54 protein-coding genes and 1 pseudogene (1 of these 55 only partly in view) are annotated in these 56,127 nt (G+C 67.0%); 32 read left to right on the forward strand and 23 right to left on the reverse strand.

Annotation, left to right across the window (positions count from 1 at the left end):
- On the reverse strand, positions 1-204 hold a 204-nt coding region (locus tag AB0F17_RS47595; protein ID WP_358037989.1), incomplete at its 3' end, for a transposase family protein.
- Positions 205-933: 729 nt separating this feature from the next.
- On the opposite strand from AB0F17_RS47595, the pseudogene AB0F17_RS47600 reads away from it, so the two are divergent.
- Positions 934-1,044 (forward strand): annotated as a pseudogene (locus AB0F17_RS47600) (DUF664 domain-containing protein); the annotation flags it as partial.
- A gap of 323 nt (positions 1,045-1,367) precedes the next feature.
- On the opposite strand, the gene AB0F17_RS47605 reads toward AB0F17_RS47600, so the two are convergent.
- Positions 1,368-2,963, reverse strand: coding sequence for a restriction endonuclease (locus tag AB0F17_RS47605; protein WP_358037577.1), 1,596 nt, complete (start codon positions 2,961-2,963; stop codon positions 1,368-1,370).
- A gap of 327 nt (positions 2,964-3,290) precedes the next feature.
- Between AB0F17_RS47605 and AB0F17_RS47610 the strand changes: the two genes are divergently transcribed.
- Both AB0F17_RS47610 and AB0F17_RS47615 read left to right on the forward strand, forming a co-directional pair.
- Positions 3,291-4,241: a YDG/SRA domain-containing protein gene (locus AB0F17_RS47610; protein ID WP_358037580.1), complete on the forward strand. Its 951-nt coding sequence runs from the start codon at positions 3,291-3,293 to the stop codon at positions 4,239-4,241.
- A gap of 121 nt (positions 4,242-4,362) precedes the next feature.
- Complete coding sequence (locus AB0F17_RS47615; protein WP_358037583.1) at positions 4,363-7,428, forward strand: DUF3427 domain-containing protein; 3,066 nt, start codon at positions 4,363-4,365, stop codon at positions 7,426-7,428.
- Between the two features lie 125 nt (positions 7,429-7,553).
- On the opposite strand, the gene AB0F17_RS47620 is transcribed toward AB0F17_RS47615, so the two are convergent.
- A complete protein-coding gene (locus tag AB0F17_RS47620) occupies positions 7,554-8,558 on the reverse strand; it encodes a hypothetical protein (protein WP_358037586.1) in 1,005 nt (334 codons plus the stop codon).
- A 348-nt stretch (positions 8,559-8,906) separates the two neighbouring features.
- On the opposite strand from AB0F17_RS47620, the gene AB0F17_RS47625 reads away from it, so the two are divergent.
- The 3 genes from AB0F17_RS47625 to AB0F17_RS47635 are packed head-to-tail and all read left to right on the forward strand — an operon-like array spanning position 8,907 to position 11,769.
- Complete coding sequence (locus tag AB0F17_RS47625; RefSeq protein ID WP_358037589.1) at positions 8,907-9,188, forward strand: hypothetical protein; 282 nt, start codon at positions 8,907-8,909, stop codon at positions 9,186-9,188.
- A 38-nt stretch (positions 9,189-9,226) separates the two neighbouring features.
- Complete coding sequence (locus AB0F17_RS47630) at positions 9,227-11,224, forward strand: hypothetical protein (RefSeq protein ID WP_358037592.1); 1,998 nt, start codon at positions 9,227-9,229, stop codon at positions 11,222-11,224.
- Positions 11,221-11,769 carry a hypothetical protein gene (locus AB0F17_RS47635; RefSeq protein ID WP_358037595.1) on the forward strand — a complete coding sequence of 183 codons (549 nt, stop codon included), beginning with the start codon at positions 11,221-11,223 and terminating at the stop codon, positions 11,767-11,769. The genes AB0F17_RS47630 and AB0F17_RS47635 overlap by 4 nt, the downstream gene beginning before the upstream one ends.
- A gap of 73 nt (positions 11,770-11,842) precedes the next feature.
- Here AB0F17_RS47635 and AB0F17_RS47640 read toward each other — a convergent pair whose 3' ends face one another.
- Positions 11,843-12,607 carry a helix-turn-helix domain-containing protein gene (locus AB0F17_RS47640; protein ID WP_358037598.1) on the reverse strand — a complete coding sequence of 255 codons (765 nt, stop codon included), beginning with the start codon at positions 12,605-12,607 and terminating at the stop codon, positions 11,843-11,845.
- Positions 12,608-13,413: 806 nt separating this feature from the next.
- Between AB0F17_RS47640 and AB0F17_RS47645 the strand changes: the two genes are divergently transcribed.
- Complete coding sequence (locus AB0F17_RS47645) at positions 13,414-13,647, forward strand: hypothetical protein (RefSeq protein WP_358037601.1); 234 nt, start codon at positions 13,414-13,416, stop codon at positions 13,645-13,647.
- Positions 13,648-13,790: 143 nt separating this feature from the next.
- Here AB0F17_RS47645 and AB0F17_RS47650 read toward each other — a convergent pair whose 3' ends face one another.
- Positions 13,791-14,036 carry a winged helix-turn-helix domain-containing protein gene (locus AB0F17_RS47650; RefSeq protein ID WP_358037604.1) on the reverse strand — a complete coding sequence of 82 codons (246 nt, stop codon included), beginning with the start codon at positions 14,034-14,036 and terminating at the stop codon, positions 13,791-13,793.
- A gap of 176 nt (positions 14,037-14,212) precedes the next feature.
- Here AB0F17_RS47650 and AB0F17_RS47655 point away from each other — a divergent pair, with 176 nt between their 5' ends.
- Positions 14,213-14,395: a hypothetical protein gene (locus tag AB0F17_RS47655; protein ID WP_219527887.1), complete on the forward strand. Its 183-nt coding sequence runs from the start codon at positions 14,213-14,215 to the stop codon at positions 14,393-14,395.
- 535 nt (positions 14,396-14,930) lie between these two features.
- Positions 14,931-15,197 carry a hypothetical protein gene (locus AB0F17_RS47660; RefSeq protein ID WP_358037607.1) on the forward strand — a complete coding sequence of 89 codons (267 nt, stop codon included), beginning with the start codon at positions 14,931-14,933 and terminating at the stop codon, positions 15,195-15,197.
- Positions 15,198-15,205: 8 nt separating this feature from the next.
- Here the strand turns inward: AB0F17_RS47660 and AB0F17_RS47665 are convergent, their stop codons facing one another.
- Positions 15,206-16,444 carry a hypothetical protein gene (locus AB0F17_RS47665; RefSeq protein WP_358037610.1) on the reverse strand — a complete coding sequence of 413 codons (1,239 nt, stop codon included), beginning with the start codon at positions 16,442-16,444 and terminating at the stop codon, positions 15,206-15,208.
- A gap of 29 nt (positions 16,445-16,473) precedes the next feature.
- Between AB0F17_RS47665 and AB0F17_RS47670 the strand changes: the two genes are divergently transcribed.
- Positions 16,474-16,677: a hypothetical protein gene (locus AB0F17_RS47670; protein ID WP_358037612.1), complete on the forward strand. Its 204-nt coding sequence runs from the start codon at positions 16,474-16,476 to the stop codon at positions 16,675-16,677.
- A 306-nt stretch (positions 16,678-16,983) separates the two neighbouring features.
- On the opposite strand, the gene AB0F17_RS47675 is transcribed toward AB0F17_RS47670, so the two are convergent.
- The 3 genes from AB0F17_RS47675 to AB0F17_RS47685 are packed head-to-tail and all read right to left on the reverse strand — an operon-like array spanning position 16,984 to position 19,879.
- On the reverse strand, positions 16,984-17,742 hold the full coding sequence (locus AB0F17_RS47675) for an ABC transporter permease (RefSeq protein WP_358037615.1): 759 nt from the start codon (positions 17,740-17,742) through the stop codon (positions 16,984-16,986).
- On the reverse strand, positions 17,739-18,674 hold the full coding sequence (locus tag AB0F17_RS47680; protein WP_358037617.1) for an ATP-binding cassette domain-containing protein: 936 nt from the start codon (positions 18,672-18,674) through the stop codon (positions 17,739-17,741). Before AB0F17_RS47680 ends, AB0F17_RS47675 begins: the two co-directional genes overlap by 4 nt.
- On the reverse strand, positions 18,671-19,879 hold the full coding sequence (locus tag AB0F17_RS47685) for a cytochrome P450 (RefSeq protein WP_358037620.1): 1,209 nt from the start codon (positions 19,877-19,879) through the stop codon (positions 18,671-18,673). The genes AB0F17_RS47680 and AB0F17_RS47685 overlap by 4 nt, the downstream gene beginning before the upstream one ends.
- Before the next feature lie 162 nt (positions 19,880-20,041).
- On the opposite strand from AB0F17_RS47685, the gene AB0F17_RS47690 reads away from it, so the two are divergent.
- Positions 20,042-20,710: a MarR family transcriptional regulator gene (locus tag AB0F17_RS47690; RefSeq protein ID WP_358037623.1), complete on the forward strand. Its 669-nt coding sequence runs from the start codon at positions 20,042-20,044 to the stop codon at positions 20,708-20,710.
- Between the two features lie 73 nt (positions 20,711-20,783).
- On the opposite strand, the gene hutI is transcribed toward AB0F17_RS47690, so the two are convergent.
- The 6 genes from hutI to AB0F17_RS47720 form a co-directional block, all read right to left on the reverse strand.
- On the reverse strand, positions 20,784-21,995 hold the full coding sequence (gene hutI / locus AB0F17_RS47695) for an imidazolonepropionase (protein WP_358037626.1): 1,212 nt from the start codon (positions 21,993-21,995) through the stop codon (positions 20,784-20,786).
- Positions 21,992-23,365 carry a formimidoylglutamate deiminase gene (locus tag AB0F17_RS47700; RefSeq protein ID WP_358037992.1) on the reverse strand — a complete coding sequence of 458 codons (1,374 nt, stop codon included), beginning with the start codon at positions 23,363-23,365 and terminating at the stop codon, positions 21,992-21,994. Before AB0F17_RS47700 ends, hutI begins: the two co-directional genes overlap by 4 nt.
- A gap of 98 nt (positions 23,366-23,463) precedes the next feature.
- A complete protein-coding gene (locus tag AB0F17_RS47705; RefSeq protein ID WP_358037995.1) occupies positions 23,464-24,651 on the reverse strand; it encodes an allantoate amidohydrolase in 1,188 nt (395 codons plus the stop codon).
- Between the two features lie 29 nt (positions 24,652-24,680).
- A complete protein-coding gene (gene hutU, locus AB0F17_RS47710; protein ID WP_358037629.1) occupies positions 24,681-26,354 on the reverse strand; it encodes a urocanate hydratase in 1,674 nt (557 codons plus the stop codon).
- Positions 26,355-26,423: 69 nt separating this feature from the next.
- Positions 26,424-27,284, reverse strand: a complete 861-nt coding sequence (locus AB0F17_RS47715; protein WP_358037631.1) for a MurR/RpiR family transcriptional regulator — start codon at positions 27,282-27,284, stop codon at positions 26,424-26,426.
- 14 nt (positions 27,285-27,298) lie between these two features.
- A complete protein-coding gene (locus AB0F17_RS47720; RefSeq protein WP_358037634.1) occupies positions 27,299-28,792 on the reverse strand; it encodes an aromatic amino acid ammonia-lyase in 1,494 nt (497 codons plus the stop codon).
- 123 nt (positions 28,793-28,915) lie between these two features.
- Between AB0F17_RS47720 and AB0F17_RS47725 the strand changes: the two genes are divergently transcribed.
- From AB0F17_RS47725 to AB0F17_RS47740, 4 genes are read left to right on the forward strand one after another with little or no spacing between them, the layout of a single operon-like run.
- A complete protein-coding gene (locus tag AB0F17_RS47725; protein ID WP_358037637.1) occupies positions 28,916-30,004 on the forward strand; it encodes an ATP-binding cassette domain-containing protein in 1,089 nt (362 codons plus the stop codon).
- Entirely contained in the window at positions 30,001-30,648 is a 648-nt protein-coding gene (locus tag AB0F17_RS47730) for an ABC transporter permease (protein WP_358037640.1), read from the forward strand. Before AB0F17_RS47725 ends, AB0F17_RS47730 begins: the two co-directional genes overlap by 4 nt.
- Positions 30,645-31,307, forward strand: coding sequence for an ABC transporter permease (locus AB0F17_RS47735; RefSeq protein WP_358037644.1), 663 nt, complete (start codon positions 30,645-30,647; stop codon positions 31,305-31,307). Before AB0F17_RS47730 ends, AB0F17_RS47735 begins: the two co-directional genes overlap by 4 nt.
- A 10-nt stretch (positions 31,308-31,317) precedes the next feature.
- A complete protein-coding gene (locus AB0F17_RS47740; RefSeq protein ID WP_358037647.1) occupies positions 31,318-32,253 on the forward strand; it encodes an ABC transporter substrate-binding protein in 936 nt (311 codons plus the stop codon).
- A gap of 3 nt (positions 32,254-32,256) precedes the next feature.
- Here AB0F17_RS47740 and AB0F17_RS47745 read toward each other — a convergent pair whose 3' ends face one another.
- A complete protein-coding gene (locus tag AB0F17_RS47745) occupies positions 32,257-32,760 on the reverse strand; it encodes a hypothetical protein (RefSeq protein ID WP_358037650.1) in 504 nt (167 codons plus the stop codon).
- A 255-nt stretch (positions 32,761-33,015) separates the two neighbouring features.
- On the opposite strand from AB0F17_RS47745, the gene AB0F17_RS47750 reads away from it, so the two are divergent.
- The 5 genes from AB0F17_RS47750 to AB0F17_RS47770 all read left to right on the forward strand — a co-directional run bounded on the left by AB0F17_RS47750 (position 33,016) and on the right by AB0F17_RS47770 (position 38,775).
- Complete coding sequence (locus tag AB0F17_RS47750) at positions 33,016-33,795, forward strand: hypothetical protein (RefSeq protein ID WP_358037653.1); 780 nt, start codon at positions 33,016-33,018, stop codon at positions 33,793-33,795.
- Positions 33,796-34,042: 247 nt separating this feature from the next.
- On the forward strand, positions 34,043-34,681 hold the full coding sequence (locus AB0F17_RS47755) for a hypothetical protein (RefSeq protein WP_358037655.1): 639 nt from the start codon (positions 34,043-34,045) through the stop codon (positions 34,679-34,681).
- A gap of 75 nt (positions 34,682-34,756) precedes the next feature.
- Positions 34,757-36,136, forward strand: a complete 1,380-nt coding sequence (locus AB0F17_RS47760; protein ID WP_358037658.1) for a DUF4331 domain-containing protein — start codon at positions 34,757-34,759, stop codon at positions 36,134-36,136.
- Positions 36,137-36,142: 6 nt separating this feature from the next.
- The gene (locus tag AB0F17_RS47765) at positions 36,143-37,444 is read left to right on the forward strand and encodes a tetratricopeptide repeat protein (protein WP_358037661.1); all 1,302 of its coding nucleotides are present in this window, start codon (positions 36,143-36,145) and stop codon (positions 37,442-37,444) included.
- Entirely contained in the window at positions 37,441-38,775 is a 1,335-nt protein-coding gene (locus AB0F17_RS47770) for a High-affinity nickel-transporter (RefSeq protein WP_358037663.1), read from the forward strand. The genes AB0F17_RS47765 and AB0F17_RS47770 overlap by 4 nt, the downstream gene beginning before the upstream one ends.
- A 271-nt stretch (positions 38,776-39,046) precedes the next feature.
- On the opposite strand, the gene AB0F17_RS47775 is transcribed toward AB0F17_RS47770, so the two are convergent.
- Positions 39,047-39,655 (reverse strand): DJ-1/PfpI family protein, encoded by a 609-nt coding sequence (locus AB0F17_RS47775; protein WP_358037666.1) that lies wholly within the window; start codon positions 39,653-39,655, stop codon positions 39,047-39,049.
- 254 nt (positions 39,656-39,909) lie between these two features.
- On the opposite strand from AB0F17_RS47775, the gene AB0F17_RS47780 reads away from it, so the two are divergent.
- Complete coding sequence (locus AB0F17_RS47780) at positions 39,910-41,460, forward strand: M4 family metallopeptidase (RefSeq protein WP_358037669.1); 1,551 nt, start codon at positions 39,910-39,912, stop codon at positions 41,458-41,460.
- A 96-nt stretch (positions 41,461-41,556) separates the two neighbouring features.
- Positions 41,557-41,976 (forward strand): SHOCT domain-containing protein, encoded by a 420-nt coding sequence (locus AB0F17_RS47785; RefSeq protein ID WP_358037672.1) that lies wholly within the window; start codon positions 41,557-41,559, stop codon positions 41,974-41,976.
- A gap of 89 nt (positions 41,977-42,065) precedes the next feature.
- Here AB0F17_RS47785 and AB0F17_RS47790 read toward each other — a convergent pair whose 3' ends face one another.
- Positions 42,066-44,057, reverse strand: coding sequence for a hypothetical protein (locus tag AB0F17_RS47790; RefSeq protein ID WP_358037675.1), 1,992 nt, complete (start codon positions 44,055-44,057; stop codon positions 42,066-42,068).
- Between the two features lie 67 nt (positions 44,058-44,124).
- Entirely contained in the window at positions 44,125-45,771 is a 1,647-nt protein-coding gene (gene ilvD / locus AB0F17_RS47795; protein WP_358037678.1) for a dihydroxy-acid dehydratase, read from the reverse strand.
- A gap of 69 nt (positions 45,772-45,840) precedes the next feature.
- On the opposite strand from ilvD, the gene AB0F17_RS47800 reads away from it, so the two are divergent.
- The 3 genes from AB0F17_RS47800 (at position 45,841) to AB0F17_RS47810 (ending at position 47,393) form a co-directional block, all read left to right on the forward strand.
- Positions 45,841-46,587 (forward strand): GAF and ANTAR domain-containing protein, encoded by a 747-nt coding sequence (locus AB0F17_RS47800; protein ID WP_358037681.1) that lies wholly within the window; start codon positions 45,841-45,843, stop codon positions 46,585-46,587.
- A gap of 175 nt (positions 46,588-46,762) precedes the next feature.
- The gene (locus tag AB0F17_RS47805) at positions 46,763-47,086 is read left to right on the forward strand and encodes a DUF6355 family natural product biosynthesis protein (protein ID WP_358037684.1); all 324 of its coding nucleotides are present in this window, start codon (positions 46,763-46,765) and stop codon (positions 47,084-47,086) included.
- A 13-nt stretch (positions 47,087-47,099) separates the two neighbouring features.
- Positions 47,100-47,393, forward strand: coding sequence for a DUF6355 family natural product biosynthesis protein (locus AB0F17_RS47810; RefSeq protein ID WP_358037687.1), 294 nt, complete (start codon positions 47,100-47,102; stop codon positions 47,391-47,393).
- Positions 47,394-47,407: 14 nt separating this feature from the next.
- Here the strand turns inward: AB0F17_RS47810 and AB0F17_RS47815 are convergent, their stop codons facing one another.
- Entirely contained in the window at positions 47,408-48,247 is an 840-nt protein-coding gene (locus AB0F17_RS47815; protein WP_358037690.1) for a zinc-binding dehydrogenase, read from the reverse strand.
- A gap of 95 nt (positions 48,248-48,342) precedes the next feature.
- Here AB0F17_RS47815 and AB0F17_RS47820 point away from each other — a divergent pair, with 95 nt between their 5' ends.
- Positions 48,343-49,137 carry an alpha/beta hydrolase gene (locus AB0F17_RS47820; protein WP_358037693.1) on the forward strand — a complete coding sequence of 265 codons (795 nt, stop codon included), beginning with the start codon at positions 48,343-48,345 and terminating at the stop codon, positions 49,135-49,137.
- Positions 49,134-49,580 (forward strand): YdeI/OmpD-associated family protein, encoded by a 447-nt coding sequence (locus AB0F17_RS47825; protein WP_358037695.1) that lies wholly within the window; start codon positions 49,134-49,136, stop codon positions 49,578-49,580. Before AB0F17_RS47820 ends, AB0F17_RS47825 begins: the two co-directional genes overlap by 4 nt.
- A gap of 125 nt (positions 49,581-49,705) precedes the next feature.
- Here AB0F17_RS47825 and AB0F17_RS47830 read toward each other — a convergent pair whose 3' ends face one another.
- Positions 49,706-50,182 carry an Lrp/AsnC family transcriptional regulator gene (locus AB0F17_RS47830; RefSeq protein WP_358037698.1) on the reverse strand — a complete coding sequence of 159 codons (477 nt, stop codon included), beginning with the start codon at positions 50,180-50,182 and terminating at the stop codon, positions 49,706-49,708.
- A 69-nt stretch (positions 50,183-50,251) separates the two neighbouring features.
- On the opposite strand from AB0F17_RS47830, the gene AB0F17_RS47835 reads away from it, so the two are divergent.
- A complete protein-coding gene (locus AB0F17_RS47835) occupies positions 50,252-50,725 on the forward strand; it encodes a hypothetical protein (RefSeq protein WP_358037701.1) in 474 nt (157 codons plus the stop codon).
- Positions 50,718-51,089: a nuclear transport factor 2 family protein gene (locus AB0F17_RS47840; RefSeq protein ID WP_358037704.1), complete on the forward strand. Its 372-nt coding sequence runs from the start codon at positions 50,718-50,720 to the stop codon at positions 51,087-51,089. The genes AB0F17_RS47835 and AB0F17_RS47840 overlap by 8 nt, the downstream gene beginning before the upstream one ends.
- A 75-nt stretch (positions 51,090-51,164) precedes the next feature.
- Here AB0F17_RS47840 and AB0F17_RS47845 read toward each other — a convergent pair whose 3' ends face one another.
- Complete coding sequence (locus AB0F17_RS47845; protein WP_358037707.1) at positions 51,165-52,340, reverse strand: cytochrome P450; 1,176 nt, start codon at positions 52,338-52,340, stop codon at positions 51,165-51,167.
- 47 nt (positions 52,341-52,387) lie between these two features.
- Between AB0F17_RS47845 and AB0F17_RS47850 the strand changes: the two genes are divergently transcribed.
- Positions 52,388-52,945, forward strand: a complete 558-nt coding sequence (locus AB0F17_RS47850; protein WP_358037710.1) for a TetR family transcriptional regulator — start codon at positions 52,388-52,390, stop codon at positions 52,943-52,945.
- A 44-nt stretch (positions 52,946-52,989) separates the two neighbouring features.
- Complete coding sequence (locus tag AB0F17_RS47855; protein WP_358037713.1) at positions 52,990-54,531, forward strand: alpha/beta fold hydrolase; 1,542 nt, start codon at positions 52,990-52,992, stop codon at positions 54,529-54,531.
- Between the two features lie 46 nt (positions 54,532-54,577).
- Here AB0F17_RS47855 and AB0F17_RS47860 read toward each other — a convergent pair whose 3' ends face one another.
- The gene (locus AB0F17_RS47860; RefSeq protein WP_358037716.1) at positions 54,578-55,327 is read right to left on the reverse strand and encodes an SRPBCC domain-containing protein; all 750 of its coding nucleotides are present in this window, start codon (positions 55,325-55,327) and stop codon (positions 54,578-54,580) included.
- A gap of 216 nt (positions 55,328-55,543) precedes the next feature.
- Here AB0F17_RS47860 and AB0F17_RS47865 point away from each other — a divergent pair, with 216 nt between their 5' ends.
- On the forward strand, positions 55,544-56,127 hold the 5' portion of the coding sequence (locus AB0F17_RS47865) for a hypothetical protein (RefSeq protein WP_358037719.1). 1 nt of this gene lie beyond the right edge of the window; 584 of the gene's 585 nt are visible here — the first part of the coding sequence; it begins with the start codon at positions 55,544-55,546; its stop codon straddles the right edge of the window (only 2 of its three bases are visible, at positions 56,126-56,127).

Consider the following 56,127-nt stretch of genomic DNA (forward strand, 5'->3'; position numbering starts at 1 on the left):
CAGCACCTCCTGCCCAGCCACCGGCAGATCCGACAGGCACCGCTCATAGCGGCTATGAACCCGCACCGAGTCGCACCCACACGCCGGACATTCGCCCTTCGACCCCCTCGTCGCGGCCTTCACCCGCACGGTTGCTCCCATCCGGTGCACCCGTTCGATACGAACAGCGGCAAGGTGCGGGAACACAACCGCCAAGAGCTCCATGATCGACACGGAACAGGGTCCCGGCGCCAGCACCAGCCCGCATCCGGCTCAACATGATCGTGATCTCGAAAATCCGGCCGATCACGAAAAGTGGGCCAGACCCACTTTTACATGGCCACGGACATCGGTCGACATATTCGCTGAACCACTGCTGTGCGTCCTTCATGCTGCCGACCCACCTCCATCGGCAACCGCCGGAGAAGACGTAGGCCGCAATGACGCCCTTTGCGCTGCCGTCTTGTACACCTTCCGCCAGATCGCAACTTGATGAACCTGGGCGCCCGCCCACGCCCGCCGCGATCCAATAGCACCGCGAGCGAGCCTCCTTCTCCCACGAACGGTCGCCAGCCTCATAGCCGCCGTCGACTGCTGCCGCGCCTGTCCCCAGCCGCAGTCGCCCTCGCAGCTGCTGTCCTCGGAGTCCTCGGCAATGTCGCGACCGGTGCAGTCTCGCTTGCCCTGCCCCCGGCGATCCTTTGGCTGATCACGATCGGCCTGGCTCTTCTCATCATCGCTATCCAGTGGCGAGCAAGGGTTCGCGAAGGAACCGCCCCGACAGGCCCCTGACCGCTCCGTCGGCGACTCCGGACGATTTGCATGGCGTTGACGATCAAGCACATCCCCAGCAGGGAGTTGACGGTCACTCAATCCCCACCTCGACCACGTAGTTCCCGTGGGGCGGTTGGATCAGCCGTTTCAAGCGCTGCGGCATTCGGCCGAGCTGGCCAAGAACCCGTGTCACTGCGCTGGGTGCTGATGCACATGGTGGAGGAGTACGCGCGGCACAATGGCCACGCGGACTTGCTTCGGGAACAGATCGACGGAGCAGTAGGGCTCTGACCGCGCCGCCTGCTGCTTTTCCAGATGTTGCAGCTGGCGTTCCTACTCTTTCTCCTTGGCCTGTCTTGCGGCCTGGCGTGCCGACAACCAGAACAAAGCGTACAAAACATAGGGATTGAAGATCGACATTCCGGCTATCGGGCGGGACAGCCTGTCGAGGGACCGGGGCGCATGATTGCCCGCCCGCGCTCACTCTCTGCTACCAACCACCGATGTCGGTGATGGGCGAACCTCCTAGCGGCCATGCCTGCGTACCGTGCTGGCGTCCGCGAGCGCCCGCTGACGCAGCGCCTAGGCTAGGACGACTCGATATTCGCGTTAAGTCAGATACTGGGACCGGGGCGGCCGGATTGAGTGTTATTTGACGCCCGAGCATTCCGTGGAGGCGTTGTTCCAGGAATCACATCGATGTTCAGGTACTGCTTGATGAGATGCTTGAGCTCCGCCCCGTTGATCAACGTGATCCTGTTCCGCTGAGCGAACTGCTCGCTGGCACGCCCGAACCACGATGGGGTGACCAGGACACCGGTGGTGGCGTTGTGGTCTGCCATGACACCAGTGAGCGCGTGGACAGCATCCAGACCGACCAGATCCTTCCACCGCTTCGCCTGGATGAGGCAGACGCCGCCGAAGAAGAGGTTCTTGCTGGTAGCCACGGCGTCCACGCCACCGTCCTTGGAGGGGATAGTGGTCCAGGCTTCAGCGCCCATGGCCACGAACAGCTCCCTAACCAGGTGCTCGAACTCGGTGGGCGTCAGCTTGAGAAGGTTTCGGCGCGAATCCAGCCCGGAGACGACATCCATGTCTTCGGAGAACCGAAACCGCTTGAGGTCGAAGGTGATGAACGGCTCAATAGCCTCCAGGTCGTAAGGGTTGGGGGAAACGAGAGCGTTGAGGCGCTTCAAGCAGGCCACAGGGTTGACGTCGGCAAGGACGAGCTCCTCGAATGTGGCACGTTCGGCCTGCACACTCAGCAGGTGAGGGCGCACCTTCTTGCCGGTTGCCTGATCTGTGGTGTTGAGGCGCCCGTTGAACACGATCGCCTCGACGATCCGGCTCGGAGTGGCTGCGAAGATCTCATGCAGCGTGCGCAGAGCCACGCAGGCGAGGAGCTTGGCATATCTCTGCCTCACCTCTGTCTGAGGTCGCGGCACCAGGTCTATGGCATCTCGAACCTTGACGTACTTGTAGGCGCGTACGTCGGGGATGACACTCTGCGGCGGCAACTCGAATTCCACAACGAGGTCATGGTTCTCCGGCCGGTAAGCAACCTGGTAGAGACGAGGGAAACCCTTCGGGTAGATCGATCTCTCCAGAACTCTGGTGGTGAACCACTCCACAGCTTCTGGCTGGCCATTGTCGAACTCCGCGCGGAGGCGGTCCAGCTTGGCATTGTCCGCCGCGGCTTGGCTGGTGACTGCAGCCGCCTGACGATCGTGAGCTGTCCGAGCCGCACTCAACTCACGAAGGCGCTGCTTCTCACGTTTTTGCTGCTGAGCCACCGCACTATCGAACCGGCCGCGTGCCTCTTGCAGTCGGCGATCATAGCGGGACTGGCTGCTGAAGAGCTTGCTGAGGCCCGACGGTGGAGGCGGTGCGTACGCCACCCAGTCGGGAGGCGGCTCGGGAACGCCCAGGCGCCCGGCGTCGAACTGCATCGTGGCGGCGACGACTTTCATCTGGTCGAAGGCCAGGGGGCGCAGGTGGAGGAAGGCGAGCAGTACTTGATCCAGTTCCTCGATGCGTTTCGCAACCTTCGCGCTCTTTTGCTCGGTCGCCGCCTGCTGCTTTTCCAGATGCTGCCGCTGACGTTCTTGCTCTTTCTCCTTGGCGCGTTTTGCAGCCTCGCGGGCCCGTCGTTCGGCTTCTCTGCGCTGAGCTGCTTGATGCCTTTCCCACTCACTTCGACCACCAGCCACCGAGATCGACCCTCCGTTCGTGCCAGATGGGCAGGTCCGAGTCAATCCGTAGGCGGACCGGCGCCACCTGTGACGTTTAGCCAAGATTAGATCAACTGCGGGTATCCGTCATGAGCTGGCCGACAAACAGAACAAAGCGTACGAACCGTGCGGGATAGAGAGAAAATAGGCGCCTGCCGGACCCAATCCAGGTCTCCATTCGTCTCGGCAAACGAGCAGGCCACCCTTTCGACTAGGTCACATCACTGAGGGTGAGCGGACCACCAGTGGTGTCAGCCGGCGGGCTTCTGGGGCAATCCTGCTACCAGCACGAGACAACCTGTCCGCTTGGAACTATTTGACGCTCATGTTAGTTATGTCGGCATGGCGAGGATCTTTGGGCACATTAAGGGCCAACCCGTAGGGACGAAGTACGTGAATCGGCGGGCGCTGCACGATGCGGGCGTCCACGCTCCGCTCCAGGCAGGCATCTCGGGAACAGGAAATGACGGCGCCGACTCCATCGTGGTCTCCGGCGGGTACGTGGACGACAAGGACTACGGCGACATCATCGTCTACACGGGCCACGGCGGTCGCGACGCAGACACACGCCGGCAGGTCCGCGATCAAGAGTTATCCGATCCGGGTAACGCCGGATTGGTCCGCAGCGAGCTCGAGGGGCTGCCCGTCCGTGTGGTCCGGGGCCGTAACCCTGGCTCGCCCCATGCTCCTGCCTCGGGCCTCCAGTACGATGGCCTGTTCCGCGTGGAGTCCCACGGGGCGAAGGTCGGCATCGATGGATTCCGGATCTGGCAATTCACCCTAGTCAAGCTCCCAGACGAGGCATCTACGACGGCAACGCCCCCTCCTCTTCAGAGCACGCTCGATGGGGTCACAAACACCCCAGGCCCTGCCCCGGTGATCGAGACCGTGGTCCAGCGAATCGTCCGCAGCACCAAGGTTGTCCAGCAGGTTAAAGCCTGGTACGACCACGAGTGCCAAATCTGTGGGCTGGCAGTAGAAGTGGCCGGCGGCCGCTACAGCGAGGGGGCCCATATTCAGGCCATCGGCAGTCCTCACTATGGCCCCGACATTGTCGAGAACGTCCTCTGTCTCTGCCCAAACGATCATGTACGGTTCGACAACGGAGCGATTTACCTGTCCGATGATCTTAAGGTGATCGAAGCCCGCACCGGTCAGGTGAAGAGGACCCTCATCGTGAACCGGTCGCATCGGATCGATCCGCAGTATGTAGCGAACCACCGTGCACGATGGACAACAGGTACAGCGCGCGGATAGAGCTGACTCAGCCTCGATCTCTCGTGATCTTTGGATGATCGCCTGAGGAGCCCGACTGCTGAGCTAAGCGGCAAGCCGTTTACACCTTCACGTCGCCACGCCACGCCTTATAGTCGCGAGCGTGAGCGATCTCGAGCCGGGCGTCTACGAACACATAATCACCCGTCAAGTAGGCGCCCTGCTACGCGCAGTCCCTGACCGCGAGCTCATCGACCGACGATCATTGGACATCGCCGACTCCCACGAAACGCTGGCACGGCATCTGGCCGCGCTGACGCGCCGGGCGCTGCGCGCCGTCCGAGGGGAAACTGACGCCGCGAGGCTGGCCCGGCAGGTCGAAATCGTCAACCGTGTCGCCGATCTGATCGGCGACTTGGTGCCTGAGGCCGCCGCGCCTGAAGAACTCGTGGAGGCCGCCGAGGAGCTACTGGGCTTCGCCAGAAGCCGGGACGCAGCCGGGCAGGTGCGGTTCCCGGCGCGTCCAGCGATTCCTCTTACAGGCAGCGCGTTGCTGGTAAACGGCAGGGGCCAACCAGAGATCGGCCACGAGCTCAAGCACGAGCTGGCCTCCGCAGATCGCGTGGACCTGCTGTGCGCCTTCGTGAAATGGAACGGCGTGCGGGTGCTGGCCGATGCAATCGAGGAATTCTTGGCGCGCGGCGGACGACTGAGGCTGGTGACCACCACCTACATCGGCGCCACCGACCGCCTCGCAGTGGACCGGATGGCCGCCATGGGCGCCGACATCCGTGTCTCCTACGACACCCGGATGACCCGCCTACACGCTAAGGCGTGGCTGTTCCACCGGAAGTCAGGCTTGTCCACGGCCTACGTGGGCTCCTCGAACTTGTCCAAGACTGCTCTCAGTCATGGCCTGGAATGGAACGTACGGCTCGCCCAGGCGGAGCAACCACATCTGATCGACACCTTTGCGGCCACCTTCGACGACTACTGGGGCGACCCCTCGTTCGAGCCGTATGACCCGGCGCAGGATGCCGAGCGGCTCGATCGTGCCTTGTCGGCTGAGCGCTCCGGCAGCGGACAGGTCATCATCGACTTCGCCCACGTCGATGTCCGCCCTTATCCTTACCAGCGCGAGATCCTGGACGAGCTCGCCGCCGAACGCCAGATCCACGACCGATGGCAGAACCTGGTGGTCATGGCCACGGGTACCGGCAAGACCGTGGTCGCTGCCCTGGACTATCGCCGGCTACGTGACGCTGGACAGGCTGACTCGCTGCTGTTCGTCGCCCACCGTGAGGAGATCTTGCGGCAGAGCCTGCTCACCTTCCGCCAGGTGCTACGCGACGAGACATTTGGCGAACTGTACGTCGGCGGCGCGCGCCCCGAGCAATGGCGGCACGTCTTCGCCTCGATCCAATCTCTGCACGCCAACCCGGTGCCAGAGACGGATGCGTTCGACGTATTAATCGTGGACGAATTCCACCACTCTGAGGCTTCGACCTACCGGCACTTGCTGTCCACCGTGCACCCGAAGGTGCTGCTTGGTCTGACCGCGACGCCAGAACGCGCCGACGGGCAAGACATCAAGCACTGGTTCGGCGGTCGGATCGCAGCCGAGCTGCGGTTGTGGGAGGCACTCGAGCGTGGTCTACTCGCGCCGTTCCAGTACTTCGGCATCCACGACGGCACCGATCTGCGTCAGGTCGACTGGCGTCGGGGACAGGGCTACGACACAGGCCAGTTGTCCAGCGTCTACACGGGCAACGACCGTCGGGTAGCCGTTGTGTTGGAGACGCTCAATCGAAAGATCGGCGACGTCGGGCGAATGCGGGCCCTCGGGTTCTGCGTGAGCATCGACCATGCCCGCTTTATGGCCGACCGCTTCACCCGAGCGGGGCTCCCCTCGGTTGCAGTCACGGCACAGAGCTCGCCGACCGATCGTTCCCAAGCGTTGCGCGATCTGAGAGCACGCCGGATCAACGCAGTGTTCACCGTTGACCTCTTCAATGAGGGCGTCGATGTACCAGAGATCGACACCGTACTCTTCTTGCGCCCCACCGACAGTGCCACTGTCTTCCTGCAGCAGCTCGGCCGTGGTCTGCGGCTGTCCGATGACAAGCCATGCCTGACCGTGCTCGACTTCGTTGGCAACCAGCACAAGCAGTTTCGTTTCGATCGGCGTTACCGGGCGCTCACCGGTGCCAGTCGTACCGGAATCGCCCGCGAGATCGAGCAGGGCTTTCCCACCTTGCCCGCCGGTTGCGTCATTGACCTGGACCGCGACGTACGCCGCCTAGTCCTTGAGAACGTACGGCAAGCGCTCAGCCTCAATTGGAAGGACCTATCTCGCGAGCTGCGCGATCTCGGCGATGTCACTCTGCCGCGGTTCCTGGAAGAGACCGGACTGGATGTGGAGGACCTCTACCGGCGGCGGCAGGGATGGGCATCTCTGCGGTACGCCGCGGGCCTTGACACGGATACCCCAGACGAGCAGTTGGGCCGTGCCTTCGGCCGGATGCTGCATATCGACGACGTCGAGCGCCTCGCCTTTCTGGCTGAAGTGCTGGACGGCCGAACTCCGCACTCACCTCGCGAACTCCGTCTCCTGGCCATGCTGGACGTCATGTTGTGGGGCGGTACTCAACCTGCCTCCGGCATGGAGGCCAGACTCGCGCAACTCACCGGCGCTCGGGCTATGGAGCTTCGAGAACTAGCCGGCGTGCTGCACTCAGGGATTCGTCACGTCGCCCCGCAGTTGGACCCGATCGTGCCGTTGCACGTCCATGCCCGCTACAGCAAGAACGAAGTCTTGGCCGCCTTCGGCGTCGACAGGCCCGCCCACATGCGCGAGGGCGTCAAATATGTTCAAGAGCACCAGGCGGACCTGTTTTTCGTCACCATCGACAAAGCCGAAGACCACTACTCCCCGACCACGCTGTACCACGATCGGGCGATTAGCGAAGAGCTGTTCCAATGGGAATCGCAGAGCACCCTGCGCTCCTCCGCCGCAACCTCCCGCCGCTACCTATCCGGCGAGTCCACAGTTCACCTGCTGATCCGCCAGTCCAAGCGCGACGAAGGGCTGGGCGCGCCACCGTACACCTACGCCGGTCCCATGCGTTACGTCAGCCACGAAGGCGAACGACCAATCCGTTTCGTCTGGCGTCTGGACCACCCGCTCCCGCCCGACGTGTTCCACTACGCAAAGGCCACAGCCGGTTAAGTCTGGCGGCGGGTTAGCTGATCTTGACCGGTGCGCTCGCGACGCTCCGGTCAAGCGCGCCAAAGCGCCAGGCACGGGCAGCACGGGCCAAGACGCACCTCGCGGCTCGCCTGCCTCGCACCAGATCAGCGATCAACTGGCCACCCACCAAAGGAGTCTCCGTCCCGGTACACCAGTCCGATACCTTCTGCGCTCAACAGCTCTCGAAGATCATCGTTAGGCTCCTCTGGCAGGAGGACCGCGAGTGCCGGCTTCTTCGGGGTGACGTGCCGCCGGTAGTCCAGGAGCTGACCGATCGCCATCCGCATGTCCTTGCGGGAGCTAGTGCCCTTCGCTTCGAATAGCACGTGAGCGGTGACGTCGTACAAGTCGGTCAGCAGGGTGGAGCTCAAGCCCTTGACCCGAATCTCGAACCGCATCACCCGATGATGCTGGGCCTCAAGAAACACTTGAAAGTCGGCCGAGAGCTTGGCTTCCCGCCGTTCAGCCTTCGTCCGCTCAATCGCCGACCGTACGCTCGTCGTCGTCCTGTTGGTCTCCGACCTCACGAGTGAGCTGGTGGTGACATCTGCGGGAACTTGAATTGCTTGCGTTCTGCCCGCAGGTGGGATCTCGTCTGCGGCCTCGCGCGGAAAATCGCCGATGGGCCGCAACCGGAAGACGATGACGCGCCGTGGAACCCCTGCTTTGTTGGGTTGCACCCGCTCCGCATACGGCTCTTCAGTGTCCAACTCGAACGGCCCGACGTACCTCTGGGCCTTCATCCCGGAGCTGCGGGCGACGTTCAGGTGCTTGAAGTCCCTCGCCTTACCTGTGGCCTTGAAGACGTACAGCGCTCGGCCCTCATCAACATGGCACAGAATCGCACGGTTGCCGGACCCGTCCCTACCCACGAAGGTCTGGTCACCCTCGCCATGCCCGGTGTACTCGAAGATTGGGCCGAACTCGTCTTCCTCCTTTAGCCAACCATCGTGATAGCCAGATTGCTCACCTCTTTCGGGATCGGAGTAGATCAGCACGCTCGGCGTCTTTCGGCAAGGCTGAATGCCGTGCCCCTGACCACCTCCGAAGAGCTTGGCCATCTCGACCCGGGTAGTGATGAGACCTGGCTTAAGTAACGGAACGCCCATAGAGCAATTTTACGCGTCTTTTCGATGAGTATGGACAAGTCGACCATCTCGTCCCAGCGCCGGCTCTGCGAGTCCGGTTGCTGAACAGCAGACACGTTGCATGACCGTCCACCTATTGACCATGCACTGCGAGCTATGGCCGGCCGTGAGCTATCTGTCCGAAGTCGCCTCCGCTACTCAATGGCTCCTTCGAGCGCTACAGGTACGTGGCCTGCGATGGAGAGCTTTCGGCATTTATCATCTATGCCGGTTCACCAATCCCCTCGACGAGGACCCGTTTGCCCATTATCGTCGGAGAGATCCTTACATGTAGGTAGTCGTCCTCAAAGATCCAGAAGATCCAGGGTGATGGCCACACAGGAGCAGATCAACGCCTCTCGGCGCGTGATTGAACAACTACGCGACCAGCATGTCAACGACGTGCGCAAGCTCGTCAGCCTGCTCGAAAGCGGCGCGATGAAGGGCAAGGCCGCGGACAAGCTCATTGAGGATTGCCGAGGATGGGACGCGGCCTTCAAGAGTGTCTTCAACCGGGCGCTCGCGCTCCTTGACGCGACAGCCGTGGACCCTGGCGACCCTAACCTAGGGCGGCTCCAGCCTCCCAACAGCTTCGGAGAGCCCTATCGATGAGCCCGCACCCCTCACGAATCGGCATAGACCCAACGCTGATGACTCAGCTGATCAACGAGATAAAACGCCTCCACCAATCATGGCCGGAGGCCGATGTCCAGATTGACAGCGCGCTGAGAGCCATCGGCAAGAGCCTGTCTGGTCCGGGCCTGTTGAAGGATATCGCCTTCCAAGTTGCTGAACGAGTGCCCGACCTGCAGCGACGCCTTGATCTCATCGTCGCGACGCAGAAGATCGGGCTCGACAAAGGGACGATCTGGGCAGATGAATCCCTCTGGGTCTCGCACACCCCCGAAGGGGGCGCCGCAGCCGCCAAAGCAGTGGCAGACGAACTGCGCCTCGCTAGGAAAAACTCTCCTTTCCTCAAGGAGCCCCTCAGCGACAAGACCCTCGAGGCGTTGGAGAAACATCAACAAGATCCCTACTTCGCCATCGCCCTCGCCAAAGAGATGCCTCCCAAGGAGCTCAAGGAACTCCTGGCAGGGCTTGTACACACGCAAACAGGTCATCGCAATGGCGATCAGAACAACGAATCATTATCCGGTGCAGACCGGCTGCTGAGGACCCTCAGTATAACCTTGGGAACAGCGTCTCGAGGAGTCGGCGATATGAAGCTTCCCAAGGACTATGTCGACCAGTTGATTGGCAGTCAGGGCGAGGCGGGGGCCGGACTTATGGCCGGCGAACTGTTGAGGCATGGCACATTCGACGACGCCTTTCTGCACGACCTGGTTAACAAGGTCTACGATAATGCGCACGAAGAGTCCGCCAATCGAAAGGAGATAATCGCTTTCGGGCCTGGAGTGGCTGCCGCCTTAGCGAACAATCCTAGAGTTGCGCAGGATTTCTTGACCGACCAAGTACGCAAGCCACTCGCTTTCTTGATGCAGCAGCATACCTGGGGCGGTGAGAGTCAAGAGCTCGGACGCGCTATCGTGGCAGCTACCACCACATATCGCGATCATACTCAACCACCAGGGAGTTCACGGGGGTACAAGTCCGCCTTGATCGCATCATGGGCAATCCACTTCTGGTCCGACAAGAAGACCCAGTGGAACCTCCCTCAGACCCAACAAAGCGCAGCCCGTGTTCTCGCCGCCTACATAAGCGACGTTCATCGGACCCCCGGGGGTAATACCAAGGAAACAATGGGCGTTACTCCCCTAGCGGACCCTGACATGAATCTTCCAGGGGCTCAGCCTTACGGCGCCTTGCTAGAAGAGCAAAGCACCAAAAAGACATTGACTTGGGCATTGAGCGACCCCGCAGCACTCAAGACTGTTGTTGAGGGTCACGGAAAATACAGCTTGATGGTATTGGAAGCACAAGCTGCACAGATTCAAGAAATCAACAGGAAGGCCCTTGCCGCGTGGCACAACAGTCATCCGGATGCGACAAAGGCCGAACTTAGCGCACAGCGTCAAAAGATCCTCGAAGACGCCATGGCCGGCAGCGCAGCAAAGGAGTTTAAGGCGAAAGTTTTCAATCTCAGCGCATCACTCTACCTGATAGCCAACGCCGGTAATATAGCAAATATCAATGAAGCGGACCGGCGAGATGCGGCGCACGATGCATTCAAAGATGCAGTAATCAGCACGCTGAAGTTGACGCTTACGCCTGCCGGAGACTGGGTTGCCGCGGGATACGAACATCTGGATACTAACTTTAGTGACGGCATCCAGTTCAAGGAAGGAAAAGGGGCGCGTAGTGATGCGACGACCGCCCTCGCTACAAGTGAGGACCTATTTAAAGATCTTGTCGCAAATGCGATGCTTCGACATGGGATGTTTGGCGATGAATCCACTGTAGGCAGCAAGCACCCACACGCCTTTAAGAACTATGCCAAGGGTTCTGACGGAAACTTCTTAAGAGGCGAGCAGATCATACCGCGAAGCGATATGTCTGCTACGGAGGACTTTGCTTACCGACAGTGGCAAAGGGACGCGGCATCAAGCATATTTGACGACATCGACAGATCTGTTAAAGACGGGTTCAGGCCCCAAGGGCCACCCCTCGACTTAAGGGACGACGAATGAGCAGGCGTTCATTTACGGTACTGTTCATCGCCGCTGTAACAATCATGACAGGATGCTCGTCAGCACCTCCATCGAAGGACAATCGCCCGCTCGGCAACGTCACAGCCAAACCCCAGGAATGCGGCCTGATCGCCCGTGATGCTATTGCTCGCGCGATCGGCCTAAAAAGCTTCTATGCGGATGGCACGACATCAGCAGCACACTTCGCGTACTGCATCGTGACAAGATCGCCAAATGATTCTCAGGCGGCATGGATGTTGATCGAAGTTAAGGATCCACTTCCTTACTCGGTGCAGAGCCTTGAGGCTAGAAAAGCTAGTGACAAAGGTGTGGATCTGCCAAACGAGCTGAGGCCGGGCTACAGCGCCCCTATAAGAGACCAAGACGGAGAGCCCGTTGGAGCCTACGTGTCCGCGTGGACAAACCACGACCCTAAGCTACTCTCTATCAAAATCTTTCGAGGTGCACCAGGTCGCGATCATCAAGCGGATGCCATCGAGTTCGCCAGACAACTCAAGCCTTTTCTCCTTACTTCATCATCCTGATCCAGAGACGAACACCATGGCGCAATCGAATCAGAAATCGCCAAGATCCTCCGTGCGCCGGTGGACTTTGGGATCAATGATCCCTCTTGAACACGCCAAGAAAGGCGACCAGCGCCTTTTCCGCATCAATTTTGTCCGCAAACGACATGTCGTCCAGTCGGACTGCGCCAGCCTTTGTCCTCAGTGCTAGGTAGAAGAGACCGTCGTCGCCCTGCACTACACTCCCCTCTTCAATGCTCTCCAGAATAGTTTGAAAAGAGTCTCTAATAGCTCCCCGCCGCCGATCAAGAGACGCTAGAGGCTTGCGATATTGAACCCAGTCAATGATAACTCGTGACACGTGCGCAGGAAGGCGACTTTCCAGCACTTCTTCGAGCGCGAGACTAAATCCCCTATCGGTTATTGGAAGAGAATCTTCATAGAGAAGCTTGATCATCCTCTGGACGCGCTTTCTCTCTTCGTCAATTCTACTCTTCCAGTAGGCCTGCATAAGCAATTCGAGGTGCGGGTCTAGATCTGCATTTAGAATAATACGCTCAGTAGGCGTCACCGATTGCGGTGGAGGCGGAAGCTCGGCGTCACCAACCGCATCCGCCGGCGCATGACCACTGAGAACCAGCAGGGGTTCGAGCTTGATTCCAAGTGTCTTACTAATTCGCAACAGATGTCGAATTGTGGGTCGCGAACCACTGCGCCAACGCAGAACCGTACTCGGGCTTATTTCCAGAGCTCGGGCCAGAGAGGCATCCGTCGGATACCCCAGGCCACTCGCAGTCTGAGAGAGCCATAGCCAGAAACGGTTTTGTATTGCTGGGGTCCCTGGGGATGCCTCGCTCATGCACTCATCTCCGTGTTCTCCTCCTCCACGAGCTCGTGCGAGGAGGCTACCTATATGTACTACAACGTCCTGTTAGGCAACATTCATCCTAATAACCTATACCCGACTGCAGTCTGCGCGTACGCAATAGAGGAACATCGCTCATTGCACGCGCGCAACATAGTTTGACACACGTCCACCGCTTTGGTGATCTTAAGCGGTGGCGTGGCCCAAATAGTGCCTGGTGAGCCGATCATATGTTCGGGCCGAGGAAGGCCAGCGTTGGGGGTCCGATCGGGTCATTGACAGGCTGGTCTATACCCTCTAGCAGGGGGGATGCGCAGCCGATGCTTCCGTCAACCCTCTGAACCCAGCGCCTCGCCAGGGACACTCTGTCCCGTTGCGGTAAGGATTGCCTGCATGCAACGGAATCTTCTGGATGCATGCCGCGCTGCGGCGGTTCGGCTTGACATGCCCTAGGATCGGCAAGAGGCTGGACGCGCGTTCTACCCTTCGAGCCACGAGGGTTGGCGACGTGCGCAGGCACGGCAAGGGCCCGACATCGGAGACTCGCACCACGCGAAGGTTAGGTCTCCACTGCCGGGCCCTACGCAATGACTCACGCACCGGCCAGACCGGGCGGTACGGGAACCTGACGGAACAATACCCATGTCGAGAGCTATATGACAGCACGACGAGGGAATTCCGCTCTGATGGTGAGCCCGAACCTGGTGAGTCTCGGGGACTCGGGGCTACCCCCTCAGGGGGTTCTTCGAGCATTGCCGAGTCTCGTCGTGCTGGCTGGTGCCCATACAGAGAAAGGCACCATGTTCGTGACCAAGCCCCCCGAGCGGGCGGAGGATACCGACCCGCCCGATGACGACTCTCTCCTGTCGCTTCGCTCAGCGATGATCATCTTTGGATCGCTGGTCGTTGCGATCATCGTCGGCGTGCTGACGTTTGCTGCAGCGGGTAGTCTGCCCGTCGCTGCACTGGCAGGCGGTGGCGCCTTCCCCGGCACCATGACCTTCTTGCACAAGCAGATCTCGCGTCGTAGCTGAGAGCGTCAAGCTCCTTCCCCAGTCCATGGGTGCGGGGAAGGAGCTTGATCAGATGTCGAGAACACCTGGGCCTTCACCCCGGAGCCACGGGCGACATTCAGGTGCTTGAAGTCCCGCCCCTGTGGGCATCTGGACTGCTCAGATCAGTTCTCACGGAGCGCCACGAAGGTTCCGCGGCCCTGGATCGCGATGACGAAGCCCTCCTCGCGCAAGATGGCGATGGCCTTTCTGACGGTGTCGCGGCCCACTTCGTGCTCGTGCATCAACCTCTGCTCGGTCGGGATCGGCCGATTGGGCGGGAGCGTGCCGTCCGCGATCTGTGTCCGCAGCAGGTCTGCGAGCTGGCGATAGAGCGGTACCGGCCCTTCATGGTCGATCGTCATGAACATAGACCGTAAATGTCCGCATCCGTGGCCCATCACTCGCCCACATTTGCAATCAGGGGCAGACGTTTGCAGACGTTTGCTTTAGCCTGGGCACTGCAAGGCCTTCAAAGGGAGTCGGGCCCGTCCTCGCGACCCAAACGCCAAGACGGGCCCTTGATCGGACAGCGGAGGTCCGACCCATGGGTAACCCAATCACAGACCTACGATTCGGATCCTGCCTGACAGCCGAGATCCAAGCCGTACTCGAGAAGCACGGCTACCGGCTGCCTCCAGGCGGCGATCACATCCGCGAACTCGTCATGGCTCGCGTCGACATCGCGCTCAAGAACCTCGTCGAGATCTTCGAGGGGCGGACTTGGTGACATGGCGGGATGACATCCCCGACTTCCATGGTCCGCACGTTGCGTCGCCCCAGCCGGGCCACGTCGTGCTGACCTGGTACGAACCGACCTGCCGGGCTCAGCGTATCCGCGTGGTCTCACACACCTGCGAGTGCCGCCCGATGACGTACGAACTGTGCGCCGCCGCCGGCCAGGGCTTCATCCGTCGTACAGACCGAGAGAAGGGCACCGTCCGCGAAACCGCGTGGACGTTGACCGCAGCCGCCAGACGTACCTTCGATCAGATCCTTCAAGGCGAGGCCCAGTGAGAGTAGCGCGGCGGACGCCCTCCCTGGGCTCGTCCGCCGCGCCTGCGGAAACGAAGTGCGGGTCCTTGATCGGGGCCAATCCGGAATTCGTGCTCAGGGGCGCAGTCTGGCTCGCGGGCTCGAAGATCGAGTCCCACTCCCCTGTCAAGAGTGCCCGCTGACCCGTCTTCGCCAAAGCGAGGGTCCGATCCACCTGGGCTCTCGCCCGTATGGTGCTGCACGCCGAAGCACCGAAGGAGCCAGAAGAGATGAAGACCTTCACGGTGACCATCGCCGGCACGGAACGTTTCGACGGGGAGGCGCCCTACACCTGGGTTGTGGAGGCGACTGACGTGACGAGCGCCATGAACAAGGCCCTGGCCCACCACGCGCTTTCGCAAGAGCAGTGTTTGTGTGACCTGGAAATTGACCCTCTGCACACGTTCGAGGGCCTGCCCCCTGAGAACTGCGAATATTACTGGAACGACCTACGGCTTGCTGCTTTCGATGCAGACGGCGCCGATGGACGAGATTGAGTGCATGATCAGGCCATTGCCTCAATGGTGAGGATGCCCATGGATTCCGGCCCGACCAGCAGCAGGCACCCGTAGAAGCCGTAATCCTCGGGCGTTATTTCGAATGGCAGGCCGATTCCGTACGCAAGTGGGCGGACATTGCCGGAGCTGTTCGCGACCTGCTTGGTGAGGGTGTCGAACAAGTCACGACCGAGCAGAGCCACCAGTCGGTCGTTGGGGAAGCGGGGTTGCGGTTCATCGGCGTCGTAATCGTCGATCTCTCTCATTGCCCACGCACCGCTTGCTGCCAGCGCGAGATTGTGCTGCTCGAAGTCCGTCAGGAACCTGGTCAGGCTCTCCTCGTACAGTCGGTGGGGGCTGGTCACGTGTCCCTCGTCCCACCACTCCTCGCCCGCCAACTCGGTGCAGCGCGCTGACTTCGGCCACCACGAACGGAACCTGGCGTCGGCATCTTCTGGGGCCGCGCAGTCGAGATTCAGGCCATGCCGCTCGGCCTCCACCGTGATCTTCATCCGGTCGTTGTTGGTCAGCCAAACAAGCTCACCGAGCACCTCCGCGATACAGGAGGCGCGGATGGCAAGGTCCGCACGCCGGTAGTCCTGTTCGTTCAGGGAACGAGGCGGGTCGATCTCCCCCTTCATCAGGCGCGCGGGCTCCGGCCAAAGCGGGCCAAGGGGTTGCAGAGACGTCGCCGGGGCTACGGAAAGACGGAAGGTGTTTCCGTACAAGTCACGTCCGAGCAGGTGCAGCTCATCGTCGAGAGGAGCGCCGCCTGGCTGAGCGGCGACCGTGACACGCACCAAGTCGTAGTCACGCGAGCACACGAACAGTTTCCTGACCAGCCCCGCTATGAGTTCCTGAGCAGGTTCGTCCAAGGTCCCAGGGCCAACGTCAAGCAAGTCGGTCAGCAGTAGCTCCACCTCCGCGGCCACCTCCTCCAGCGGGCGCGCACCTGTCCATCCCCCCTTGCCTGGACCCGGATTTATCGCGTGGTTCAGCACCTCAACAGCGACCGGATGGCGGAATCCTGCCTCCCCCACCCCCGCGAACGTCTCTGGAAACCGACCGAAGTTGGCAACCTCCACTGGCGTCGGCGCGGTCGTCCACGGTTGGTCTTCAGGAGTCGGCGCGACGCCGCTGATCGGCGTGAAGCGGAACGCCGGAAGATCGGTCTGCGTGTCGACCGGTCCCCAGCGCTCTAACAGATGCGTTGCGGCTACCGGCCATCTGTGCCCCCAGTAGGTCATCTACCCGCCTCCTGCCGCTGTAAGGTCAGGTGCGTGCATCCCTGACCCTGCTCGCCAGCTTTGATGATCTTAGAGAGAAACGTAGAGCATCAGGAGAGGATGCCTATGTGATTCCGGCGCGATCGGCAGCGGCGAACATTCGCGTCTTGGGTTCGCGGGTGCAGGCCGATGTGGATGCCGCGCACAATGTGATCAACAAGGCGAACTCGTCCCATGGGATCATGGGGCGGTGATATCGAAGCCGTGGAAAGACAGGTTGGTGGTCACCGCCGTCATGCTGTCGATTTTCGCTGTCCTTGGCCTGGCGGTGCTCCTGTGCATGTTCCTCGTCGGTGTCAGCCTCCACAATTTCGAGTGATCAAGGCATGAGCCTGCCGTGTCCACCCGAAGAGGATGTCCTTAAGCACTCACTCGACCGGCCGATCGACGGGCGCGGGAGTGGACAGACTTGGCGCGCATGCCGTTGGCCGCTCAGGAGCTTGCTCGGGGTCCGACACGGCAGGCAAGCGCGTGGCCAGTGCCCAGCCAGACGGCGATTCTCATCGGTTGTAGAGCTTTCGTGCCCACAGGTATCCGCCCAGGGCGATGACCGCGCTCCAGACAGCCGCCTCCACAAAACTGGAGCCGGCCGGACGCCCGGCCAGCAAGGCGCGCAGAGTCTCAATGACAGGGGTGAACGGCTGCTGCTCGGCGAACCACCGCAATCCCGTCGGCATCGACTCGGTCGGTACGAAGCCGCTGCCGAGGAACGGCAGCATCATCAGCGGCATCGGCAGATTGCTGGCCGTGGTGACGCTCTTGGAGACCATGGCGAGCGCGACCGACAGCCACGTGATGGCGAAGGTGAACATGGCCAGCACCCCGACCACACCGAGCCAGTCCAGCGCCGAGGCGGACGGGCGGAAGCCGATCAGCAGGGCCACCAGCGTCGCCACCGCGATCGCGATGAACGTCTGCACCATCGCCCCGAGCACGTGCCCGGTGAGCACCGAGACACGGGCGATAGCCATGGTCTTGAACCTGGCGACGATGCCCTCGGCCATGTCGGTGGCCACCGAGATCGCGGTCCCCTGCGCCGCACCGGCGATCGTCGTGATCATGATGCCGGGGGTGAGATAGCCGACGTAGGCCGCGCGGTCGCCGCCGATGCCCGCGCCCATGGTGCCGCCGAAAACATAGACGAACAGCAGCAGGAACACCACCGGAACGCCGGCGAACGTAAGGACCAGCGACGGGTAGCGCCAGATGTGTTTGACCTGGCGACGCAGCATCGTCGCCGAGTCGGTGATCGCTCTCATCGGGCGGGCTCCTTGGTCAGGGTGAGGAAGACGTCGTCCAGGTCGGGGGTGTGCACCGTCAGCTCGGCGACGTCGATGGCCTGGTCGTCCAGCCATTCCAGGAGCTTCTTCAGCGTCTTGACGCCGCCGGAGTTGGGGATCTGAACGGTGAGCGCCGCGTCGTTGCCTGAGGTGGCGCCGACGTGGGGCGCCGCCCTGCGGTAATCGTCGACGTCGGCGAAGCGCACGACGACGTGGCCGCCGGGGACCAGCCGCTTGAGCTCCTGCGCGGTGCCCTCGGCCACCAGCTCGCCCTGGCTGAGCAGGGCGATGCGGTCGGCGAGCTCGTCGGCCTCATCCAGGTACTGCGTGGTCAGGAAGATGGTCACGCCGTCCTGCTGGACCAGGTCCCTGACGATCTGCCACATGGTACGGCGGCTGCGTGGGTCCAGGCCCGCGGTCGGCTCGTCAAGGAAGATGAGCTTGGGCGTGCCGACCATGGTCATGGCGAGGTCGAGCCGACGGCGCATGCCGCCCGAGTAGGTGGCCGCCGGCTTGTGTGCGGCGTCAATAAGGTCGAAGCGCTCCAGCAGTTCGCGAGCGCGCGTGCGGCCTCTGGAACGGCCGAGGTGGAGGAGGTCGGCCATGAGCCGCAGGTTCTCCTCACCGGTGAGCAGGCCGTCCACGGCGGAGAACTGGCCGGTGACGCCGATCGCGGCGCGCACCTTGTCGGGTTCTCTGGCCAGGTCGTGCCCGGCCACCCAGATCTCGCCGGCGTCGGCCTTGATCAGGGTGGACAGGATCTGCACGGCTGTGGTCTTGCCCGCGCCGTTGGGGCCGAGCAGGGAGAAGATCGTGCCCTGCGGGATGGTGAGGTCGATACCGTCCAAGACGCGGTGCGAGCCGTACGACTTACGCAGTCCCGCCACCGAGATGGCAGGGACCGCGCTCATGCCCGGTCCCAGGTGACGGGCAGGCTGCGTACGCCGTAGATCTGCGCGGGGTCGGTGCGCAACGGCACCTCTTCGTCCGGTACGGCGAGCCGTAGCGTCGGGAATCGGGTGAGCAGCGCGGAGAAGGCGACGCGCATCTCGACGCGGGCGAGCTGCTGGCCGAGGCACTGGTGGATGCCGTGGCCGAAGGCGAGGTGCCCGGCAGCCGAGCGGCGCAGGTCGAGCATGTCGGGGTCGGCGAACTTGGCCGGGTCCCTGTTGGCGGCGTTGAGCGCGATGAAGACCGTGTCGCCGGCCTTGAGCTGCGTACCGCCGAGCTCGACGTCCTCCAGGACGCCGCGCATGCCGGTGGCGGCGATGGACAGGTAGCGCAGTAGCTCCTCCACGGAACTGTCGGCCAGGCCGGGGTCGTCGCGCAGGGCGGCGAGCTGCGCCGGGTCGCGCAGCAGGGCGAACGTGCCGAGCGCGAGCATGTTGGTGGTGGTGTCGAGGCCGGCGCCGAACAGGAAGGCAGCCACGCCGCCGAGCTCCTCGTCGGTCAGGTCGCTGCCCGTGGCCAGGTCGCTGAGCAGGTCGTCGGTCGGCTTCGCGCGCTTGGCGACCGCGAGGTCCTGCAGATACTTGCCGAGCTCGATGAAGGCCGCGTACTGCGCCTCGGGCTCTGGGGCGTCCGAGAGGGTCCGCGTGTAGGTCTGGAACTGGTCGCGCTCCTCGTACGGCACGCCTAACAGCTCGCAGATCATCAGGGCGGGGACGGGCAGGGCGAAGACCTCGATGAGGTCGGCGGGCGGCCCCTGCCGCTCCATCGCGTCGAGGCGCTCACGGGTGATCTCGGTGACTCGCTCGGTGAGCAGGTTCATCCTGCGGACGGTGAACTTGCCCGCCAGGATCTTGCGGAAGCGGGTGTGCTGGGGCGCGTCCATGCCGGTCAGGTCGCCGACTGGCGCGGGCGGCAGGTGCCCGCCAGCCATCGGGAAGTACTGAGTCTCGTAGCGGGAGCTGAAGCGCGGGTCGGCGAGGATCTGGCGGACCAGCCCGTAGCCGGTGACCAGCCAGACGCCGGGGGCGCCCTCGGGCGCGGCCAGGCGGGCGATCGGCTGTTCGGCGCGCAGGGCGGTGACCTCGGGGGCGGGGTCGAAGGGGCAGGCGGGTGCACGGTCGAAGGACGGCATGACCGGCTCATCACGATAGTACGCGTTTGACATGCCTTGAAAGCTACGTTGCATTCAGAATAAGTGTCAATCTGGAGAAGTGCATTAGTACAGGTATAAGCAGAAAAATCAATGCAATGACGCTGGGACCGAACGCAATGATTCGTTGCAATCGATGGCCGCGAAGGCAACAATGGCGTCATGCCAGGAGGAAGGTTGACCCAACGGGACCGTCAGCGCATCGCGGTCGGCCTCACAGAAGGACTCGCCTATGCCGAGATCGCCAGGCGGCTCGACCGGCCGACCTCGACGATCACCCGGGAGGTCGGCCGCAACGGCGGCCCCGGCGGCTACCGGCCCGAGCAGGCGCACCGGGCGACTGAGCGGCGGGCGCGGCGCGGCACGCCGACTCCCCTATCCGCAGCCGGGCCGTCGGACGGCAAGGCGGGCGAGGTGGATGACGGGATGATCGAGATGGTGGTCCGGATGGGGCTGCCGAAGATGATGGCGCGCGTGCTCCTCAGCCTGTGGCTGAGCGAGGACGGCAGGCTCACCGCGGCCGAGCTGACGCGCAGGCTGAAAGTCAGCCCGGCCTCGGTCTCCATGGCCGTGGGCTACCTGATCCAGCAGGGGGTGATCAGGCGAGAGCGCGATCCGCAGCGACGTCGCGACATCTACGTGGTCGACGACGACACCTGGTACCACTCGATGGTGATCAGCTCGCAGCAGTCGCTCGAGGCGGCGGCGGCCGCGAAGACGGCGGCGGAGACGATCGGGCTCGACACACCCGTGGGGCGCCGGCTGGCCAAGGGCGGGGCGTACCTGGAGCAGATCAGCCTGGACACGCTGGAGTCGGCCAAGCGTTGGCGCGGCTTGCTGTCGTGATCGGCCCAGCGGATTGATCACAACGTGACGGCTTGGACGTGGCCAGGCAGAGCGCTACGCAACGTAAGGCTGGTCAGGTCACCACTTGGCGGCCGCGCTGCCAGACGGCGGAGATGAGCGGGACGCCGGGTCGATAGGCCAGGTGCACGTGGGAAGGAGCGTCCAGCAGCATCAGGTCGGCGCGTGCCCCCACGACGATCCGCCCCACGTCGTCCCGCCGCAGCGCCCGCGCCCCACCCAGCGTCGCCGCCCATACCGCCTCGTCGGGGGTCATGCCCATCTCCCGAACCGCCAGAGCGACACAGAACGGCATGCTGGTGGTGAAGCTGGAGCCAGGATTGCAGTCAGTCGACAGGGCCACCGTCACGCCCGCGTCCAGGAGGCGGCGGGCGTTCGGGTACGGGGCTCTGGTGGAGAACTCCGCCCCCGGCAGCAGGGTCGCGACCGTGGTCCCGGAGGCCAGGGCGTCCACATCCGCGTCGGTCAGGTGGGTGCAGTGATCAGCGGAGGCTGCGCCCAGCTCGACGGCGAGTTGGACGCCGGGTCCGTGGCTGAGCTGGTTGGCATGGATCCTGGGCACGAGGCCGCGCTTGATGCCACTCTCCAGTACGGCCCGCGCCTGATCCCCGTCGAACGCCCCTCGCTCGCAGAAGACGTCCACCCATCGAGCATGGGGAGCGCAGGCGTCCAGCATCGCCCCGGTCACCAGCTCCACGTACGCATCGGGGTCGTGCTCGGCCGGTACGACGTGCGCGCCGAGGTAGGTCACCTCATCGGTGTGCTCCGCGGCGATGCGCAGCAGGCGTGCCTCGTCCTCGACGGTGAGGCCGTAGCCTGACTTGCACTCGATGACCGTGGTGCCCTGTCGCAGCGCCTCGCCCACCAGGCGGGCCACCCCCGCCGACAGCTCCTCGTCACTCGCCGCACGGGTGGCCGCCACCGTCGTACGGATCCCGCCCGCGGTGTAGGGCAGGCCGCGCATCCGCGCGTCGAACTCGGCTGTACGGTCACCCGCGAAGACCAGGTGGGCGTGGGAGTCGACGAATCCGGGGAGCATGGCCCGGCCGCCCGCGTCATACAGCCGATCCGCCGCCGGAGCCTGCGAAGCCGGCCCCACCCAGGCGATCTCCTCGCCGGAGACGACGACGGCGGCGTCCGTGATGAGCCCGAGCGGGCCCTCACCCAGCAGGGGGTCGTTGGTGACCAGCGTGGAGATCCCGGTGATCAGGAGGCTTCCCATCGTGCCGCCGACCGCACGAGTCGTGCCCTCAACCTCGTGAGTCATGACGCCACCCGCGCGAGGGCCTGCCGCAGCGCGCCAGCGACGTCGGGAACGAGCTGGTGGATGCCGCGCCGTACGATCACTCGGCCGCCCGCGACGACGTCGCTGACGTCGGCGGAGGTGGCCGCGAAGACAGCGGTCTCCGGACCGTGCGGCGGGCCCGCGGCCCGAGGCGAGTCGAGCGGGCCCGCGCTCCGGACCGAGCCAAGAGAGCCCGCCGTCCGGACCGAGCTAAGAGAGCCCGCGGTCCGGACCGAGTCGAGGGAGATCGTGACGAGGTCGGCGAGCGCGCCGACCTTCAGTGTGCCCGCCTCCGGCCAGCCCAGGGACGCGTGGCCGTCGGCGGTGGCGGCCCGCAGGAGCGCGTCCGCCGTCCAGTGGCCGCGGCGGCGGGTGCGCAACCGCTCGTTCAGTTCCATTGCCCGAGCCTCCTCGAACAGGTCGATGACGGCCTGGCTGTCGCTGCCGAGCGACAGCGGCGATCCCGCGGCCTGCACCTCGCGAGCGGGTCCGATGCCGTCGGCGAGATCGCGTTCGGTCGTGGGGCACATGCACACCGTGGTGGCCGAGCCACCGAGCAGCGCGATGTCCTGCGGGGTCAGGTGTGTGGCGTGCACGGCGGTGGTACGCGGCCCGAGCAGCCCGTGGTCGGCGAGCAGGCGCGTAGGCGTGACGCCGTACGCCGCCAGGCAGCCCTCGTTCTCGGCGGGCTGCTCGGACACGTGCGCGTGGATCGGGGCGTGCCGCTGCGCCGCCCAGGCGCCGACCACCCCGAGCTGATCGGCGGGAACGGCTCGGACCGAGTGGACGGCCGCGCCGACGCGGGCGTGATCCCGCTCCTTCAATCCGGAGACCCGCTCGGCCCACGCCTCCCCTGAGCCGTCGCTGAACCTGAGCTGGGTCTCGTCCGGTGGAGCGCCGAACCCCGACGAGAGGTAGCAGGTGTCGAGCAGGGTGATCCGGATGCCGGCCTGGGCGGCGGCCTCGATGAGCGCCTCGCCCATCGCGTTCGGGTCGTCGTAGGCGACGCCTCCGGGAGCGTGGTGAAGGTAGTGGAACTCGCCGACGCAGGTGATCCCCGCGAGGGCCATCTCGGCGTAAACCGCCCGCGCCAGCTCCAGGTACTCGTCGGGGGTGAGGGCCGCCGCGACCCGGTACATGGTCTCGCGCCAGGTCCAGAAGGTGCCGCCGCCGAGCTGCGTGGCCCCGCGCAACGCCCGATGGAAGGCGTGCGAATGGGCGTTGGCCAGCCCCGGGATGACCAGGCCGTCCAGAACGACGGCGTCGCCGGGAGCGCTGCCCGCTTGAAGGGAGGCGATACGGCCCGCCGAAACCTCGATGAGCACGCCGGACTCCAACGCGCCGGACCCCAACGCGGTGGCCTCCGACGCGGTGGCCTCCGACGCACCGGACGCCAACGCGCCCGACTCCGACGCGCCGGTCCACGCGTACCTCGCCCAGAACCGGCCGTTCACAGCAGGTCCTCCAGCACGGCGGCCAGGGCGGCCACCCCGGCGAGGCAATCGGTCTCCTCGGCGTATTCCTCCGGAGAGTGCGAAACGCCGGTCGGATTCCGTACGAAGATCATGGCCGTGGGAAGGACGGAGGCGAGAATGCCAGCGTCATGCCCCGCACCGGTCGGCAGAACGGGAACCCCACCGAGCCCGGCGACCAGGCGGTCCCTGAGCGACCGGTCGAAGGCGACCACCGGCGTGTACGACTCGCGGGTGACCTCCGCCCCCGACTCGTGAATGATCTCTTTCACCAGCATGTCGAGAGTGGCGGAGTCGGCGGCCCGCGAGTCCAGCCAGGCGGTCACCCGGGAGGCGATGGCGTTGGTGCCGTTGGGCTCGACGGAGATCTTCCCGAAGGTGGCGAGCGCCCCGGCGAGCCTGGCCTGCTCGCGGGCGTTCAGGACCGTGGCGGCGTAGGCCAGCATCGGGTCGCGGCGGTTCTCCAGGCGGGTGGTGCCCGCGTGGTTGGCCTCTCCGTGGAAGTCGAAACGCCAGCGGCCGTGCGGCCAGATCGCCGACGCGACGCCGACCGGCGCGTCGCCCAGGTTCCGGCCCTGCTCGACGTGGAGTTCGACGTACGCGCCGATACGCGCGAGCCGCTCGTCATCACGGCCGATCACAGCGGGGTCATGTCCCGCACGCTCCATCGCGTCGCCGAGCAGGACGCCGTCCTGGTCCCTGAGAGACCGGGCGTGCCCCGGGTCCAGGACCCCTGCCATCAGCCGAGACCCGACGCAGGCCACGCCGAACCTGGCGCCCTCCTCGTCGCCGAAGTTAACGATCGCGAGCGGGCGGCGGCCACCGGTGGTGCCCCGATCCTGGAGCGTGCCCGGGTCCTGGAGCGTGCCCCGATCCCGGAGCGCGTCCAGGGCCGCGAACGCCGACACGACACCGAGCGGCCCGTCGTATGCTCCCCCGTCAGGCACCGAGTCCAGATGGGAGCCGGTGACGATAGCGTCCCCCGCCTCGGGGTCTCCGTACCAGGCCCACTGGTTACCGTTCCGGTCGACCTCGTAGGTCAGACCCCTCTTCAGCGCCTGCTCCCTGAACCACGCCCGGCATTCGCCGTCGGCCGCGTTCCAGGCGTGGCGACGATATCCGCCGGTCGCGTCATATCGGCCGACGGGCAGCAGCTCGCGCCACATCCCCCGGAAGTTGCCGTCATCGAGATCGATCACGCCTCGTCGCCTTCACGCATCGGGATCCGCACGCCGCGCTCCTGGGCGACCTCGGTGGCCCGGTCGTAGCCGGCGTCGACGTGCCGGATGACGCCCATGCCCGGGTCGTTGGTGAGCACCCGGCGGATCTTCTCGCCCGCGAGCGCGGTGCCGTCGGCGACCGTGACCTGCCCGGCGTGGATGGAACGGCCGATGCCGACGCCTCCGCCGTGGTGGATGGACACCCACGACGCGCCGGAGGCCACGTTGACCATGGCGTTCAGCAGCGGCCAGTCGGCGATGGCGTCGGAGCCGTCGAGCATCGCCTCGGTCTCCCGGTACGGCGAGGCGACGCTGCCGCAGTCGAGGTGGTCGCGGCCGATGGCCAGCGGGGCGGAGATCTCGCCACGGGCCACCATGTCGTTGAACCGGTCGCCGGCCTTGTCCCGCTCGCCGTACCCGAGCCAGCAGATGCGCGCGGGCAGGCCCTGGAAGTGGACCCGCTCCCTCGCCAGCCGGATCCAGCGGGCCAGCGACTCGTTCTCCGGGAACAGGTCCAGGATCGCCTGGTCCGTCTTGGCGATGTCCTGGGCGTCGCCCGACAGCGCCGCCCAGCGGAACGGCCCCTTGCCCTCGCTGAACAGCGGCCGGATGTAGGCGGGCACGAAGCCGGGGAAGTCGAAGGCCCGCGCGTAGCCCGCCAACTGGGCCTCGCCCCTGATGGAGTTGCCGTAGTCGAACACCTCGGCCCCGGCGTCCTGGAAGCCGACCATCGCCTCCACGTGCCGGGCCATCGACTCCCGAGCCCTGGTCGTGAAGCCCTCGGGGTCCTTGTCCGCCTCGGCGGTCATGTCCTCGAACGCCACACCGATCGGGAGGTACATCAGCGGGTCGTGCGCCGACGTCTGGTCCGTGACGATGTCGATCTCCGCACCACGCGCGAGCAGCTCCGGTACGGCCTGCGCCGCGTTGGCGACCACGCCGATGGACAGCGGCTTACGCGCGTCCCGCGCTTCGTAGGCCAGCCGCAGCGCGTCGTCCAGCGACGAAGCCTTGACGTCGAGGTAGCGGTGCTCGATGCGCCGGTCCACGGAGCGCGGGTCGCAGTCGACGCAGATGGCCACCCCGCCGTTCATGGTGACGGCCAGCGGCTGGGCGCCGCCCATGCCGCCCAGCCCGGCGGTCAGGGTGATCGTCCCGGCCAGCGAGCCACCGAACTTCTTGGTGGCCACGGCCGAGAACGTCTCATAGGTGCCCTGGAGGATCCCCTGGGTGCCGATGTAGATCCAGGAGCCGGCCGTCATCTGCCCGTACATGGTCAGGCCGAGCTGCTCCAGCCGCCGGAACTCCGGCCACGTGGCCCAGTCGCCGACCAGGTTGGAGTTGGCGATGAGGACTCGCGGTGCCCATTCGTGCGTGGTCATCACGCCCACCGGGCGGCCCGACTGCACGAGCAGCGTCTCGTCGGCCTTCAACGTGCCGAGCGTGCGGACGATCGCGTCGTAGGAGCGCCAGTCACGGGCCGCCTTGCCGGTGCCGCCGTACACGACGAGCTTGTCGGGATGCTCGGCGACCTCGGGGTCGAGGTTGTTCATGAGCATCCGCAGGGCGGCTTCCTGCTGCCATCCCTGGGTGTTGAGCTTCGTGCCACGCGGCGCCCGAACCGGGCGCGGACCGCTGCTCTGGTCCATGTTCCTGACCTCCCCCTCTGCGCAACTATTCATGCATGTCTATCTTGAATGAATCCATTCAGTCAATAGCTAGTCCGTGAACAGGCCGCGCGATGCCGCTGACTGCTCGAACGCCTCCAGGCGGGCCTGCGCGTCCGGGATCTCGTCGACCATGGTCTCCAGCAGGACCCGGCCGAGCATCATGGGCGCGCAGGCCGTGTCGAAGACCAGTTCCGTGCCGACCGCCGCGGGCAGAGCTACATCGGACAGGTCCGCCGACGGCGCGAAGGCGTTGTCGGCGATGGTGACCACGCTCAGCCCCGCCTTCTTGGCCGCGGACAGGCCGTCCATCAGCTCGGCGGGGTAGCGGGGCAGGGCGAAGCAGAGCAGGGCGCTCGCCCCGGCGTCGGCCGCCTGATCGATCCGGTCGACGAGCATGGAACCGCCCTCGGTGAGCAGGCGCACGTCGGGGTGGACCTTGGCGGCGAAGTAGGCCCAGCCCGCGGCCTGCGCCGCGCCCGCGCGCAGGCCGAGCACGAGCAGCGGCCGCGAGGGTGCCAGCAGCCGGGCGGCCTTGACGATCGCCGTCATGTCCGACAGCGAGCCGGCCAGATGCTGAAGGTTGGCGATCTCGGTGCGCACCGCCCGCTGGATCTCGCTCAGGGCCGCGCCTTCGCCCGTCTCGCCCCTGCCCAGCGAGTCGGGCAGGCCGAGCTCGCGCATCTGCTTACGCAGCGCCGGGTAGCCGTCGAACCCGAGGGTCATCGCGAACCGGGTCACCGACGGCTGGCTCACCCCCGCGAGCTCGGCGATCTCCACGCTGGACAGGAAGGCCGCCTGCCCGGCGTGCTGAACCAGGCAATGCGCGATCCGCCGCTGGGCGGGGGTCAGCCGATGCCCTTCGAACAGGCGCAGCAAGCGTGCCTGCGGCGCGACATCGTCCGTGTTCATGACTCTCCAGAGGTCTACAGATCGGCCAGTGCGTCGAGGAGACCGGCAGCCGCCGAGACGTCCGCCGTGAGCGGCCGGTCCTCCATCGATAGCTCAAGATTGTCGTCCACCAGCGCGTACGCGCGACCTACCGGCAAGGACCGGTCCTCCCAGGCCGGCTTCTTCGCGCTGTTCGGGTCGAGCTGACGCAGGGCGCGGACGGCGGCGACGAGCTCGCAGCCGAGCACCAGCCGGAACGCCTCGACGGCCCGCAGGACCTGGCGGGCGGCCTGCGAGGCGAAGCTCGCGGCCTCCTCCACGCTCCGCGACAGTACGGCATGGCCGGACGAGGCCGGAGCCGCCGCGTTCCGCAGCTCGGCGAGGGCGGCGTTCGCGCTGTATTCGAGGATGAGCACCCCGGAGCCGGCCGACGCCTCACCGGCGAGGAACGGACGCAGCCCCGTGATGCCCGGCTCCGCCAGGGCCGCCAGCCGCGCCGCCGACAGCCGCGCCGTCGGCAGGAGCGCAAGAGACAACTGGTCCAGCGCGAGCGCCACGTGAGCCGAGAAGAAGCCCCCGTGGTGGTACGACGCCGGCCCGCCGTCAGGGCCGTCCGCGCTGATCAACGGGTTCTCCGCGCCCGCGTTGAGCTCGACGGCCAGCACCCGCTCCAGCGCGTCGGAGGCTTCCAAGGCCGGCCCGTGGATCTGGGGGAAGCAGCGGAAGGCGTACGGGTCCTGGATGCGGCCGGTCGGTGGCGCGGGCCGATCCGGCGCGCCGACGAGCCGGCGGACCTCGGCGGCGGCACGGACGTTGCCCGGATGCGGGCGCGCGGCGTGCACCGGTTCGGCGAAAGCCTCCAGCGAGCCGTCGACGGCCAGCAGGGAGAGCGCGGCCACCACATGGGTGGCCCTGAGCAGGCGGTCCAGGCTGTGGCGGGCCAGCGACGCCTGTCCCAGGGTGAGGGCGTTGCTACTGATCAGGGCCAGCGCGTCACCGGTTTCGAGGCTGATCGGGGGTGGCGGGGTGGGACCGCCGTGCCAGGGGTGCTCTCCGGCGAGGGCCAGGCCGAGCTGGGACAGCGCGGCCAGATCGCCGGTGCCGACCGCGCCGTACTCGTTCACCGGCGGGTGCACTCCGGCCTCGAGCGCCACGGTGAGCCCGCGGACCACCTCGGGACGGAGCCCGGCGCTGCCCACCAGGAGCTGGTTGAGCCGGACGATCATCATCGCCCGGACCTGCCTGGCCGGCAGCAGTGCCCCTATCCCGCCCGCGTGGCTGCGCAGCAGGCGCAGACCGTGCAGGTCGAAGTCGGCGGGATCGACCTCCAGGCTGCGATTGGCGCCGACGCCGGTGCTGCGCCCGTAGACGCGCCCGGTGGCGACGAGGTCGCCCGCCCTGCGCCACGACCGTTCGACCTTGTCGTAGGCGGGCGGGGGCACCTCCACGCGGGCCCCGCCGTCGGCGATCAGCGCGACTGTCTCGCTGTCAAGACCATGTCCGTCGAGCTCGATCCGTGGGACGCCCATGCCTACGATTCGAGACGCCACAACGTTTCAACTCTCTTTCACCTGCGCAAAGCCGACTATTGACATATTTTCATTCATGCATGAGTCTGCATGATTACATGCAAACCGGCAAGGGTGGTGCCCATGATCCGATTCGAGTCAGTCACTAAGAGGTTCGCCAACGGCACGACAGCCGTGGACGACCTCTCCGTGGAGTTCCTCGAAGGAGGCATCACGGTGCTCGTCGGCTCCTCCGGCTGCGGCAAGACCACCTCGCTCCGGATGATCAACCGGCTGGTCGATCCCACCTCCGGCACGGTCAGCCTGGGCGGGCGCGACGTACGAGAGCTGCCCGCGGCTCAGTTGCGGCGCGGCATCGGATACGTCATCCAGCAGGCGGGCCTGTTTCCGCACCGTACGGTCCTGGACAACATCGCCACCGTGCCGACACTGCTCGGCTGGGGCCGGCGCAAGGCCCGCGCCAGGGCCGCCGAGCTACTTGAGGTCGTCGGACTGGCCGCCGAGTCCGGCAAACGCTATCCCCACCAGCTCTCCGGCGGCCAGCAACAGCGCGTGGGCGTCGCCCGCGCGCTGGCCGCCGACCCGCCCGTCCTGCTCATGGACGAGCCGTTCGGGGCGGTCGACCCGGTGGTCCGGACCCTGCTCCAGGACGAACTGATCCGGCTGCAGGCCGAACTGCACAAGACCATCGTCTTCGTCACCCACGACATCGACGAAGCCGTACGGCTCGGCGACCGCATCGCGGTCTTCCGCACCGGCGGGCACATGGTCCAGTTCGCCCCGCCCGCCGAACTGCTCGCCCGGCCGGCCGACGACTTCGTCGCCGGATTCCTCGGGGCCGAACGCGGGCTGAAGCTGCTCTCTCTCATCTCCCTGCAGAATGTGCCGTACGAGCCGATCTCAACGGTACGGACCACGGACACGGCCGCGCAGGCGCGCGCGGAGGCGACGGGGCGGTGGCTGCTCGCGGTCTCCCCCGACGGCAAACCCGCGGGCTGGCTGGACGTCCACGCGCTCGACGGGTCGGATTCGATCGGACAGGCGGCCCTCACCCCGGTGCGCGGCCTGACCGATGCCGACTCACTGCTCTCGGCGCTCAACGAGACCGTCTCCTCGCCCACCGGGATGGCGGTGCGGGTGGACGCGGCGGGCGTGCTGGTCGGGGCGTCCAGAGACGACGTCGTGCACGCCCATCAGCGGAGCCTCGCATGATCATCGAATGGGGCTGGCTCACCACGCACACCGACGACCTGCTGGCGCTCACGCTGGACCACCTGGCGACGGCGGTCCCCGCCGTGCTGCTCGGCCTGCTGATCGCGCTGCCGCTCGCCGTGGTCGCCCACCGGGTCCGTCCGCTGCGCGGACTCCTGCTCGGGATCTCCAACATCATGTTCACGGTGCCGTCGCTGGCGCTGTTCGTCCTGCTGCTGCCGATCACGGGGCTGACCAGGACGACCGCGATCGCCGGGCTGACCGTGTACACCCTGGTCGTCCTGCTCCGTAACACCGTCGAGGGGCTCGACAGCGTGCCCGCCAAGGTCCGGGAGGCCTCCCTCGCCATGGGTACGGGCCGACTCGGCACTCTGGTGAAGGTCGAGTTCCCGCTCGCCCTGCCGGTGATCATGGCTGGGGTCAGGGTGGCCAGCGTCATGACCATCTCCCTGGTCAGCGTGGCCAGCTACATCGGGTACGGCGGCATCGGCCAGCTGTTCACCGATGGCTTCCAGCGCAGTTTCCCCACCCCCGTGCTCGCCGGAGTGGTCCTCACGCTGATGCTCGCGCTGGCCGCCGACGCGGTGCTCGTCCTTGTGCAATGGCTCTGCACCCCCTGGATGCGCAAGGGAGCGCGCGCATGATGGATCTCTTCTCCCAACTGGCCGCCTGGCTGACCACCGCCGGTCAGTGGGCGGGTCCGGAGGGCATCGGCCAGCGGCTGCTCGAGCACGTGGAGTACTCCCTGCTCTCCACTCTCGTCGCCGCGCTGATCGCTCTGCCCATCGGGTTGTTCATCGGCCACACCGGGCGGGGCGCGTTCCTCGCCATCAACCTCTCGGGCTTCGGTCGTGCCCTGCCGACCGTGGGCATCGTCACCCTGGTCTTCCTGGTCAGCGGCCTGAGCATGACCCCGGTGTACATCTCCCTGGTCGCGCTGGCCGTCCCGGCGATCGTGACCAACACCTACGCGGGCATGGCCGCGGTCGAGGCGGACACCAAGGACGCCGCCCGCGGCATGGGGATGACCGGGCTTCAGTCGTTGTGGCGGGTGGAGATCCCTCTCGCCGCCCCGCTGATCATGACCGGGGTGCGGCTGGCGACCGTACAGGTCATCGCGACCGCCACCATCGCGGCCTACGTCAGCTTCGGCGGTCTCGGCCGGTACATCTTCGACGGACTCGCCCAGCGCGACCTCACCCAGGTCCTGGGCGGCGCCGTCCTCGTCGCGGCCCTCGCCGTGGCCGTGGACCTCATCCTCGCCGGAATCCACCGCATCCTCTTCCGCCACCGCCTTACCTGATGGAGCCTTCATGAATCGCCGGAACTTCGTCGCGGGCGCGCTCGCCCTCGCCGCACTCCCCGTACTGGCCGCCTGCGGCGGCGGCACGACCAGCCTGAACACGCCGACATCCGCCACCGGGTCCGCCGCCGCGCCGGCGGAGTCCACGATCGTGATCGGTACGGCCAACTTCTCCGAGAACCAGATCCTCGGCTACCTCTACGCCGACGTCCTCGACGCCGCGGGCGTGAAGACGACGGTCAAGCCCAACCTCGGCTCGCGGGAGATCATCGTGCCCGCGCTGCAGAACGGCGACATCGACCTGCTGCCCGAATACCAGGGCAACCTCCTGCTGCACTTCGACCCCAAGGCCACCGCGAGCGACTCCGACGCCCTGCAGCAGGCGCTCACCGCCAAGCTGCCGCAGGGACTGGAGGTCCTGCCACCCGCGGCCGCCGAGGACGCGGACGTCTTCACCGTCACCAAGGAGACCGCGACCAAGTACGGCCTCGCCACCCTCGCCGACCTGGCCAAGCACAACGGCAAGCTGGTCTTCGGCGGACCCCCGGAGGTCAAGACCCGCCAGGTCGGCGTGGTCGGGCTCAAGGACGTCTACGGTGTCGAGTTCAAGGAGTTCAAGTCCCTCGACGCCAGCGGACCGCTGGTCAAGGGAGCCTTGAAGAGCGGCGGCGTCCAGATGGCGAACCTTTTCAGCACCGACGCGGACATCGCGAAGAACGGCTGGGTCGTACTGGCCGACCCGAAGCACCTCATCCCGGCCCAGCGCGTCGTCCCGCTGATCCGCACCGACAAGGCCACCGACACGGTCAAAACCGCTCTGGCCAAGCTGAACACCGCGCTGACCACCGAGGAGCTGACCAAGCTCGACTCGCTCGTGGACAACGACCACAAGGACCCTGACGACGTCGCCGCCGAGTGGGTCAAGGCCCACGGCCTGTCGAGCTGATCCTTAATGGCCGGAAACCAAGGTCTTTAGCGCGACAATGGCCAGGCCGAGGATGAGGTTGGCGATTCCGGAAACGACAACGACACCTCTGGAAGAGCCGATCTGGACCGCAGCCGTAACGGCCCAGCCGACCTGACTGGCCACGGCGACACATAGCGCCGCCCAAGCCGCAACCGTGTTGGACATCCCCAGCCCAGACGCCAGAGCGGCGGCTATGGAGGGCGGAAACGAAGCCTGTGCCAGCGGCCATTCGCGCCTGGCGACCGCCCGCAAGTTCCCCAAGGTAAGGGGCCTGGCGGGATATCCGGAACTCACGACCTGAACGTAGACATGGGTGATCCAGAACACCACCCCCGTACAGATCAGCAGAATAACCAGATCCGCCGGAGTCGGCGGTCCACCCTCCGCGGCGGAGCCGGCGACCACGGAAGCCGCCAGCAGCGACCCATACACGGCACCCCCGGAGTGCACCCGCTCCGCTGCCGCACCCGTTTCACGCCCGTTCATGAATGCAGTGTCCTTTGCGCCCGTCCGATCAGCCGATCGACGGGCGCAGGCATGTACAGACTTGGCGCAGGACTTCCCAGGATCTGCCGACAAGTCGATCAGGCAGGCCCGGGACAGGTGGCACCACCGCGCAGCGGACCCTGATCCGCGGAACGAAGGCGGGACGGCACCTATCAGACAGCAGCTCTATGTGATGTCATAACTACTGTCTGTAATCGCCATGCACCGTCCCCCTGCCCCCGAAGGAGAACAAGCATGCGCTTGAATCGTGCGGCCCTGATAGCCGGTGGCACCGCCCTGGCCACCGTCCTCCTGTCCGCCCACCCCGCGATGGCGGCTCCACCCGGTTCGCCGGGAGGCGGCTGCCTCTCGGAAGGGCAGATCGGCAGCTACCTCTCCAAGGAGGGCAGCGCGAAAGCCACCTTCTCCACCGAGTTCCTCAACGAGCTGAGCAGGGCCGGAATCAGGTTCGAGACACTGGACCCGATCGAGCCGGCCGACGGCGGCATCGCCGCCTGGATGCCCATCGGCGAACGGTACGACAACATCGAGACGCCCAGCGGGCGGGTCTGCTACCCCGGCGGTTTCCGCTTCAGCAACGACGCGACGGGCGCGACGTACGAGATCAACACCTTCTGGGTGCTGTTCGCGGCCATGGGTGACAGCAAGTTCTTCGCCACACCGACCGTCAACGGGCAACCCCGGTCCGGCGGTGAGCTGACCATGGTGAACTTCAGCGTCCCGCAGGCGCTGGCCCCCGGCAATTTCGTCCCGCACAACGGAGGCGTCGGCCCGCTCAAGGTCATCCTGTCCATGGATCGGGGCTGGGCCTCGGACCTCAACAAGGAACTCGGCACCAAGTTCTACGGCGGCATGCACTGGGCCGACCTGGACATCGCCTGGCAGGGCCCGCCCAGCCGGCCCGTCAAGTCCGGCTCCTCGCTCGGCATGCTCGGGCTCAAGGTCGTGAGCGACGCCATCCAGGGCCAGGGCGGCTCCGGCCTGCCCCTGCCGAAGCCAGGAGGCTTGTTCTAAGCGACGTCCACTTTTGCCCGCAGGCGGCCCGTACGACGGGGCGCCTGTGGTCATGGATCGCCGTCGACAACATTCCCGGCATTTTCTCTCCGCGCCATTGATTGCTTTTCCCATGCCCGAATTCAGGACGCGAATTTCCGTGGTGAGCTTTTGAAGATTCCTTTACAAAGAGTTATTAGACAACTACTTTAAGTGAGTCACTGCACGTCAGAGGCACTTCGATGTCTCACCGACGAAAGGTCACGCCGTGCGTGCTCTTGTTCGCGTCGCTCAAACAATCGTGATCGGCGCCGTGGTTTTCACGGCCGCACCGGTCTCCGCTGCCCAGGCCAGTCCCCCGTCCATCCCGCCGCCCAGCGCTTCTTGTTTCCGGTTTCCGTACTTCGGCCCGAAGGGACACGCGAACTTCGACTTCGGCCGCGATGTCGTCCGGCTCCTCGACGAGCGCGGCGTGAAGGTGGAGGGCATCGCGCCTATAGAGGCCAAGCCCGGTAACAAGGGCATCTATATGCCCATCGGCTGGAAGCAGGACCATATCGACCCGTGCAACGGCGTCTACTACCCCGGCGGCTTCATCCTCAATGACGTCAAGAGCGGGCACAAGATCGCCATCCACGACATCTACCTGCGTGTCGACGGGACACACGCCCAGGTGGAGATCGACGGGCAGCCTCAGGGCGAGCAGCTCGTGGCCACGTACAAGCTGCTCGAGTTCGCCTGGAACGTGCCCACGCCGCGCCCGCTCGAGGGCGGCATCGGACCCAAGTACTGGCCTTTCTACACCAGCGCGTACCTCAGCAAGACGGTCAAGGACCTGACCGGCATCTCGCTGAACGAGGGCGACTACCTGGCCAACCTCGACGCGGTCGTCCAGTACCTGCCGTAGGCGACGCCCCCTGACCTGAGGCTCCACCGGGCCGTGCCCCTGGGCGCGGCCCGGTACTCGCGAAACGAGAGACAGATGCAACTGACCAGCGCTCGGAGCCGGTGGACGTGGATCGCCGGCGCCTCCATCGCCGTCCTGACGGCCACGGTGCTCCTCGGTCCCACGATGCGGCCGAGCACGGCGAGCAGCCACTGGGACGCCCCCGCCACCACCCTCAACAAGCAGATCGACGCCACCGACCTGTACGCCTTCACCAGCCCGGAACGGCAGGACACGGTCACGATCGTGGCCAACTACATCCCTTTCCAGGCTCCGTACAAGCCGTACCAGTTCGACACCGACGCCCGCTATGAGGTGCACGTCGACAACACCGGCACCGGCAAGGCCGCCGTCACCTACCGATGGACCTTCGCCAGCAAGGGCCTGCCGGTGCCCTCCTTCATCCGCAAGCGCGAGCACAAGGCAGGCCCGCTGGACTCCCTGGTCGAGCAGAGCTACACACTGACCAGGTTGCGCGACGGCAAGTCGGAGACCCTGGTCCGCGACGGGTACGCCGCCCCCACCGACATGGGCGTCCTGGTCACTCCCAACTACCCGGCACTGCGCCGCAAGGCCGTCGTCGACCTGCCCGGCGGGGGCAAGGTGTTCACCGGCACCACCGCCGACCCGTTCTACTCCGACAACCACGCCGTCAGCCTGCTCAGGTTCGGGCTCCCGTTCTTCCCCGTCAAGACCGGGGTGCCGATGAACGTCAGCTCCCTGGCTCTGCAACTCCCCAAGTCGGAGCTGGCGCTCGGCGGCGACCCGGCCCGCAACCCGGTCATCGGCGTCTGGACCACCGCCTCCCGCAAGTCGAGCGGCCTGCTCGGCTCGGGCTCGGCCGATTACAAGCAGGTCTCCCGGCTGGGCAACCCCAACTTCAACGAAGTGATCATCCCGCTCAAGCAGCGCGACCACTTCAACACCCTGCGGCCGGACGGTGACGAGAGCGGCAACCTCGTCGTGCCAGCCACGCTCGACCCCGACCAGGCCACGGTCGTCGCCAAGCAGGCGAATGTCACGGCGCCGCCGGCCCCGCGCAAGGACCTTGAGCAGATCTACCTCACCGGCCTCACCACGCGGGCGGACGGGCCGATCAAGCAGGATCTCAACTCCCACCTGCTCAACCAGGACGCCCCGCGCGTCGCCAAGGCGGAGGAACTGCGGCTCAACATGAGCACGCCCGTCGCCACCGCACCCGACAAGTACGGCATCCTCAAGGGCGACGCCCAGGGCTATCCCAACGGCCGACGCCTCATCGACGACGTCGTGACCGTCAACCTGCGGATGCTCCTGGGCGAACCCGCGGGCCGGGGCGCGCCGGGCCTCATCGCCGAGGACAACCCGGCGTTCCTGCTCAAGCCCATCACCGGCAGCTTCCCCTACCTGGCGCTGCCCGTCACCGCCACCGGCTGAACCCAGATGAGCAACGTACGGCGATTGCTGCCCCTGCTGGGATGCGTGCTGCTGGGCTGCGTCCTGCTGACCCTGTACGCCCCCGGCGGACTCCTGCGCCGGGACGAGCCGCCTCCCGCACCGGCGGACTGGTCACCGTACGACCTGGCCGGATCGATCGAGGCCGCCCAGACGCACCTGCGCCGTCACCCCGACGACGCGGCGGTCTGGGCGAGCCTCGGCGGCATGTACCTGGAGCAGGCCCGCCGCACCACGGACACCGCCTACTACGGCAAGGCCCAGGGCGCGTTCGAACGTTCACTGCGCCGGCCCACCGGCGACGGACAGCCGTACATCGACGCCGTGATCGGCATGGGCGCGCTGGCCAACGCCCGGCACGACTTCGCCGGCGCGGTGCGCTGGGCCGAGCAGGCCCGCAAGGAGGCGCCGTTCCGCTGGGCTCTGTACGGCGTGCTCACCGACGCCCACCTCGAACTCGGCCAGTACGAACAGGCCGAGACCGCGCTGCGCCGCATGCTCGACGGCCGCCCCGACCTCGCCTCCTTCACCAGGGCCGCCCGTCTGGAACACCTGCGCGGCAGGCCCGGCCCCGCCCGCGAGGTGCTGCGCCGCGCCTGCGCGATCCCCGGCGACGCCGCCGAGTACGCCTTCTGCCAATGGCAACTCGGCGAGCTCTCCTGGAACAACGGCGACCCTCGAACCGCACTCACCGCCTACACCCAGGCGCTGGCCGCCGAACCCGAACACGTCGCGTCGCGGGCCGGCAAGGCGCGCGCGGAGGCCGCGCTCGGCCACACCGACCAGGCCCTGCGCGACTACGCCACCGCCGTCGCGCGTTCCCCGTCGTTCGTCGTCGAATACGGGGAACTGCTCGAGCACCTCGGCGACGGGGACGGGGCCAGGCGGCAGTACGCCGTCTTCACCGCCCAGCACAAGCTGCTGGCCGCGAACGGAAACGTCGACAGCCTGGCCATGGGCATGTTCGAGGCGAACCACGGCGACGCGGATGCCGCGGTCCGGCACCTGCGGGCGGAATGGAACCGACGCCGGAGCGTCGAGGTCGCCGACGCGCTCGGGTGGGCGTTGCACCAGGCCGGGCGCCATGCCGAGGCCGCCACCTACGCCGCCCGAGCTGACGCGCTCGGCGGGCGCAACGCGCTGTTCGCCTACCACCGGGGCGAGATCGAGCACGCGCTCGGACACACCGCCGCCGCCCGCACCCACCTGAGCAGAGCGCTGTCCATCAACCCGCACTTCTCCCCGGCCGGGGCGACGCGGGCGCGGGCGCTGCTCGCGGAGATGCCATGATCACAGCACTCGCCACCGCCGTGATCATGGCGGCGCATCCACTGGGGAACTTCAGCATCAACCACTACGACGGGCTGACGATCCACCGCGACAGGATCGAGCACCTGGCCATCGTGGACCTCGCCGAGATCCCCACCCTGCAACAGCCGCCGACCGGCCCCGCGGACACCCACGCCCGTCGCACCTGCGCCGAGTTGCGTGACGCCGTCCGCGCGCAGGCCGGAGGGCGGCTGCTGACCTGGCGCGTCACCGACGCCTCCTTCGTCTACCAGCCGGGCGCCGCGGGGCTGCGCACCAGCAGGCTCACGTGCCACCTGACCGCGCCGCTCCGCGTTGACCGGCCGCTCGCCCTCACCTTCGCCAACGGCTACCGTGGCGACACCGTGGGCTGGCGGGAGATCACGGCCAAGGGGAACGGCGTGCGCCTGCGCGACTCCAGCATCCCTGCGCAAAGCGTGTCGGGCGAGCTACACGACTACCCCGCCGACCTGCTCAGCTCACCGCTCGACGTACGCCAGGCGCGCCTGACGGCGGAGCCGGGCGACGGCGGCTCCGGCGCGCCGGCGGACGTGCCGGGTGTGGATGCCGTCACCCGCTACACCGGCCTGCTGGCCGACCGGCTCAACACACTGATCGGCGCCGACCGGCTGACCGTGCCGCTCGGGCTACTGGCCTTGCTGTTGTCGCTGGCGCTGGGCACCGTGCACGCGGCCATGCCCGGCCATGGCAAAACCGTCATGGCCGCCTACCTCGCCGGACGGCAACGACGGTTGCGGGACGCCGTCACCGTCGCGGCCACGGTCACCGCCACCCACACGGCGGGCGTGCTGGCTCTGGGGATGCTGGTCACGGTCGCCAGCGCGATCGCCGGTGAGGTGGTGCTGAGCTGGCTCGGCGTGGCGAGCGGACTCCTCATCGCCATGATCGGCGCCGGCCTGCTCCACTCCGCCTTCCGCAACCGGACCCGCCACGGTCATGGACATGGTCACGGGCACGGCCAGGGGCACGGTCACGGTCACGGGAGGGGGTCGGGTGGGGTCGTGGCGCTGGCTGTAGCCGGTGGGCTGGTGCCCAGCCCGTCGGCCCTGGTGGTCCTGCTCGGCGCGATGGCACTGGGACGCACCGCGTTCGGCGTCCTGACCGTGGTGTGCTACGGACTCGGCATGGCGGTCACGCTACTGATCACGGCGCTCGCCCTGCGCAGGCTGGGCGACCTTACCTTGGGAGGGCGGATGCAGCGGTTGCGCCCGTACAGCGCCGCCATGACCGCCACACTCGTCCTGCTCGTGGGCACGGGTGTCACACTGCGCGCGGTGGCCGCTCTCGTCTGAAGACCTCATGCGCCGATGGGTGATGAGGCACGGGGTGCCGTGCCCGTCAGTGATCAAGTGGCACTTCGAGCCCGTCCGGCTCCCTACGGCCCACGCCCACTACGGTGCGTGACAGGGCTGTTGTCCGGCTGATCCCGCTGGGTTGTCCGGCTGACCATCGATCGGCGATCCTGCGTACGCGCAGCCCGCGAAACAGGGAAAACTTGGCCTGCGAAACAGGGAAAGCGGCTCTGCGTAGCCGTCCGCCGCTGGTCAAAGCTAGTAAGACCAGTCAGTGCAACGCTGCCTCGACCGCACGCACCCTGGACATGACGCGCTGAACGATCTCCTGCTTCTCGCCTACAGGCGCCGCATACTCGATCACGGCCCAGGCCGCAGCCTCGCCGACCGTGTGGAGCAGCGTCCACGCTGCCAGATACACAGATGCCAGGCATCCGCCCGCGGTCGCGATCGCGCCCTCCGCATGGAACGGCGCGTCCAGTACCGTCACCCCGCACTCCTCGAGCCAAGGCCGCGTGATGGTGTCGGTGCAGGCAGGTCGCCCGGCAAGGAGACCGAGGTGCGCGAGTACCAGGGCTCCGGAACACTGCGAGCCGATCAACTGTCGGGCGGGGTCAAGCGGCAGACGCGCCAGCAGCGTGTCATCAGCCACGACATCGCGCGTCTTGATGCCACTGCCGAGGAGAACGACGTCAGCCTCGGCGACAAAGTCCAACGGCCGCTGACCGGTCACCTCCACGCCATTCATCGAGGTCACAACAGGCGCGGGTGTCGTGATGTACGCAGTTACGCCGTGCCGGCGAGCACGATTGATCAGCCCAGACGCGATAAAGCTGTCGAGTTCGTTGAATCCGTCAAATGTGACGACCGCGACCTGCAAGACCACTCCCTGTACAGCTATTCATCACAAGCTCATACGGTACAAGTCTCACACACGAGCCGACGCGTCCATTTACTGCCAACGCCCTACCGGCAGCCCAGCGCTGGTTCCCCGGTCACCTGGCCTTGTTGTCGATCCATACCACGGCGTTATGGGCAAATTGGGAGGTATCACTTAGGTCACTCGAATGTCAGTCTGAGTACACCCCAGCCGGCCGGGGCTCGTCCACTCCACCCCCCTGAGGAGCAACGAGCGTGAACCCCAAGCTCAGGTTGGGCACTGCCGCCATACTGGCGTTAGCCCTGGCCATCACCGCACAGGCGGGCGTCACAAGCGCGAACGCCCAGGTGACCGACCCGCCCTCACCCTCGGAGCGCGGCACCGCGGTGGCGACCACACAGAGCGTCATCGCATCCAGCCGAACCCAGCTCCTGGCCGCCGACCAGGACGCTTTCTCCCTGTCGTCGGCCATCGCCGGCGTCAACGGCATACAGCACCTCACGTACACGCGTACCTACGCCGGCCTGCCCGTCTACGGCGGCGAGGTAGTCATGACGACCGACAAGTCCGGCAAGGCCGTCAGCACGATCGACACCGGCCAGCAGGCGAAGATCGCCCTGGACACCAAGCCGCAGATCGCCGCGCAGGCGGCGGCGGACACGGCCCGCAACGTGGCTCCCAAGGCCACCTCGATCAGCGCACCGGCTCTCGTGGTGCACGCCGCCACGTCCACGCCACGCCTGGCGTGGGAGGTCGTGGCCGCCACCGACGACCAGTCCAGCATCCTGCACGTGTACGTGGACGCGCGTAACGGCCAGGTCATCGACAAGTGGGACCAGGTAGTCGACGGCACCGGCAACAGCTACTACAACGGCAACCCGGTCACCATCGACACTTCCCCGTCGTACTCGATGGTCGACCCCACGCGCACCGGCGTCCAGTGCGGCGGCCAGAACGGCGCGGTGTACACCAAATCGACCGACAGCTGGGGCACCGGCAGCGGCACGAACCTGGAGACGGCCTGCGTCGACGCGCTCTTCGCAGAGCAGCGCGAGTGGAACATGCTCCGCGACTGGCTCGGCCGCAACGGCATCAACGGCTCGGGCCGCGGCTACCCCGCGAGGGTCGGGCTGAACCAGGCCAACGCCTTCTGGAACGGGTCGTACGCCTCCTTCGGCCGCAACTCCGCGAGCACTCGGCAGGCCACCTCGATGGACGTCGTCGGGCACGAGTTCGGCCATGGCGTCTTCCAGTTCTCCGGCGGCAGCGGCGGCAGCGGCAACGAGTCCGGCGGCCTGAACGAGTCGACGGGTGACATCTTCGGCGCGCTGACCGAGGCGTACGCCAACGAGCCGGCCAGCCTCGACCCGCCCGACTACCTGGTCGGCGAGGAGGTCAACCTGGTGGGCAGCGGCGCGATCAGGAACATGTACAACCCGTCGGCGCTGGGTCACCCGAACTGCTACAGCTCCTCCATCCCGAGCACCGAGGTGCACGCGGCGGCCGGACCGCAGAACCACTGGTTCTACCTACTGGCCGAGGGCACGAACCCGAGCGGAAAGCCGGCCAGCACCCGGTGCGACGGCGGCGCGGCCATCACCGGCGTCGGCGTCCGCAAGGCGGGCCAGATCTTCATGACCGGCCTGAACATGAAGACGTCGCCGTGGACGCACGCCAAGGCGCGCGTGGCCACGCTGCGGGCGGCCAGGACGCTGTACACCGGCTGTGTCGAGTTCAACGTCATCAAGGCGGCCTGGAGCGGGGTGAACGTACCCGCGCAGAGCGGCGAGCCGACCTGTCCCTGAGCACGATGGCGGCCCTGCTCAGCGCGGATCATCCGTAATCCGCCTGAGCAGGGCGATACCCCTCAATAGGGGTATTACTGCTGTACGGTTCGCGCTGTGGCCTACCGCATTCGCGTGTGCATCGGTGCTCTCATCTCGCTGGCCTGCCTCGGGCTCGCGCTCTACGCCTTGTTTCAGCTTGTCCGTGGCGGTAGCTGTTCCTCCGGCGGGGTTCACGTCTCCGCGCGCCAGTGTCCGCCGGGCACCGAGAAGTGGGCCTGGGTGCTGCCGGGCGCGATCATCGGCGGGCTCCTCAGCTTCTTTCTGGGTACGTTCAAGGGCTTCGGCCCGGCGCCGGAGGCGACGCGGACCCGTGGCGGGATTCCCCTGGGCAGTCCTGGCCGCGCCACCGGCGCGGCGGCACCAGACCGCGATCCGATCGTCCGGCTGCGCCTGCTCCGCGAGCTGCTCGACGCGGGCACGCTGTCGCCCGCCGAGTTCGAGCTGGCCAAGGCGAAGATCCTGAACGAGATGTGACCAGCGGGGCAAGGCAACCGGCCGGCCAACTGCGATACCGGACCGGTCGGGTCGCCAATCCGCCGTACTCTGCGACAAATCAGGATGCGTCAGTGCTTGCGCTTCTTGCCGTGGCCGCGACGCCGCTCGCGTGACCCGGTTGCGTTACCGGGCACGAGGCGCAGCGGGTGGGCTCGGGCCAGCTGTGGCAGGAGCGCGCCCAGTTCCTCCAGGCCGACGACGTCAGGATGCCCAGAGCTCAGGGCCGCCTCGATCACCTCCGCCGCGTCCTTCCCCGCCATGTCGGTGATCTCCTGAAGGACTGCCTCCGGTCCCCCGAGCTCAAGGAGGATGAGCAGCTCTTCCGCCAGGAGCAGGAGTTGTTCCCGAGCGCTGAGGGACTCGGGCTGCAGGTGTTCGCCGTCGAGGAGCGAGGCCAGGGCGATGGGTCCCAGGACCGGGTCGTCGCGCAGGCTGCGGAGGATCGACAGGCCGTCGGTCAGGGCTTCCGTCATGGTGCCGAGCATGGCCGTCGCACGCGTACGGAACGGGCAGCCCCGTATGGCCCGCAGCAGCGTCTCGACGTCCTGGCCCGGCACCGCCAGCCAGCCGGACAGCTCGACCGCGACTGCCTCCGGCGGGTACTGCTGGGCCAGCAGGCCCAGCATTTCGGCGGGCGGTGCGGTGGCCAGTTCGCCGATCAGCGGAGCGTCGCGGCCTTCGGCGAGCATGCGTTCCCGCGTGGCCCGCAGGCCCAGCGGCGTCAGCCGGGCCAGCAGCAGGTCAGGATCGCTCAGGCGGGCCAGCAGCCGGACGGCCGCCGCCGCGTCCAAGGGCTGGTCTTCGTCATCAAGGTCGCTGGAGTACAGCTCGTCGGCCGCCCCACGGCTCAGCTCCACGGCGCCGAGCGCGGCCAGCGACTCGAGCGCCGCCACCAGATCCAGATCGACCTGCCGCCGCCACGCCTCCTCCCGGACGTCCTCGTCGTCGACCAGGTAGTACTCCTTGCAGGCCAGCCACACCGACTCCTGGAGGCGGACCACGGGGACGGGACTCGGCAGGCCGTACATCGAGTTCAGCACGTCCGGCAGGATCTCCTCGAAGGACTCCACGAGCATGGAGGAGTCGTCCCAAGACGTGGGCGGCGCCCCGATCGTGCTGCCCAGCTCGAAGAACACCTCGAACGCGCGTCTCCACAGGGCTTCGGGATCGCGCAGGATCGGCGCGGCCTTGGCCACCCGGAGCAGCCGTCCCTTGCTCGTACGGGTCAGGCGTGCTTTCTTCGCCCAGGTCAGCAGGCGGTTCACCTGGCTCATCTCGATGACGCGCAGGTTCTCCTCCCCGGTTTCCAGCAGCGTCGCCAGCTCGCGGGCATCGGGGCGCCGGAGCGCCCCCGCGGCGGTGAGCGGTCGCCCGTCCGTCCCGGCCCACTCCGCCACGGCGGCGAGTTGCCGGACGATCTCGCTTTGAGCCGCCGCCTCAGCGAGCTCGGCCGCGGGGGCGAGGGCGATGGGCGGCTGGGCGTACGCGCGCTCCTCATCCGGCCCCGGTTCGGTGAGCTGGGCCATCGTCAGCTGGTCGAGGACCTCGGTGTCGTACGGCACCCGCCCGGCGTCGATGTCCCGCTGGAACCTCTCCACAGCCCGGCGATCGTCGAAGTCGACACCACTGTCGAGCGCGGTCTGCGTCCAGAACTTCGCGACGCTCCGGCGGAGCGGATCGTCCAGCGCCGCGGTGTACTCGGCCGTGGTCACGGCGGCCGGCAGCTTCGCCACCTCGGTGCCGCGCGGGTCACGCAGACCTGACGCGTCGAGGTATCGCAGGAGCGTCTGCAAACTTTCCGGCGCGGCGTCGAGCACGTCCCGAGGGGCGACGACGTAGTGGGGGATCCATTCCAGCAGGAAGCGCCGCACCTGCGCCGGGTCCCAGTAGGCCAGGCGGCCGTCGCGGCTGCTGTGTCGCGATTCGAGGGCCGCCGCCAGCACCGTGGGGTCGGCGGGCAGGCCGCGCTCGTCGGCCCAGGCGAGGCAGCGGCGGGTCAGCAGGTCCGCGGCCGCCTCGTACGCGTCGGTCTCGTCTGGTTCGAAAAAGGTCCGTGTCATCGTCGTCCAGGCTAGCCAGCCGGGAAGGCCGGCATCGGTCGTTCAGGCTAACCAGCCAGGAGGCAGGTCAAACGGTCACCGCGCCGTCCGAGGCGGACCCGACGGTCGCCGCGTACTTGGCCAGCACCCCCCGCTCGACCGGCCGCTCCGGCCGCACCCAGGCATCCCGCCGACGCCCCAGCTCCTCCTCCGGCACGCTCAGATCGAGCGTCCCCGCCGCGCTGTCGATGACGACCACATCACCGTCGCGTACCAGCGCGAGAGGCCCGCCGACGTACGCCTCGGGCGCGACATGCCCGATGACCATTCCATGCGAGACCCCACTGAACCGCCCGTCGGTGACCAGCGCCACCGAGTCCCCCAGCCCCGTCCCCACCAGCGCCCCTGTGATCGACAGCATCTCCCGCATCCCGGGCCCACCGGCCGGGCCCTCGTAGCGGACGATGATCACATCGCCCGGCCGGATCCGCCCCTCCTGGATCGCCGCGAAACAGGCCTCCTCGCCGTCGAACACCCTGGCCGGCCCCTCACGCCGGAAATCCTCCTTGCCGCTGAGCTTCAGCACGCACCCGTCAGGAGCGAGCGAGCCACGCAGGATCGCCAGTGCCCCGCGCGCCTTGGCCGGGTGTTCCACGGTCGCCACCACCTGCTGCCCCGGCGTCTCCTCCGCCGCCGCGGCGACGTCGGCGTAGGTACGGCCGTCGACGAGCAGGGCGTTCGGGCGCAGCAGGCCCGCCTCCAGCAGCCGCCGCGCCACCAGCGCCGTGCCGCCGGCGCGCCACAGGTCGGCGGCGGTGTGCGCGCCGCTGGGCATGAGCCTGGTGATGATCGGGACCTGCCGGCAGATGGCGCCGATCTCGTCGACGCGCAGCGGCAGCCCGGCCTCGCGGGCGATGGCGAGCAGGTGCAGTACGGCGTTCGTCGAGCCGCCCATGGCGGCCACCGAGACGATGGCGTTGTGCAGGGCGTCCTCGGTGAGGACGCGCGAGGGCCTGGCGTCGCGGGCGAGCGCGTCCATGACGATCTCGCCGACGCGCTCGGCGGCGGCGTTCTTGGTGCCGGCGACCGCCGGGATGTCGCCGATGCCGAACGGGGCCAGGCCGAGGAAGTCGGCGACACCGGCCATGGTGTTGGCGGTGTACTGGGCGGCGCAGGTGCCGGGGCCCGGACACGCGTACTTGGCCAGGTCGTCGACGTCGGCCTGGTCGAGCCGGCCGACCGCGCGCTCGCCGAGCGCCTCCCACATGTCCTGGATGGTGACGTCCCGGTCGCGCCAGCGGCCGGGCATCATGCTGCCGCTGTAGAGGACGACGGCGGGTACGTCCAGGCGCGCCAGCGCCATGATCGCCGCCGGTACGGTCTTGTCGCACCCGACCACGCACACCAGTGCGTCGAACCCGTGCGCCCGCCCCATCAGCTCGATCGAGTCGGCGATGATCTCGCGGCTCACCAGGGAGGCGCGCATCCCGGGGGTGCCCATGGTGAGGTTGTCGGAGACGGCGATCGTGTTGAACTCCATCGGCGTGCCACCCGCCCTGCGTACGCCGGTGGCGACGTGGGCGGCCAGTTCGCGGTGGGTGAGGTTGCAGGGCATCGTGCCGGTCCAGGTGGAGGCGATGCCGATCATCGGACGGCGCATCTCCTCCTCCGACATTCCCATGGCGTACAGGTGAGAGCGGGCGGGCGCGCGGTCCGGGTCATCGGCGATGCTCATGAAGCCACCCTACGAACAGGGCCGCCTCGGACGTTAGGCGGCATCGGCCCAGGGCAGTTCACGGGCGAGATGGCAGACTCCCCGATGGACGCGAAGAGCGTCGCCGCAACGCTTCGTGAGCTGTCCGCCGTCATGCACGGCGCCGAGGACCTCGGCATGGCGCTGCGTCACCTCGCCGACCTCGCCGCCGCCATGCCGGGGCGGCCCATGGCGGGCGTGACCCTGCGCCAGGACGGGCGCGTACAGACCGTCGCCTCCTCCGCGGCGCACGTCAGGGTGTTCGACGAGATCCAGTACCGCGGCGGCCAGGGCCCCTGCCTCGACGCCATGGCGACCGGTGAGCCCGTCCTCGCCACCGATCTCGCCACCGAGACGCGGTGGAGCGACTATCCGCCGCGGATGCTCGCTCACGGGGTCAGGAGCGTACATTCCGAGCCGTTGCGGGTCGAAGGCGTGTGGCTGGGCGCGCTGAACCTCTACTCCCGCCGGCCCGGCGCCCTCGTCCACGAGGCCAGGCGGGCCGCCCGCCTGACCGCCGAGCACATCGGACTCCTCCTCGACGCGGCCCTGCGCTCGGCCCGCCAGATCGAGCTGGCCACGCAGCTCCGCGAGGCCCTCGGCACACGCGCGATCATCGACCAGGCGCTCGGCATCCTCATGGGCGAACACCACTGGACCGCCCACGACGCCTTCGACCTGCTGCGCCAGATCTCCCAGCAGCAGAACCGGAAGGTACGCGAGGTGTCCTCCGACCTCATCCAGTCGGTGAGCGGCCATCCCCCGGAGAGCCTGCACTTCGACGACCCGCCGTACTAAGTGCCCGGGGAATCCGCCGTCCGGGTCTGGTCATCGGTGGAGTGACTCCGGCCGAGTCCGTCCGAGTCCGTCCGCACCCCTGTTGGACACCCGGACCACGGGCTTTGCTGGCTAGCACCGCGGCGACCTGGCGAAATAGCCGCCGCGGTTCAAGACCAAGGAGGAACTCATATCCATGAAACGCCTGACGTCACACGTACGACGCGCAGCCGCCGGCATCGCCATCGCCGGCACGCTGACTGCTCTTCCGGTGGCCCTTCCCCTCGCTCAGGCACATGCTGACGGCTGCGGCTTCAAGGTGGAGGGAGTTCGCACCGTCTACTACCACTGCGACAGCCGCACGAACGTGTGGATCCACATCAACTTCACTACCCAGACGAACGAGCCGGATCTATGCGTCCCTCCCGGACGCACCGACATCGGCCACGTCTTCATCGTCAAGAACGCCTGGTACGCCGGCCAGACCTGTGACAAGCCCGGCGACATCCGCTGGCCGTGACAAGGAGAATCACATGCTCGGCAAGCTGGTAACGGCGACGGTCGCCGCGTCCGTCCTCCTGGCCACGATCGCGACCTCCGCGGTGACGGCCTCACCCGCTCACGCAGACGACTTCTGCGGCTTTGTGCCTGGCACGACCGGGCTCGGGCAACATCCGCCGTACTACGTGCACTGCGATGCGAACACCCGCGTCTGGGTACGGGTGCTGGTGGCCGCAGCCGAAGACTACGACCTGTGCGCGGGTCCCGGCCAGAACGTACTGCACTCCATGGCTCATTACGCCTACTACAAGGGGGCGCTCTGCTGAACTTATTCGGGCACTCACATTCGTTCGATTTCGAGTAGGAGCTTGCCGGTCGTGCGGCCGGACTCGATGCGGCGGTGCGCCTCCGCGGCCTGCTCCAGCCGCAGCGACTCGACCTGCACCCGCAACTCCCCGCTCGCGGCCGCGGCCACCGCCCGGTGCAGCGCCCGGCCCGCCTCCGTGGGGAAGGCGGCGGAGAACGCGGCCAGGTTGAATCCGGAAACCGTGCTGGTACGGCGGGCCGCACCTCCGACCATGTCCACCACGACGTCGAACCGACCGGCCTCGGCCACCTGCTCGCGCAGGACGACCTCGTCGTAGCCGAACGCCCTGGCTTTCTCGATCTTGGCGGGGCTGCCCACGGTGCCCACCACGCGGCCCGCGCCCAGCAACCGGGCGGCCTGGCCGAGCTGGCTGCCCACGCCTCCGGCGGCGGCGTGCACGAGCACGTTCTCCCCCGGTTCGATGCGGGCCACCCGGTCGAGCACGAGCAACGCGGTGGTGCTGTTGGACGGCAGCGCCGCCGCGATGCCCAGCCCGAGGTCGTAGCCGTCCAGCGGGGACACCAGCTCGGCGGAGGTCGTCACCACCTCGGCGTAGCCGCCGCTGCCGACGATCGTCAGCGCGCGGGCGACCGCGTCCAGCACGGCGTCGGAGACCTTGATGTCGCGTCCTTGCTCCAGCCAGGTGTACCAGGACACCCCGACACCGGCGAGCACGGCCACCTCTTCCCGGCGCAGTCCGGGAGTACGGCGGCGCCCCGCGGTGGGCATGCCGACGGCGGCGGGTGTGAGGGCCTCCCGCTTGGCACGCAGGAACTCTTTGAGCTGATCACGGCGGCGTTGGCTGGCGGTCACGAACTCACCCTAAACGCTGCCGGATAAGCCCAGGTCGAAGCTTGACAAAAATAATTGTCGGTGAGAGGCTGCAACCACCTGAAAAGGAGACGGACATGGACAAGGTCACTTCCAAGGACGGCACCCAGATCGCCTATGACCGCATCGGTCAGGGCCCGGCTGTCATCCTCGTCGACGGCGCGCTCTGCCACCGCGCGGCCGGGCCGAACCCGGCGCTGGCCAAGGAGCTGGCCCGCGGCTTCACCGCCTACACCTACGACCGCCGTGGCCGCGGCGCCAGCGGCGACACCGCGCCGTTCGCCCCCGAGCGCGAGATCGAGGACCTCGCCGCGATGGTGGAGAAGGCGGGCGGCACCCCCTTCCTGTTCGGCATCTCGTCGGGTGCGGCCCTGGCCATGGCGGCCGTCGAGAGCGGGCTGCCGGTGTCGAAGGTGGCCGTCTACGAGGCTCCGTTCGTGGTCGACGACACCCGGCCGCCGATCCCGGACGACTACGTGCGGCAGATCGACGAGATGGTGGCCACCGGCCGCCGGGGCCAGGCGGTCGGCTACTTCATGCGCAAGGGCGTCAACCTGCCCGGCGCGATCGTCTTCATGATGCGCTTCATGCCCGCCTGGTCCGGCATCAAGGCCGTCGTCCACACGCTGCCGTACGACGTCGCGTTCGTGGCCGAGTACGAGCACGGCAAGCCGCTCCCCGCCGCCCCCTGGGCCTCGGTCAAGATCCCGGCCCTGGTGATCGACGGCGGCAAGAGCCCGGCGTGGATCCGCAACGCCATGCGGGCCTGGGCCGGCGTGCTGCCCAACGCCGAGCACCGCACGCTCGACGGCCAGACGCACATCGTCAAGGCCACGGCCCTGGCGCCGGTTCTGGAAGGGTTCTTCGTATGAGGTTCCGCGCCGTCGTCCAGCTGAACGGCAAGACCGCCACGGGCATCGAAGTCCCCGCCGAAGTGGTCGAGGGCCTCGGCGGGAGCAAGCGGCCCGCCGTCAACGTCACGATCAACGGGTACGGCTACCGCAGCACGGTCGCCTCCATGAGCGGCCGCTACATGCTGCCGATCAGCGCCGAGAACCGGCAGGGCGCGGGTGTGGCCGCGGGCGACGAGATAGAGGTCGCGCTGGAGCTCGACACCGCGCCCCGAGAGGTGGCGGTGCCCGCCGACCTGGCTGCGGCGCTCGACGACGCCCCCGAGGCCAAGCGCTTCTTCGACGGGCTGTCGTACTCACGCAGACTCCGCTATGTGCTGCAGGTCGAGGGCGTCAAGAAGGCCGAGACCAGGCAGCGGCGCGTCGCGGACACCATCACCAGGCTCGCCAACGGTGAGGCCTGATCGCACTTTTGCGGGTGAAGTGGCGTCTTGCCGAGCAAGTGGGCATATACCGACGACATGCAGAGCCTGCTCGAACGCATCCCCTCAGACACCTGACCGTTCCAAAAACTGAGCGGGGGTCCCGTCTAGTGGGGCTGACCGGCCTCGATGGTGACGGGCCGTTCGAAGACCGTACGCAGGACGACCGTGGAGTTGGTGTGTGAGATGGCGGGGATCGCGCGAATACGGTCGAGCGCGTCGGCCAGTTCGACGGTGGTGCCCACCCTGACCTTGATCAGGTAGCAGTCCTCGCCTGCCACCTCGTGCACCTCCAGTACGCACGGCTCCCGTTCCAGGGCCGCGTTGACCTCCGCTTTGGCCCCGGGCTCGGAGTTGAAGCGCAGGGCGACGAACGCGGCCGTGCCCGCGCCGACCTCCGCCGGGTCGACGGTCGCGCGGAAGCCGGTGACCACTCCGTCCCGGGAGAGCTTGTCCAACCGGTCGCGTACAGAGGGTTCGGACAGCCCCACGAGCGCGGCGAGCGCGCGGACCGTCTTGCGTCCGTCGCGGGAGAGCTCCGACAGCAGGACGCGGTTGATGGCGTCCAAGGGCTGCACAGACACGGGATCCTCCGATAGCCTCTAGATATAAGGAGCATATCCGATAAAACCTCATTAACTAAGGAGACTTACGTGCATCCGCCGTCGCCTGATCTTCCGTACCAACCGCGCAGCGTGCGTTTCCTGCGCCGGGCCGAGCTGGGTGACTGGGTGGTCAAGCTGTACTCGATCGCGCCGCACGGGCAGCCTGCCCGCACGGAAGTCGCCGAGGCCGCGTTGCGCGCCGCCCGTGAGGTGCTCCCCGCGCCCGCCGTCGCGACCGACCGGTACGGTGTCGGATTCGTCATCGCCCATGACGCGCCCCAACTCTGCTACGCGCTGGTCTGCTGGTGGGCCGAGAAGAACGAGGTCCACCAGAGGATCCTGTCCGCGCCAGCCGACCGGCCGGAGCACCTCGCGCCGCACCCGAGCGAGGCGGCCGGGTGCGTGTGGGAGCTGAGCGTCACCGACTTCGAGCGCCGCGCCTGGATCACGCACGTCCTCGCCAACCCCGGCGGTCCGGACCTGGACGCCTACCTCGCACAGGAGTACAACGACGATGTCTGAGACGCGCCCGCGTGAATGTCTGGAACGCTTCGCCGACGCCTGGGCCAGGCGCGACGTTGGCGGACTGCTGGAGCTGATGACCGAGGACGCGGTCTACGCCGCGTCCGTCGGCCCCGAGCCGGGTCGCACCTTCCGCGGTCATGCCGAGCTGGCCGACGGCTTCCGTGCCATGTTCGAGCACGATGCCGGTGCGGTCATCGAGCAGGGCGAGCCGCTCATGAACGGCGAATGGGCCGTGTGCACCTGGACGTACCACCTCGTCGCCGATGACGACTCGCCGTACTGCGAGTACGGCATCGACCTGTGGCGCTTCCGCGATGGGAAGATCTGCCTCAAGGACGCCTACCGCAAGACCCGCGGCTGACCCTCTGCACGCCCCAACTGTGCCACACCGTGCCGTTGACCTGCGACTTCAGGATGGAACGACCTCTATGAGGGCTCACCACTTCACGGGCAGCGAGACGAGACCCGACGTCAGCGTGTCGGTCTGCACCCGGAGCTCCTCGACGGGCACCGCCAGCCGCATCCCCGGAAAACGCGGGATGAGCTGGGCGAACACCGCCTGCAGCTCGATCCGGGCGAGCGGCGCCCCGATGCAGTAGTGAGCGCCGTACCCGAACGAGACGTGACCCGCCGCCTGCCGGGTGACGTCGAACCGCTCCGGATCCGCGAACACCTTCTCATCGTAGTTGGCGACGCCGATGTCCAGCAGGACCAGCTCGCCCGCCCTGACCGTGGCGCCGGCCACCTCCAGGTCGACGCGGGCGTACCGGGGGATGCCACCGGTGCCGTTCACCTGGGGCGCCCGCATGATCTCCTCGATCGCCCCGGTGAGCAGGCCGGGCTCGGCCAGCAGCGCCTCCCACTGCCCGGAGTTGGCCAGCAGGAACAGCGCGCCCATGCCGATCTGCACGACCGTGGTCTCGTGACCGGCGAACAGCAGGCTCATGCTCAGCATCGCGATCTCGTCCTCGTCCGTGTCCGGCACCGCGAGGAGCCGGGAGATCACGTCGTCGCCCGGTTCGTGCCGCTTGCGCCCGACGAGCCGCTTGCCGTACTCGTACAGGTCGGTCAGACCCTGCATCGAGTGGGCATGGTCGGCGGTGTTGCCCGCCGCCTGCGTCCAGGCGCGGAACTGGTCGCGATCCTCGTACGGCACGCCGAGCAGCTCGCAGATGACCAGGATCGGCAGCGGCAACGCCAGCGCCTGGTGGAGATCGGCCGGTGAGCCCTGTTGCTCCAGCTGGTCGAGCAGCTCGGTGGTCAGCTCCTCCACCCGAGGGCGGAAAGCCCGCATGCGTTTCGGCGAGAAGTGCGGCTGGAGCAGCGTCCGCATCCTGGCGTGATCCTCGCGCTCGGTGTCGAAGTCGCCCATCGGCCCACCGAACAGCGCGGACTCGCCGATGCGCGCGGCCTTCTCCGGCTGGGGGTGCGAGCGGCCGAGCCGGTCGTCGTCGAGCAGGCGGCGCACCTCCTCATAGCCGGTCACCAGCCAGGCATCGTCGCCCGTCTGCGTGTGAACGCGATGCACCGGTCCCTCGGCCTGGAGCCCGCGCAGCAGCGGGGCCGGCCGGAGTAGCTCGGGCTGGTCGAAGGGAAGCTTGTTTACTGGCATGTGTACAACGGTATTTGTAGACTGGAGAGTAAACAAGAGGAGCGCGCATGGAAACCGTCCGGCGAATGCCCCGAGCCGAGCGCCGGGAGCAGATCCTCGACGCCGCGACGCGCGCCTTCGCGGGCAGCGGCTACACGGCCACCGGCCTCGACGACGTGGCCGCCGAGGCCGGCGTGAGCCGGGTGATCCTCTACCGGCACTTCGAGTCGAAGACCGATCTCTATCGGGCGGTGCTCGACCGGGCGTGCGCGCATCTCGCCCAGCGGGTGGGGGACGCGGGCTTCACCGACCAGACGATCCCGGCGCTCATGCGGGCGGCCGAGGCGGACCCCGACGGGTTCAGGCTGCTGTTCCGGTACGCGGCCCGCGAGCCGGAGTTCCGCGACCTCGTCGACGACTTCTCCAGGGAGTCCGTCCAGATCGCCCGCGAACATCTGGCCGCCAGGATCGCCGACCGGCAGTGGGCGGACTGGGCGGCGCGGCTGGTGTTCGCGGTGGCCATCGAAGGGGTCATCGCGTGGCTGGACGCCGGACGGCCCGATCCCGGCACGGCCGCCGAGCGCGTCTCCCGGGCCATCCACGGCGTCATCGAAGCAGCCTCCTGAGCGGAAACAGCCAGGAAACCACCGCTGCGTTACACCTGTTCCGCATGACCTACCGAACATCACTCACGGCACTGGCGCTGGCGCTGGTGGGGCTGGTGGCGCATCCTTCCGCGGCAGGCGCCACCGCTGATGCCGCCGCACCGTCCGTGCAGTGGAAATCCTGCCCGGCCTACTCCGATGAGGTGATCCGGAGCCTGGGCGTGGCGGAGGAGCGGGTTCCGGACTTCCGCACCCTGATGAAGCGCCTGGAGTGCGGGACGGTCAGCGTCCCGCTGAACCACCGCGACCCCGCCGGGCGGAAGATCGACATCGCGGTCACCCGGCTGGCCGCCACGGACAAAACCCATCGCCTCGGCGCCACCGCCGTCTTACCGGGAGGGCCGGGCGGCAGCGGATACCTGGACCCGGTCCTGCGGGTCGTGCTCAGGAACGAGGAGATGGCCAAGCTCAACGAGCGATACGACATCATCGGCCTCGACCCGCGCGGGGTGGGCTACAGCACCAAGGTCGCCTGCCCCATCTCGCCAGGAGGCCCTCAGGAGCCGGGCACGCTGACCAAGGAGGCGGCCAGGAAGATCTACGACGCCCAGGTCGCCGCCAACCAGAAGTGCGGAAACTCCGACCCCGCCTTCCTCGGGCAGCTCACCACCGACAACGTGGCCAAGGACCTGGACCTGGTGCGGACCTCACTGGGTGAGCGCAAGCTCAACCTGCTCGGCTTCTCCTGGGGCACCTATCTGGGCATGGTGTACCGCAGCCTGTTCCCCGAGCACACCGGACGGTCCTTCCTGGACAGCGTGGCGCCGCCGTGGACCCGTTTCGACAAGCACATCGAGGACAGCGCGGAGGCGACCGAGCGCAACTTCGGGCGCATGGCCGCCTGGCTGGCCCGCCGCGATGAGATCTACGGTCTCGGCGCCACCGCCCGGCAGGTGCGCGAGGAAGTGGCGAAGCTGGTCCGCGCGTACGACGAGAGCCCCAAGACCTACACCGACCTGCAGCGGCCCATCGACGGATCGGCCGTCGCCGATCTGGCCAGGCGCAACTCGACCGAGTGGGCGCGCGCGGGCAAGGCGCTGGCCGAACTGCGGACGGCGACGGGCACCACCGCCCCGCCCACCGTCAAGGAGCTGCTCGGCGCTTCGATGATGGTGACGCCCGTTCCCGGCGCGCCCGAAATGCAGAACATGACCATGAACTTGGCGGTCGCCTGCAACGAGGACAGCAGCCGGGCCGGTTTCGACACCGCCTGGCGTACCTACCAGCAGCTCGTGAAGCGCCATCCGGCGACCGGCCGGGCCTGGGGGCTGGTTTCCCTGTGTTCCGGCTGGCCGCTGCCGGTGCAGCAGGCCACGTTGAAGCGGAGCCGCGGGTCACTGGTGCTGGCGGGGCATCTGTACGAGTTCATGTCCGTCTACGACTGGACGCTTCAGACGCGGCGCGCCATCGGCGGCACCGTCTACACGGTCGCCGACGACGTGCACGTGTCGACCACCCGGATACCTGAGTGCGCCGCCGACGTGGTGCGCTACTTCGAGACGGGCCGGATCGACAGAGGCTGCGCGGGCAGCCCCATCCCGAGCTGACCACGGGTTCCCGGGCCCGGCAGCCCAACCGGGCCCGGACATCCTCCTAAGCGAAGGTCTTCGCCAGCCAGCCCTGCCAGGACTGCTCCAGCGCCTGCCCATCGATGTCGGTGTAGGCGTGGTGCTCGACCACGACTGTGCCCTGCCCGTGGATGAACATGTAGAGCCCGTCCGTGGTCCGCACCCCGATGAACGCACCCGGATCGGTGACCCACTCCACGACGCCCTCCTCCGGTGCGACCCCGTCAAGCGTGACCGTGACCCGGTCGCCCGCGGTGATGCCGCCGGTCAGGCCGAGCACGTCCTGGAAGGCGGCCCAGGCCTGAGCGTGCGACGCCTGCGGGCCCCAGAGCATGAGGTTGTGCGTCGAGATCCGGCCGCGGAAGTGCTTGAGGTAGGCGGCCAGCTTGTTGAGGTATTGGAGGTCGCCGATCTTCAGCGCGTCGTACTCGGACTCCCAGTCGTCGCCGAGGAAGCCGTTGTGCACGAAGCGGAGCACCGTGCTGCCGCGCTCACGGCCTTCGATGAGGTATTCGAAGGCCATGAACGTGCCGTCTTCGGGGTTCTCGTCACCGCGGTAGGCCAGCCGTTTGCCCGGCTCCCACGCGGTGACGGTCGAGCCCATGGTGAAGTCGCCGCCGAAGGTCTGTGAGCCTCTGCCGCCCTCGCGGGGCTCCAGTTCGCTATGGCCCATGAACCAGGAGTCGATGCCCGGCCCTTCGGCGATCGCCTGCCAGACCTCCTCCGGTGAGGCGTCCAGCTCGATCTCGTGACTTACCTCGAACTCGTGCGGCATGACTGGCTCCTCGGTGGATGTCTCTTCCGTGTCATCGACCCTTCCACCGACAATAAGACTTGTCAAGCACTCCATGATTGTCGGCGCGATCGCCCTCGCGGGCGACCGGACTCCCTCTTGGGAGGGAGGCCGAGGATCGCCCGTCGTGGCGATCCCTTTCGAGCGGAGAAATCCGAGAATTGGCTGCATATCCCCCACCTCCGAGGAGAACCGGCCATGAAGAATCGCACCGCGCTCATCGCCGCCCCGCTGCTCGTCCTGGCCTACGGCGTGCTCAGAATCGCCGACGGTCTCGACGGCGTCCGCGGTCCCGGCGTGGCCTGGACCGTCGGACACCTAGCCTTTCTTGGCGCTTTGGCGCTATTCGTCCCGATATTTTGGGAAATGCGGAGCATGCTGGGGCGGTCGGCGCTCGCCACCACGGCCCTGGTCGGGGGCGTCGTCGGGATCGGCTGCGCGGCCGCCCAGTTCACGATCGACATCGTCGTCGGCTTCCTGGCGGCCGACCATGACGCGATGAGCTCGATGTTCACGCAGGTACAGGCGGTGCCGGGCGTGTCGGTGGTCGTCTACAGCGCTGGCCCGATCCTGTTCTACGTCGCCCAGCTCGCCTTCGCCGGCCTGCTCGCCGGGCACCGGATGGTCAAGGCCTGGGTGCCGGTCGCGGTGCTGGCCGAGATCGTGCTGTCGGCGGTCGACAAGGACCTCATCCCGGTGGGCGCGGTCCTGCTGTTCGTCTCGTTCCTGCCGCTGATGGGCCGCCGCACCCCGGTGGCGCGGCACACCCCCGCTCACGCGTG

Origin of the sequence: Nonomuraea sp. NPDC026600 (assembly GCF_040638335.1) — a bacterium.
Taxonomy (GTDB): Bacteria; Actinomycetota; Actinomycetes; order Streptosporangiales; family Streptosporangiaceae; genus Nonomuraea.

Excerpts from the sequence above, each read along its gene's own strand:
- AB0F17_RS47740 (WP_358037647.1), top strand. The coding sequence starts at position 31,318 with ATGAATCGCCGGAACTTCGTCGCGGGCGCGCTCGCCCTCGCCGCACTC.
- AB0F17_RS47825 (WP_358037695.1), top strand. The coding sequence starts at position 49,134 with ATGAGGTTCCGCGCCGTCGTCCAGCTGAACGGCAAGACCGCCACGGGC.
- AB0F17_RS47640 (WP_358037598.1), bottom strand. The coding sequence starts at position 12,607 with ATGAGCGAGGCATCCCCAGGGACCCCAGCAATACAAAACCGTTTCTGG.
- hutI (WP_358037626.1), bottom strand. The coding sequence starts at position 21,995 with ATGACTCACGAGGTTGAGGGCACGACTCGTGCGGTCGGCGGCACGATG.
- AB0F17_RS47645 (WP_358037601.1), top strand. The coding sequence starts at position 13,414 with ATGTTCGTGACCAAGCCCCCCGAGCGGGCGGAGGATACCGACCCGCCC.
- AB0F17_RS47650 (WP_358037604.1), bottom strand. The coding sequence starts at position 14,036 with ATGTTCATGACGATCGACCATGAAGGGCCGGTACCGCTCTATCGCCAG.
- hutU (WP_358037629.1), bottom strand. The coding sequence starts at position 26,354 with ATGGACCAGAGCAGCGGTCCGCGCCCGGTTCGGGCGCCGCGTGGCACG.
- AB0F17_RS47850 (WP_358037710.1), top strand. The coding sequence starts at position 52,388 with ATGGAAACCGTCCGGCGAATGCCCCGAGCCGAGCGCCGGGAGCAGATC.
- AB0F17_RS47790 (WP_358037675.1), bottom strand. The coding sequence starts at position 44,057 with ATGACACGGACCTTTTTCGAACCAGACGAGACCGACGCGTACGAGGCG.
- AB0F17_RS47655 (WP_219527887.1), top strand. The coding sequence starts at position 14,213 with ATGGGTAACCCAATCACAGACCTACGATTCGGATCCTGCCTGACAGCC.
- AB0F17_RS47820 (WP_358037693.1), top strand. The coding sequence starts at position 48,343 with ATGGACAAGGTCACTTCCAAGGACGGCACCCAGATCGCCTATGACCGC.
- ilvD (WP_358037678.1), bottom strand. The coding sequence starts at position 45,771 with ATGAGCATCGCCGATGACCCGGACCGCGCGCCCGCCCGCTCTCACCTG.
- AB0F17_RS47625 (WP_358037589.1), top strand. The coding sequence starts at position 8,907 with ATGGCCACACAGGAGCAGATCAACGCCTCTCGGCGCGTGATTGAACAA.
- AB0F17_RS47805 (WP_358037684.1), top strand. The coding sequence starts at position 46,763 with ATGAAACGCCTGACGTCACACGTACGACGCGCAGCCGCCGGCATCGCC.
- AB0F17_RS47855 (WP_358037713.1), top strand. The coding sequence starts at position 52,990 with ATGACCTACCGAACATCACTCACGGCACTGGCGCTGGCGCTGGTGGGG.
- AB0F17_RS47750 (WP_358037653.1), top strand. The coding sequence starts at position 33,016 with ATGCGCTTGAATCGTGCGGCCCTGATAGCCGGTGGCACCGCCCTGGCC.
- AB0F17_RS47845 (WP_358037707.1), bottom strand. The coding sequence starts at position 52,340 with ATGCCAGTAAACAAGCTTCCCTTCGACCAGCCCGAGCTACTCCGGCCG.
- AB0F17_RS47735 (WP_358037644.1), top strand. The coding sequence starts at position 30,645 with ATGATGGATCTCTTCTCCCAACTGGCCGCCTGGCTGACCACCGCCGGT.
- AB0F17_RS47720 (WP_358037634.1), bottom strand. The coding sequence starts at position 28,792 with ATGGGCGTCCCACGGATCGAGCTCGACGGACATGGTCTTGACAGCGAG.
- AB0F17_RS47675 (WP_358037615.1), bottom strand. The coding sequence starts at position 17,742 with ATGAGAGCGATCACCGACTCGGCGACGATGCTGCGTCGCCAGGTCAAA.
- AB0F17_RS47635 (WP_358037595.1), top strand. The coding sequence starts at position 11,221 with ATGAGCAGGCGTTCATTTACGGTACTGTTCATCGCCGCTGTAACAATC.
- AB0F17_RS47705 (WP_358037995.1), bottom strand. The coding sequence starts at position 24,651 with ATGTGGCGCGAGCTGCTGCCCGTCGGCCGATATGACGCGACCGGCGGA.
- AB0F17_RS47680 (WP_358037617.1), bottom strand. The coding sequence starts at position 18,674 with ATGAGCGCGGTCCCTGCCATCTCGGTGGCGGGACTGCGTAAGTCGTAC.
- AB0F17_RS47665 (WP_358037610.1), bottom strand. The coding sequence starts at position 16,444 with ATGACCTACTGGGGGCACAGATGGCCGGTAGCCGCAACGCATCTGTTA.
- AB0F17_RS47715 (WP_358037631.1), bottom strand. The coding sequence starts at position 27,284 with ATGAACACGGACGATGTCGCGCCGCAGGCACGCTTGCTGCGCCTGTTC.
- AB0F17_RS47770 (WP_358037663.1), top strand. The coding sequence starts at position 37,441 with ATGATCACAGCACTCGCCACCGCCGTGATCATGGCGGCGCATCCACTG.
- AB0F17_RS47660 (WP_358037607.1), top strand. The coding sequence starts at position 14,931 with ATGAAGACCTTCACGGTGACCATCGCCGGCACGGAACGTTTCGACGGG.
- AB0F17_RS47620 (WP_358037586.1), bottom strand. The coding sequence starts at position 8,558 with ATGGGCGTTCCGTTACTTAAGCCAGGTCTCATCACTACCCGGGTCGAG.
- AB0F17_RS47800 (WP_358037681.1), top strand. The coding sequence starts at position 45,841 with ATGGCAGACTCCCCGATGGACGCGAAGAGCGTCGCCGCAACGCTTCGT.
- AB0F17_RS47745 (WP_358037650.1), bottom strand. The coding sequence starts at position 32,760 with ATGAACGGGCGTGAAACGGGTGCGGCAGCGGAGCGGGTGCACTCCGGG.
- AB0F17_RS47725 (WP_358037637.1), top strand. The coding sequence starts at position 28,916 with ATGATCCGATTCGAGTCAGTCACTAAGAGGTTCGCCAACGGCACGACA.
- AB0F17_RS47810 (WP_358037687.1), top strand. The coding sequence starts at position 47,100 with ATGCTCGGCAAGCTGGTAACGGCGACGGTCGCCGCGTCCGTCCTCCTG.
- AB0F17_RS47630 (WP_358037592.1), top strand. The coding sequence starts at position 9,227 with ATGACTCAGCTGATCAACGAGATAAAACGCCTCCACCAATCATGGCCG.
- AB0F17_RS47765 (WP_358037661.1), top strand. The coding sequence starts at position 36,143 with ATGAGCAACGTACGGCGATTGCTGCCCCTGCTGGGATGCGTGCTGCTG.
- AB0F17_RS47730 (WP_358037640.1), top strand. The coding sequence starts at position 30,001 with ATGATCATCGAATGGGGCTGGCTCACCACGCACACCGACGACCTGCTG.
- AB0F17_RS47685 (WP_358037620.1), bottom strand. The coding sequence starts at position 19,879 with ATGTCAAACGCGTACTATCGTGATGAGCCGGTCATGCCGTCCTTCGAC.
- AB0F17_RS47860 (WP_358037716.1), bottom strand. The coding sequence starts at position 55,327 with ATGCCGCACGAGTTCGAGGTAAGTCACGAGATCGAGCTGGACGCCTCA.
- AB0F17_RS47840 (WP_358037704.1), top strand. The coding sequence starts at position 50,718 with ATGTCTGAGACGCGCCCGCGTGAATGTCTGGAACGCTTCGCCGACGCC.
- AB0F17_RS47760 (WP_358037658.1), top strand. The coding sequence starts at position 34,757 with ATGCAACTGACCAGCGCTCGGAGCCGGTGGACGTGGATCGCCGGCGCC.